The sequence below is a fragment of the Paracoccus sp. FO-3 genome, from assembly GCF_006386455.1.
Lineage (GTDB): Bacteria > Pseudomonadota > Alphaproteobacteria > Rhodobacterales > Rhodobacteraceae > Paracoccus > Paracoccus versutus.
In genome coordinates this window covers 1-55,353 of record NZ_VCBQ01000011.1, presented here as the reverse complement: position 1 = coordinate 55,353, position 55,353 = coordinate 1, and the positions used below count along the sequence as shown (strand labels likewise).

At 68.1% G+C, this 55,353-nt stretch carries 57 protein-coding genes; 17 read left to right on the top strand and 40 right to left on the bottom strand.

Annotated elements, in window-relative coordinates:
• Positions 1-224 precede the first annotated feature (224 nt).
• Positions 225-878, top strand: coding sequence for a TetR/AcrR family transcriptional regulator (locus FE811_RS04885; RefSeq protein ID WP_036750604.1), 654 nt, complete (start codon positions 225-227; stop codon positions 876-878).
• A gap of 6 nt (positions 879-884) precedes the next feature.
• Here FE811_RS04885 and FE811_RS04880 read toward each other — a convergent pair whose 3' ends face one another.
• From FE811_RS04880 to FE811_RS04830, 12 genes are all read right to left on the bottom strand, one after another.
• Positions 885-1,025, bottom strand: coding sequence for a heme-binding protein (locus tag FE811_RS04880; protein WP_140846897.1), 141 nt, complete (start codon positions 1,023-1,025; stop codon positions 885-887).
• A gap of 27 nt (positions 1,026-1,052) precedes the next feature.
• Entirely contained in the window at positions 1,053-1,406 is a 354-nt protein-coding gene (locus tag FE811_RS28165) for a TRAP transporter large permease subunit (RefSeq protein ID WP_255469655.1), read from the bottom strand.
• Positions 1,370-1,735, bottom strand: a complete 366-nt coding sequence (locus FE811_RS28160; protein ID WP_255469658.1) for a bestrophin family ion channel — start codon at positions 1,733-1,735, stop codon at positions 1,370-1,372. Before FE811_RS28160 ends, FE811_RS28165 begins: the two co-directional genes overlap by 37 nt.
• A 249-nt stretch (positions 1,736-1,984) precedes the next feature.
• A complete protein-coding gene (locus FE811_RS04870) occupies positions 1,985-3,430 on the bottom strand; it encodes an aldehyde dehydrogenase family protein (RefSeq protein ID WP_370362662.1) in 1,446 nt (481 codons plus the stop codon).
• A gap of 18 nt (positions 3,431-3,448) precedes the next feature.
• Positions 3,449-4,315 carry a dihydrodipicolinate synthase family protein gene (locus FE811_RS04865; RefSeq protein WP_140846895.1) on the bottom strand — a complete coding sequence of 289 codons (867 nt, stop codon included), beginning with the start codon at positions 4,313-4,315 and terminating at the stop codon, positions 3,449-3,451.
• On the bottom strand, positions 4,312-4,668 hold the full coding sequence (locus FE811_RS04860) for a ferredoxin family protein (RefSeq protein ID WP_036750596.1): 357 nt from the start codon (positions 4,666-4,668) through the stop codon (positions 4,312-4,314). The genes FE811_RS04865 and FE811_RS04860 overlap by 4 nt, the downstream gene beginning before the upstream one ends.
• A gap of 5 nt (positions 4,669-4,673) precedes the next feature.
• Complete coding sequence (locus FE811_RS04855; RefSeq protein WP_140846893.1) at positions 4,674-5,450, bottom strand: enoyl-CoA hydratase-related protein; 777 nt, start codon at positions 5,448-5,450, stop codon at positions 4,674-4,676.
• A complete protein-coding gene (locus tag FE811_RS04850; protein ID WP_140846890.1) occupies positions 5,447-6,616 on the bottom strand; it encodes a CaiB/BaiF CoA-transferase family protein in 1,170 nt (389 codons plus the stop codon). The genes FE811_RS04855 and FE811_RS04850 overlap by 4 nt, the downstream gene beginning before the upstream one ends.
• Before the next feature lie 14 nt (positions 6,617-6,630).
• The gene (locus FE811_RS04845; RefSeq protein ID WP_072461855.1) at positions 6,631-7,995 is read right to left on the bottom strand and encodes an FAD-dependent oxidoreductase; all 1,365 of its coding nucleotides are present in this window, start codon (positions 7,993-7,995) and stop codon (positions 6,631-6,633) included.
• 80 nt (positions 7,996-8,075) lie between these two features.
• Positions 8,076-8,879, bottom strand: a complete 804-nt coding sequence (locus FE811_RS04840; protein WP_140846888.1) for an ABC transporter permease — start codon at positions 8,877-8,879, stop codon at positions 8,076-8,078.
• On the bottom strand, positions 8,879-9,682 hold the full coding sequence (locus FE811_RS04835; RefSeq protein ID WP_140846886.1) for an ABC transporter ATP-binding protein: 804 nt from the start codon (positions 9,680-9,682) through the stop codon (positions 8,879-8,881). Before FE811_RS04835 ends, FE811_RS04840 begins: the two co-directional genes overlap by 1 nt.
• Before the next feature lie 17 nt (positions 9,683-9,699).
• Positions 9,700-10,734 carry an ABC transporter substrate-binding protein gene (locus FE811_RS04830; protein ID WP_036750585.1) on the bottom strand — a complete coding sequence of 345 codons (1,035 nt, stop codon included), beginning with the start codon at positions 10,732-10,734 and terminating at the stop codon, positions 9,700-9,702.
• A 146-nt stretch (positions 10,735-10,880) separates the two neighbouring features.
• On the opposite strand from FE811_RS04830, the gene FE811_RS04825 reads away from it, so the two are divergent.
• From FE811_RS04825 to FE811_RS04780, 9 genes are all read left to right on the top strand, one after another.
• A complete protein-coding gene (locus FE811_RS04825; protein WP_036750583.1) occupies positions 10,881-11,786 on the top strand; it encodes a LysR family transcriptional regulator in 906 nt (301 codons plus the stop codon).
• A 607-nt stretch (positions 11,787-12,393) separates the two neighbouring features.
• Positions 12,394-13,044, top strand: coding sequence for an ABC transporter permease (locus FE811_RS04815; protein ID WP_036750581.1), 651 nt, complete (start codon positions 12,394-12,396; stop codon positions 13,042-13,044).
• A 25-nt stretch (positions 13,045-13,069) separates the two neighbouring features.
• A complete protein-coding gene (locus FE811_RS04810; RefSeq protein ID WP_072461850.1) occupies positions 13,070-14,218 on the top strand; it encodes a betaine/proline/choline family ABC transporter ATP-binding protein in 1,149 nt (382 codons plus the stop codon).
• Positions 14,215-14,937 (top strand): ABC transporter permease, encoded by a 723-nt coding sequence (locus tag FE811_RS04805; protein ID WP_072461849.1) that lies wholly within the window; start codon positions 14,215-14,217, stop codon positions 14,935-14,937. The genes FE811_RS04810 and FE811_RS04805 overlap by 4 nt, the downstream gene beginning before the upstream one ends.
• Positions 14,938-14,974: 37 nt before the next feature.
• Entirely contained in the window at positions 14,975-15,859 is an 885-nt protein-coding gene (locus FE811_RS04800; RefSeq protein ID WP_140846882.1) for a glycine betaine ABC transporter substrate-binding protein, read from the top strand.
• Between the two features lie 64 nt (positions 15,860-15,923).
• Complete coding sequence (locus tag FE811_RS04795) at positions 15,924-16,799, top strand: nitrilase-related carbon-nitrogen hydrolase (RefSeq protein WP_140846880.1); 876 nt, start codon at positions 15,924-15,926, stop codon at positions 16,797-16,799.
• Between the two features lie 12 nt (positions 16,800-16,811).
• Positions 16,812-18,002, top strand: coding sequence for an acyl-CoA dehydrogenase family protein (locus FE811_RS04790; RefSeq protein WP_140846877.1), 1,191 nt, complete (start codon positions 16,812-16,814; stop codon positions 18,000-18,002).
• A 16-nt stretch (positions 18,003-18,018) separates the two neighbouring features.
• Positions 18,019-19,581: a class I adenylate-forming enzyme family protein gene (locus FE811_RS04785; RefSeq protein WP_140846875.1), complete on the top strand. Its 1,563-nt coding sequence runs from the start codon at positions 18,019-18,021 to the stop codon at positions 19,579-19,581.
• Between the two features lie 10 nt (positions 19,582-19,591).
• Positions 19,592-20,917: an MmgE/PrpD family protein gene (locus FE811_RS04780; protein WP_140846873.1), complete on the top strand. Its 1,326-nt coding sequence runs from the start codon at positions 19,592-19,594 to the stop codon at positions 20,915-20,917.
• A gap of 8 nt (positions 20,918-20,925) precedes the next feature.
• Here FE811_RS04780 and FE811_RS04775 read toward each other — a convergent pair whose 3' ends face one another.
• The 12 genes from FE811_RS04775 to FE811_RS04720 all read right to left on the bottom strand — a co-directional run bounded on the left by FE811_RS04775 (position 20,926) and on the right by FE811_RS04720 (position 35,815).
• Positions 20,926-21,921, bottom strand: a complete 996-nt coding sequence (locus FE811_RS04775; protein ID WP_052095713.1) for a GlxA family transcriptional regulator — start codon at positions 21,919-21,921, stop codon at positions 20,926-20,928.
• 79 nt (positions 21,922-22,000) lie between these two features.
• Positions 22,001-23,194 (bottom strand): FAD-binding oxidoreductase, encoded by a 1,194-nt coding sequence (locus tag FE811_RS04770; protein ID WP_140846871.1) that lies wholly within the window; start codon positions 23,192-23,194, stop codon positions 22,001-22,003.
• Positions 23,181-24,764, bottom strand: a complete 1,584-nt coding sequence (locus FE811_RS04765; RefSeq protein WP_140846869.1) for an NAD(P)/FAD-dependent oxidoreductase — start codon at positions 24,762-24,764, stop codon at positions 23,181-23,183. The genes FE811_RS04770 and FE811_RS04765 overlap by 14 nt, the downstream gene beginning before the upstream one ends.
• A 121-nt stretch (positions 24,765-24,885) precedes the next feature.
• Positions 24,886-25,908: a hybrid-cluster NAD(P)-dependent oxidoreductase gene (locus FE811_RS04760; RefSeq protein ID WP_255469653.1), complete on the bottom strand. Its 1,023-nt coding sequence runs from the start codon at positions 25,906-25,908 to the stop codon at positions 24,886-24,888.
• Positions 25,909-25,919: 11 nt separating this feature from the next.
• Positions 25,920-27,152 (bottom strand): SRPBCC family protein, encoded by a 1,233-nt coding sequence (locus tag FE811_RS04755; protein ID WP_052095706.1) that lies wholly within the window; start codon positions 27,150-27,152, stop codon positions 25,920-25,922.
• A 465-nt stretch (positions 27,153-27,617) separates the two neighbouring features.
• Positions 27,618-27,902, bottom strand: a complete 285-nt coding sequence (locus FE811_RS04750) for an ATP-binding protein (protein WP_255469652.1) — start codon at positions 27,900-27,902, stop codon at positions 27,618-27,620.
• Between the two features lie 30 nt (positions 27,903-27,932).
• The gene (locus FE811_RS04745) at positions 27,933-28,475 is read right to left on the bottom strand and encodes a flavin reductase family protein (protein ID WP_036750670.1); all 543 of its coding nucleotides are present in this window, start codon (positions 28,473-28,475) and stop codon (positions 27,933-27,935) included.
• Between the two features lie 395 nt (positions 28,476-28,870).
• Complete coding sequence (locus tag FE811_RS04740) at positions 28,871-29,980, bottom strand: cytochrome P450 (RefSeq protein ID WP_140846865.1); 1,110 nt, start codon at positions 29,978-29,980, stop codon at positions 28,871-28,873.
• A 495-nt stretch (positions 29,981-30,475) separates the two neighbouring features.
• Complete coding sequence (locus tag FE811_RS04735) at positions 30,476-31,348, bottom strand: EamA family transporter (RefSeq protein ID WP_140846862.1); 873 nt, start codon at positions 31,346-31,348, stop codon at positions 30,476-30,478.
• Positions 31,349-31,631: 283 nt separating this feature from the next.
• Positions 31,632-33,461 (bottom strand): SLC13 family permease, encoded by a 1,830-nt coding sequence (locus tag FE811_RS04730; protein ID WP_140846859.1) that lies wholly within the window; start codon positions 33,459-33,461, stop codon positions 31,632-31,634.
• Positions 33,462-33,761: 300 nt separating this feature from the next.
• The gene (locus FE811_RS04725) at positions 33,762-34,382 is read right to left on the bottom strand and encodes a TetR family transcriptional regulator (protein WP_140846856.1); all 621 of its coding nucleotides are present in this window, start codon (positions 34,380-34,382) and stop codon (positions 33,762-33,764) included.
• Positions 34,367-35,815 carry an amidase gene (locus FE811_RS04720; protein WP_140846854.1) on the bottom strand — a complete coding sequence of 483 codons (1,449 nt, stop codon included), beginning with the start codon at positions 35,813-35,815 and terminating at the stop codon, positions 34,367-34,369. Before FE811_RS04720 ends, FE811_RS04725 begins: the two co-directional genes overlap by 16 nt.
• A 190-nt stretch (positions 35,816-36,005) precedes the next feature.
• On the opposite strand from FE811_RS04720, the gene FE811_RS04715 reads away from it, so the two are divergent.
• Both FE811_RS04715 and FE811_RS04710 read left to right on the top strand, forming a co-directional pair.
• Positions 36,006-36,338: a hypothetical protein gene (locus FE811_RS04715; RefSeq protein ID WP_140846852.1), complete on the top strand. Its 333-nt coding sequence runs from the start codon at positions 36,006-36,008 to the stop codon at positions 36,336-36,338.
• Positions 36,339-36,349: 11 nt separating this feature from the next.
• A complete protein-coding gene (locus tag FE811_RS04710) occupies positions 36,350-36,601 on the top strand; it encodes a hypothetical protein (protein WP_114537405.1) in 252 nt (83 codons plus the stop codon).
• Between the two features lie 245 nt (positions 36,602-36,846).
• Here FE811_RS04710 and FE811_RS27365 read toward each other — a convergent pair whose 3' ends face one another.
• Genes FE811_RS27365 through FE811_RS04700 form a run of 4 tightly spaced genes read right to left on the bottom strand, consistent with a single transcriptional unit; the run spans position 36,847 to position 37,563 of the window.
• Entirely contained in the window at positions 36,847-36,990 is a 144-nt protein-coding gene (locus FE811_RS27365) for a hypothetical protein (RefSeq protein WP_157034052.1), read from the bottom strand.
• Positions 36,977-37,195 carry a hypothetical protein gene (locus FE811_RS04705; RefSeq protein ID WP_139293939.1) on the bottom strand — a complete coding sequence of 73 codons (219 nt, stop codon included), beginning with the start codon at positions 37,193-37,195 and terminating at the stop codon, positions 36,977-36,979. The genes FE811_RS27365 and FE811_RS04705 overlap by 14 nt, the downstream gene beginning before the upstream one ends.
• A 9-nt stretch (positions 37,196-37,204) precedes the next feature.
• The gene (locus FE811_RS27360; RefSeq protein WP_157034051.1) at positions 37,205-37,348 is read right to left on the bottom strand and encodes a hypothetical protein; all 144 of its coding nucleotides are present in this window, start codon (positions 37,346-37,348) and stop codon (positions 37,205-37,207) included.
• 5 nt (positions 37,349-37,353) lie between these two features.
• On the bottom strand, positions 37,354-37,563 hold the full coding sequence (locus FE811_RS04700) for a hypothetical protein (RefSeq protein WP_072461833.1): 210 nt from the start codon (positions 37,561-37,563) through the stop codon (positions 37,354-37,356).
• Between the two features lie 136 nt (positions 37,564-37,699).
• Between FE811_RS04700 and FE811_RS04695 the strand changes: the two genes are divergently transcribed.
• Positions 37,700-39,349 (top strand): hybrid sensor histidine kinase/response regulator, encoded by a 1,650-nt coding sequence (locus tag FE811_RS04695; RefSeq protein ID WP_140846848.1) that lies wholly within the window; start codon positions 37,700-37,702, stop codon positions 39,347-39,349.
• Between the two features lie 3 nt (positions 39,350-39,352).
• On the opposite strand, the gene FE811_RS04690 is transcribed toward FE811_RS04695, so the two are convergent.
• Positions 39,353-40,000, bottom strand: coding sequence for a response regulator transcription factor (locus FE811_RS04690; protein ID WP_114537403.1), 648 nt, complete (start codon positions 39,998-40,000; stop codon positions 39,353-39,355).
• A gap of 134 nt (positions 40,001-40,134) precedes the next feature.
• Here FE811_RS04690 and FE811_RS04685 point away from each other — a divergent pair, with 134 nt between their 5' ends.
• The 3 genes from FE811_RS04685 to FE811_RS04675 are packed head-to-tail and all read left to right on the top strand — an operon-like array spanning position 40,135 to position 43,781.
• Complete coding sequence (locus FE811_RS04685; RefSeq protein ID WP_140846845.1) at positions 40,135-40,329, top strand: hypothetical protein; 195 nt, start codon at positions 40,135-40,137, stop codon at positions 40,327-40,329.
• 51 nt (positions 40,330-40,380) lie between these two features.
• Positions 40,381-41,646, top strand: a complete 1,266-nt coding sequence (locus tag FE811_RS04680; RefSeq protein ID WP_114537401.1) for an HlyD family secretion protein — start codon at positions 40,381-40,383, stop codon at positions 41,644-41,646.
• The gene (locus FE811_RS04675) at positions 41,643-43,781 is read left to right on the top strand and encodes a peptidase domain-containing ABC transporter (protein ID WP_140846843.1); all 2,139 of its coding nucleotides are present in this window, start codon (positions 41,643-41,645) and stop codon (positions 43,779-43,781) included. The genes FE811_RS04680 and FE811_RS04675 overlap by 4 nt, the downstream gene beginning before the upstream one ends.
• A gap of 105 nt (positions 43,782-43,886) precedes the next feature.
• Here FE811_RS04675 and FE811_RS27355 read toward each other — a convergent pair whose 3' ends face one another.
• The 7 genes from FE811_RS27355 to FE811_RS04650 all read right to left on the bottom strand — a co-directional run bounded on the left by FE811_RS27355 (position 43,887) and on the right by FE811_RS04650 (position 49,723).
• Entirely contained in the window at positions 43,887-44,033 is a 147-nt protein-coding gene (locus tag FE811_RS27355) for a hypothetical protein (protein WP_181180818.1), read from the bottom strand.
• 142 nt (positions 44,034-44,175) lie between these two features.
• Positions 44,176-44,649, bottom strand: coding sequence for an Lrp/AsnC family transcriptional regulator (locus tag FE811_RS04670; RefSeq protein WP_036750536.1), 474 nt, complete (start codon positions 44,647-44,649; stop codon positions 44,176-44,178).
• 157 nt (positions 44,650-44,806) lie between these two features.
• On the bottom strand, positions 44,807-46,144 hold the full coding sequence (locus FE811_RS04665) for an FAD/NAD(P)-binding protein (protein WP_140846840.1): 1,338 nt from the start codon (positions 46,142-46,144) through the stop codon (positions 44,807-44,809).
• Positions 46,144-46,287 carry a hypothetical protein gene (locus FE811_RS27350; RefSeq protein ID WP_157034049.1) on the bottom strand — a complete coding sequence of 48 codons (144 nt, stop codon included), beginning with the start codon at positions 46,285-46,287 and terminating at the stop codon, positions 46,144-46,146. Before FE811_RS27350 ends, FE811_RS04665 begins: the two co-directional genes overlap by 1 nt.
• A gap of 40 nt (positions 46,288-46,327) precedes the next feature.
• The gene (locus FE811_RS04660; RefSeq protein WP_140846837.1) at positions 46,328-46,927 is read right to left on the bottom strand and encodes an alpha/beta hydrolase; all 600 of its coding nucleotides are present in this window, start codon (positions 46,925-46,927) and stop codon (positions 46,328-46,330) included.
• 645 nt (positions 46,928-47,572) lie between these two features.
• A complete protein-coding gene (locus FE811_RS04655; RefSeq protein WP_072461826.1) occupies positions 47,573-48,919 on the bottom strand; it encodes an MFS transporter in 1,347 nt (448 codons plus the stop codon).
• Positions 48,920-49,000: 81 nt separating this feature from the next.
• Entirely contained in the window at positions 49,001-49,723 is a 723-nt protein-coding gene (locus tag FE811_RS04650) for an isochorismatase family protein (RefSeq protein WP_036750528.1), read from the bottom strand.
• A 189-nt stretch (positions 49,724-49,912) separates the two neighbouring features.
• On the opposite strand from FE811_RS04650, the gene FE811_RS04645 reads away from it, so the two are divergent.
• A complete protein-coding gene (locus FE811_RS04645; RefSeq protein ID WP_140846835.1) occupies positions 49,913-50,809 on the top strand; it encodes a LysR family transcriptional regulator in 897 nt (298 codons plus the stop codon).
• 40 nt (positions 50,810-50,849) lie between these two features.
• Here the strand turns inward: FE811_RS04645 and FE811_RS04640 are convergent, their stop codons facing one another.
• The 4 genes from FE811_RS04640 to FE811_RS04625 form a co-directional block, all read right to left on the bottom strand.
• The gene (locus FE811_RS04640; RefSeq protein ID WP_140846832.1) at positions 50,850-51,896 is read right to left on the bottom strand and encodes a siderophore-interacting protein; all 1,047 of its coding nucleotides are present in this window, start codon (positions 51,894-51,896) and stop codon (positions 50,850-50,852) included.
• Positions 51,897-51,915: 19 nt separating this feature from the next.
• Positions 51,916-53,616, bottom strand: a complete 1,701-nt coding sequence (locus FE811_RS04635) for an ABC transporter ATP-binding protein (RefSeq protein ID WP_036750518.1) — start codon at positions 53,614-53,616, stop codon at positions 51,916-51,918.
• 20 nt (positions 53,617-53,636) lie between these two features.
• Positions 53,637-54,404 (bottom strand): ABC transporter ATP-binding protein, encoded by a 768-nt coding sequence (locus tag FE811_RS04630; RefSeq protein WP_036750516.1) that lies wholly within the window; start codon positions 54,402-54,404, stop codon positions 53,637-53,639.
• A partial coding sequence (locus tag FE811_RS04625; RefSeq protein WP_181180817.1) for an iron chelate uptake ABC transporter family permease subunit occupies positions 54,401-55,353 on the bottom strand: 953 nt, incomplete at its 5' end. The genes FE811_RS04625 and FE811_RS04630, both read right to left, overlap by 4 nt.

Sequence of the window (55,353 nt, the reverse complement as noted above, 5' to 3'; positions counted from 1 at the left end):
CTCAGCCTCCCTTGCAAGGCGCCGCCAGGATCTCTCCTCAGACCCGAGATGGCGGCACAGTCGATAACGCACTAACTGGTTACTTGTTTGCAGGGAGGCGAGTCAAGCGGAATCATTAACCGGATGGTGCATAAAGTTGCCATCTCCGTCTTGCGCCGGGCAAGGAGTGCGATAACTTTCCGTAGGACGGCATTGGACCAGCACAGAATTACCGGAGACGCAGCGTGACCGCAGAAGCCAAGACGCCACAGCGCACCAAGCACCGCACCCGCGATGCGGAAGCGACCAAGGCACGCATTCTCAAGGCGGCGCTGAACGAGTTTTCCCGCAATGGCCTGGGCGGCGCCCGCGTGGACGTGATTGCGGAAAAGGCCGATGCCAACAAGCGGATGCTCTATCACTACTTCGGCAGCAAGGAAGAGTTGTTCCAGACCGTGCTGGAGAATGCCTATATCGACATTCGCGACGCCGAACAGAAGCTGGACCTGGACCACCTGCCCCCGAAGGAGGCGCTGGAGCGGCTGGTGCGCTTCACCTGGGAATATTACCTGAAACACCCCGAGTTCATCACGCTGGTCAACAGCGAGAACCTTCACCGGGCCAAGCACTTGAAGAAATCCGAGATCGTCAAGATCTACAGCCGCCGCTTCGTGTCGATGGTCGACACCATCCTGCAGCGCGGGGTCGCAAGCGGCGAGTTCCGGCCGGGAATCGATCCGGTGCAGCTGAACATCACCATCGCCGCGATCGGCTATTACTACCTGACGAACCGCTTCACCGGCTCGATCATCTTCGAGCGCGACCTGATGGCGAAAGAGGCGCTGGAAGAGCGCCTCCGCTTCAATATCGACACGATCCTGCGCCTGGTCAGCGCCTGACCCGCTTCAGATCCCGCTGGACAGGCCCAGACGGCAAAGCCCCGCCTGGGCATATTCCGCGTCCTCCTGTCCCAGCGCCCCCGGCACGCCGATTCCGCCCACGATGGCCTCGCCGTGAAGGATGGGTAAACCACCTTCCCAAGTGATCCCGCGGGCGGTTTGCCAGCCCTGTCCTCAGATCGTCGGCATCAGGATCACCGGCGTGGCATCCATGAACGTGGCATCCATGAACAGGCCCAGCACCAGCAGCAGGATGGCGACGAAGATCAGGGTCGGGCTCGACACCATCTCCGAGACGTTCTGCGCCAGCATCATCGCGATCTGCTCGCGCGCGCGATCCAGGCGTCGAGCCCCGAGACCGAGACGACCGTCATCAGCGCACCGACCGATATGGACCAGACTAAGGTAGAATTCGGCAAAGTTCAGCTTGCGATGGACGATGCCCAGGAAGACGGCATAGACGACGGCGAACGGGCCTTCCAGCTGATGGCTCAGCGCGCTGAGCCCGAAGAAGGTATAGGCGAGCAAAGCACCCGCAGCAGCATCCACCAGCCCAGCGACCCGGCCAGAGCAAAAGGCGGCAGCAGGCGGAAGACCAGCGCCCTGCGGGGCAGAAACAGGGAAAAGGCTAAGGGCACCGGAGTCGCGGCGATCCGCCCGCAGGCCGCCTGCGCCGCGGAAGGGCGCAGAAAGAGACCACGACAAAGGCGATCCGCCAAGCCGCCACGGCCAGCAGCGCATGCGATTCCGGGATGCGCCTCAGGCCATGGCCGGTAAAGGGCTGGCAACCGATCTTGGTCGAGGCCCCGAAGGCCCCCGACAAGCGCAGCCCATCGCAGAGGCCGCCGCGCCCGCATGTCCCAAAGCCCCAGCATGGCGAAGCCCAGCCCTGCCATGATGCCGACGCGCGGCAAATCGTCCGGTCCCGGCAAGGCGGCATTCGGATCGCGCTTCGGGATCGGCAAGCCGAGCTTCGGCCCTTCGATGGCATGGTCCCCGCGCCGCGCTTCGCGGGCCGGAACGGGATGCGCCACCGGCCAGCGCGGGCTTAGCCATGCATTCGTCCCGCCTCCAGGCCATGGCATGGGCGGCCAGTGGCCCGATTGCTAGGCAAGCTGATAAGCTGTCTTCACCACCGTGTAGAACTCGGCAGCATAGCGGCCCTGTTCCCGCGGACCGAAGGACGAGCCCTTACGCCCTCCGAACGGCACATGATAGTCGACGCCCGCGGTTGGAAGATTCACCATGACCATCCCCGCCTCGACCCTGCGGCGGAATTCCGACGCGTATTTCAGGCTGCCAGTGCAGATCCCGGCTGAAAGGCCGAACTCCGTGTCATTGGCAATGGCCAGGGCCTCGTCGAAATCCCCGACCCGGATGACCGAGGCGCAGGGACCGAAGATTTCCTCGCGGTTGATGCGGGCGTCGTTCGTCGTTTCCAGGAACAAGGCCGGGGCCTGGTAGAAACCGGGCTTTTCCAGCTCCAGCCGCTCGCCGCCAACCACCTCGGCCGCTTCGCTTCGCGCCAGCTCGACATAGGCAAGGTTGGAATCCAGCTGGCGCTGGTCGACCACCGGCCCGATCTGGGTATCCGCCTGCAAGGCATCGCCAACGCGCAGGGCCCGCATTTCGCGGCCAAGCATCTCGACAAAGGCATCGTGGATGCCTTTCTGCACGATCAGCCGCGAAGACGCGGTGCAGCGCTGCCCGGTCGAGAAGAACGCGCCATTCAGGCAGGCCTGCACCGCAGTCCGCAGATCCGCGTCGTCCATCACGACCATCGGGTTCTTGCCGCCCATCTCGAGCTGCACCTTCCGGCGCAGGGTGCCGCATGTCGCGGCGATGCGCGACCCGGTCGCGGCCGAGCCGGTGAAGGACACCGCGTCGACGCCCGGATGCGACACCAGGGCATCTCCCACGACCGATCCCGGCCCCATCAGCAGGTTGAAGACGCCGGCCGGGCAGCCATGCTTGTGCAGAAGCTGCGCGATCACATGGGCGCAGCCCGGCGTCAATTCGGCGGGCTTCAACACCACGCAATTGCCATAGGCCAGCGCGGGCGCGATCTTCCAGGCCGGGATGGCGATCGGAAAGTTCCAGGGCGTGATCAGGGCGACGACGCCCACGGGCTCTCTGGTGACGGCGACGTCGATGCCGGGGCGGACCGACTGCTGGGCATCTCCGGTGACGCGCAGCGCCTCTCCGGCAAAGAACTTGAAGACCTGGCCTGCGCGGATGGTCTCGCCCATGGCCTCGGGCAGGGTCTTGCCCTCTTCCCGCGCAAGAAGGCGGCCGATCTCTTCCTTGCGCGCCAGCAATTCGGTGCCGACGGCATCAAGCAGGTCATGCCGGACCTGCGGACCGGCAGAGGCCCAAGCCGGAAAGGCCGACCGGGCAGCCTGGACGGCCTGGTCGACCGCGGCGCGGCCCGCGCAGGCAAAACGCCCGATGATGTCGCGCGTATCGGACGGGTTGACGTTGGGCCGGCAGTCGCCGTCCAGCAGCCATTCGCCACCGACCAGGTTGCCCTGGATTTCGTTCATGTCTTTCATGATTGTCTCCTGCTGGGTTCAGGCTGCGACGCGATCGAACGCCAGTCGATCCAGCGATGCGATGGCGGACGCGCCAAGGGCCGTGAAGGGCGGCAGCACGTTCTGCCATTCGGGGTTGGCGGTGCGGCGGGCCACCAGATGTTTGACCGCGGGGATCAGGGGGCATGCCGATATGGCGGCCCGCAGCTCGGCCAGCCGGGGCGCCAGGCCCGCCTCTCCCCGCCAGACGCGGGCGCATATCGGGGCGGTGTGGTTCGCCGTGGCCGAGATGCAGCCCGCGAAGCCGTCCCTTCGTCCCTCGGCCAGCGAGGTTTCCGAACTGGGAAAGACCTGCAGGCCGGGAAGCCTGAAGGCCAGGCTGCGGCAATAGGAAAGGTCGCCGGAACTGTCCTTGATGCCGTCGAACCGCTGCGGCGCCGCGGCGTGCAGATGCGCGATCACCCTCTCGGGGATCACGAAACCGGTCATCTGCGGGAAATTGTAGAACCAGACCCGGATCGGCCGGTCTCCCAGCGCCGCGTGAAGCGCCAGATACCAGGCGATCAGCCCCTCTTCGGACGGGGGCGTATAGTAATAGGGCGGCAGGACCAGGGCCACAGGATAGCCCAGGTCATCGGCATGACAGGTCAGGCCGATGGTTTCGTCAATCGACGGCGTGCCGGTTCCGACCATCAGGCGGCAAAGGTCCAGCGCCTCGGCGGCTTGGATCATGACCATGCGGCGCGTCCCGGTGTCGAGGGAATTCGCCTCGCCGGTAGACCCCAGGACGTTCAATCCGTCGCAGCCGTTGGCCAGGGCCCAGCGCGCATGTTCCACAAAGGCGGCCCCCAGAAAGCGGCCCCGTGCGTCGATCGGTGTCGGCACCGCAGCGACGATCCCTTTCATCCTGTTCTCCTTTGGTTTGCCTGCATGGCTGGACGAGGGCCGACCGGCAGATCCGGGTGATCCGGCCGGGGCGCCATGGCGCGGGACCAGCCGCCGGGTTCTTCCATCTCGCCCGCCTCGTTGATGAAGACCTCGCGGTTGATGCGCGCGAAGATGGCGTTTTCGGGGTCCAGCTCATCCTCGTATCGGATCGCGTCGACGGGGCAGATGCTTTCGCACATGCCGCATTCGATGCATTCGGTCGGGTGGATGTAGAACATCCGCTCGCCCTCGTAGATGCAGTCGACGGGACAGGAGGTGGTGCAGATCCCGTCCTTGACGTCGATGCACCGGCCCTGGATGACAAGCGCCATGGCGCCTACCGGCCGCGCCAGACGGGCGCGCGCTTTTCGCGGAATGCGGCGACGCCTTCGATCGAATCCTCGGATTGCAGGGCCGCGATCAGGGCCGGGCGGCGCAGGTCGCGCGCCTCGTGCGGATTCAGGTGGGCCGTCGAGCGGATCGTGTCCTTGATCGCGGCCACCGACAGGGGCGCGCAGGACAGGATGTCCGCGACCCAGGCGTCAACCTCGGCATCCAGCCGGTCGGGCGGCACGACCGCATTGACCAGCCCGAACTGCGCGGCCTCTTGGGCAGAGAGCATCCGGCCCGTCATCATCAGCCCCGCCGCAATGTTGCGGGGGATCAGGCGCTGCAGGGCGACCATGCCGCCGTCCAAGGGCAGGCGTCCGACCCGCGCCTCTGGCAGCCCGAACCGGGCTTCGGTCGAGGCGATGACGATATCCGCGCCCAGCACCATCTCGAACCCGCCGCCAAGGGCAAGGCCGTTGATCCGGGCAATGACCGGCACGGTCAGGCTTTGCCGCAGGGCGATGCCGCCAAAGCCGTTCGGATTGGCCGCCCCCCAGTATTCCAGCCCGCTCAGCCCGTTCGCGGCCTTCATGTCCGCGCCGGCACTGAAGGCCCGGTCCCCCGCCCCGGTCAGGACCACGCAGCGGACATCGCTGCGCGTCTCGATTTCCGACCAGATGCGGTCAAGCTTGGCATCGGTTGCCGCATCGACGGCATTCATCCGGTCGGGGCGGTCGATGGTGACGCGCGCGACCTGGTCGACGACTTCGAAGCGGACGCTCATACCGCCTCCTTCCGCGCGACGGCGTTCAGGCTGAATTCGCGGATGACCTCGTCGGTATGCTCCCCCAGTCGCGGCGGCGCATGGCGGATCACCACCGGAGCCTCGCTGAGATGAACGGGCGAGCCGACCAGGGTGATCTTTCCCAGGATCGGATGGTCCAGGTCCAGCAGCATGCCATTGGCCGCGGTCTGGGCGTCATCCAGCGCCTCGCCCAGGGAACGGACGGGCGCGCACAGCAGGTCCTGATCCTCGAGCCGCTTGATCCAATGGGCGGTCGCGTTGGTTGCAAAGGCATCGCGGAAGCGTCCCTGCAGATAGGGCTTGTGCGCCCGCTGCGCCGCAAGGTTCGGATAATCGGCCGACAGATCCTCGATCTCCAGGGCCGCGCAGATGTCGCGCAGCGGATGCGGCTTGAAGGCGCCGACCACCACCACCGCCCCGTCGCTGGTGTCGAAGACGCCGGTCAGGGGCATCGCGGCCCAGTTCAGCACCTCGCGATGCTTCGACCATTGCGCGGCCTCTTGCATCTGCATGGCGATCATCGAATCGTAGAGCGAGACGCCGACCTTCTGCCCGCGCCCGGTCTTGGCCCGCGCCAGCAGCGCGGCAAGGATCCCCTGCACAAGATGCATCCCGGCGGTGTAGTCGCACAGCGTGGTCGGATAGATCGACTTCGGAACCGCCGGATCCTGGGTCTTTTCCATGACCCCGGTCATCGCCTGGGCCAGCACGTCCTGGCCGCCCTTGTGGGCATAGGGGCCGACTTCTCCGAAGCCGGTGCCCGAGGCGCAGATGATGGCGGGGTTGATCTTCGACAGCGTGTCATAGTCGAAGCCCAGGCGCCGCATCACCCCGGCCCGGAAATTGTCCACGACCACGTCCGACTGGGCGACCAGGTCATAGATCATCCGGCGGCCGGCTTCGGACTTGGTGTTGATCTCCACCGACCGCTTGTTGCGATTGAGCGAGGCGAAGACCGCGTTGTTCATCGCCTCCTCGCTCGGCTCGCCGAAGAAATTGCGCGACAGATCGCCCTCGCCCGGCCGCTCGATCTTGATCACGTCCGCACCGAAATCGGCCAGCATCTGCGTGGCGCAGGGCCCCATCATCACCTGGGTGAAGTCGAGGACGCGGATGCCCTCCAGCGGAAGGTGCTGTTTCGTCATGGTCGTTCCCTTTCTCAGGCGGCGGCGATTGGTTCGATCAATGCGTTGGCCGAGGGCATGTCGCCCGGATCGGCGCCCTGCGCCCGCATCTGTTTCTGGATGGCCCTGACATCGACGTCGCGCAGCGCGCAGTTCGCCTCCAGCGCCTTGGCCACGGCCACGCCCGCGGCCTCGCCCTGGGCCATGCAGGGGGGGATTTCGCGCGATTGCTTCTGCGCCTCGCTTTCGACGGAATAATGGCGTCCGGCGACGATCAGGTTGTCGATGCCCTTGGGCAGCAGCGCCCGATAGGGCGTGTAATAGTCCCGGCCCCGGCAGACCGAGTCGTCGAAATGGCGGCGCCGTTTCACATCGTCCTTGGTGACGACGTATTCGCCCTGCAGCAGCCGCGTCTGCCGGATGCCCATCTGCTCGGCCGCGCCCAGCATCTTGGCATTCTCGAAGCCCGGCAGGTTTGCGCGGGCGAATTCCAGCAGCGCCATCATCCGGCGGCGGCCTTCGTATTCGGCCTCGACCATGTGTTCCGGCGACAGGCCGTCATAACCCGGCATATGCGGGCAGTTGCACCAGACGACGCCGGGCAGCGGCGTCTTCAGCCACCACATCCCCCAGGCCCCGCCGATGACCCGCCTCGCCTGGCGGTCCAGGGCCTTGAAGGCTTCGGGGTTCTCGTATTCGAACACTTCCGCCTTGGCGGTGTCCACGTCCATCAGGCGAAAGACCGTCGTGACGATGAACTGCCCGGTCGCGAAGGACGCGCCCGCCGAGGCCGCCACGTCCAGGTCGCCCGAGGCATCGACCACCATCCGCGCCCGGATCGCCTGCCGGCCCAGCTTGGTCTGCACGATCACGCCGGTGACGCGGTTGTTCTCGACGATGGCTTCCGAAAACCAGCTGTGGGTGCGCAGCTCGATCCCGGCCTCGGCGACCAGGTCCAGGCTGACCCGCTTCCAGGCATCGGGATCAAAGGCGACCGCGTGGATGATCGGCTGCGGCATGCCCTGCTTGTGAAAGTCGATGCAGCCCCAGCGCGCCCATTTCCGCCACATTTCCCAATTGGTCAGGCAATCTTCGGGCGGGGGAAAGACAGCGCCGTCCTGGCGCTGCATCCGGTCCACGAATTCGCTGACGATGCCGGTGGTGACGATCTCGGTCCCGTCGTTCACCATGTCGTCCAGCACAAGGACCATGCCTCCCGACGCCATGCCGCCCAGGTGGTGATAGCGCTCGACCAGCGTCACCCGCGCCCCGTTCCGGGCGGCCGACACGGCGGCGGACAGACCTGCCGGTCCCGCCCCGATCACCACCACATCGGTGTCGCTGACGACCGGCACCTGCTCGGCCCTGGTGGTAAGAAAATCCCTGATGCGATCGGTCATTTTGGACAAGCTCCTCCTGTCACGCCGGGGCGGGTCGGGCCCACGGCGTCGATTTCCGGTTGTTTTCGAAGGGTCTCAGGCTACCAGCGCACGATCCGGCGTTCGGCCAGCGTGACCAGGGCGAACATCAGGACCGACAGCCCCGAGGACATGAGCACCGTGGCGTAGAGCAGCGGCGAGTTGAAATTGAAGGTCGCGTCGATGATCAGCGCACCCAGGCCCAGATCCGCCCCGACCCATTCGCCCACGATCGCACCGATGACCGAGGTCGTGGCCGAGATTTTCAGCGCCGAGAACAGGAACGGCAGCGACGACGGCAGGCGCATCTTCCAGAAGACCTCGGCTTTCGAGGCCGACAGGATGCGCGCCAGTTCCAGCGTCTGGGGGCTGACCGATTGCAGGCCGCGCACCATGTTGACCAGGGTCGGGAAGAAGCAGATCAGCGCGGCGATCACCACCTTTGCCGTCATGCCCGGCCCGAAGATCAGCACGAGGATCGGCGCGATGGCCAGGATCGGGATCGTGTTCACGAAGACGGCGATCGGGAAGAACGCCCGCTCGACATTGCGGGAATGGACAAAGGCCACCGCGATCAGGATGGCGGCCAGATTGCCCACCACGAAGCCCGCCACGCTCTCGAAGAAGGTGGGCCAGAAGTTCTGCATCAGCAGCGGGAACTTCTCGACAAAGGTGACGGCGACATCCGAAGGCGCGGGGGCGATATAGGTCGGCACGCCGAAAGCCCTGACCCCCAGTTGCCACAGGCCGATCAGCGCGACTGCCGTTGCTATGGGCACGATGGTCGAGACCAGCCTTTCCTTGCGCGCCGCGCTTCGGGCGAGGGCATGGGGATCGTCGATGCCAAGGTTTTCGATGACAGCCATCAGCAGGTCTCCAGAAGTTCGCGCAGATAGCTGCAATAGCGGTTGAACTCGGGCGTATCGCGCAGTTTCATCTGCCGCGGCTCGGGCAGGTCTATATCGACGATCTCGCGCAGGCGTCCGGGATTGGCGCGCAGCATGATCACCTTCTGCCCCAGGAAGACCGCCTCGGAAATGGAATGGGTCACGAACAGGATCGTCGTTCCCGTTTCCCGCCAGATATCCAGCAGCTGAAGGTTCAGCCGGTCGCGGGTCATTTCGTCCAGGGCGCCGAAGGGCTCGTCCATCAGCAGCAACTTGGGCTGGCACAGCAGCGCGCGCGCAATGGCGACCCGCTGGCGCATCCCGCCCGAAAGTTCGTGCGGAAGGGCGTTTTCGCGCCCCTTCAGGCCGACCAGCTCCAGCAATTCGCGCGGATTGCGCGGCCCGGTGGGGATTGCGACCCCCCGCTTGCGCCCGATTTCCAGCGGCAACTCGACATTCTTCAGCGCCGACCGCCAGGGCAGCAGGGCGGCATCCTGGAAGACGAAGGCGAATTCCCGCGCCAGCCGCGCCTCTTCGGTCGTCTTGCCGAAGATCGAGACATCGCCCCCCGCGGCGGGGATCAGGTCCGAGACCAGCCGCAGCAGCGTGGACTTGCCGCATCCCGACGGGCCAAGGATGGTGTAGAACGCACCGGCCTCAAGCTCCAGGTCAAGCTTGTCGATCGCGGTATAGGTTCCGAAGCGGACCGTTGCCGCGTCCAGCCGGGCCGCCGGAGCGTTCCCATGCGTCGCACCGACCGGCTGCCCCACAAGGGTTTCCATGGGTTCCATCATGTCGTTCAACCGTATACCGGCCGCACCGCGGCGATTTCATCCAGCACCGAAAGGGTCATGACGTCATCGACCGCAGGCGCCGCGCCTTCGAACTGGCCAAGGCGATCGTAGATGTCGATCTGCGCCTGCCAGTTTTCGCGCGTCATCGTGCCCCAGCCGTGTTCGCGCGTCACCTCGTTGAAGCTGTATTCGACCACGGAACCCACCGCCGCGAGTTCGGCATCCCGGTCGAGGTTGGGATAACGCGACACGAGGATGTCGACAGCGGCCTCGGGATTGTCATGCACCCAGCCCCAGCCGCGGGCGATCGCGCGCAACATCCCGCGGACCTGCTCGGGGTTTTCGTTCAGCGACTTGTCGGTGACATAGTAGGGATTGGCGTAAAGCTTGATGCCCGCATCCCACAGGGTCATGTCGACCCGCTCGGGCCCCAGCACCGACAAGGCGCTGACATTGGTTTTCCAACCCGTCACCACATCGGCCTGGCCCGTCAGCAGCGGCGACATGTCCGCGCCCATCACAAGCACCTCGACCTGATCCTCGGGGATGCCGTTGGCGGCCAGCAGCGCCTGCAACAGGATCCGCGCGGTGCCGTTGGTGGCGACGGTCTTGCCGATCAGATCCTTCGGCTCCCGCACCGGGTTCTTCTCAAGCGAGAAATAGGTAAAGGGGTGCTGCTGATAACCTGCCGCGATGCATTTGACCGGCAGCCCCTGGGAGCGTGCCAGCATCAGCGACGGGCTGGAGCTGATGGAACCGATCTCGGCCCGTCCCGACGCGACCGAGGCAACGCCGTCCACGTTCGGACCCCCGGCAACGACGTCCAGCGCCAGCCCTTCCTCGGCGAAATAGCCGTTCTGATCGGCGGCCAGCTCGCCCAGGATGCCATTCCCCGCCAGCCAGCCGAGCTGCAGCTTGATCGTATGGGTATCGGCGGCCCAGGCCCGTTCGATGCTGATCCGGGTTCCAACAAAGGCGGCGCCAAGGGCCGTCATACCCCGCAGCAGGCTGCGCCGGTCCATCCTTGTTCTGTATCGCATCTTTCCATCTCTCTGTTGGTGGGAAGGCGGCCCTTGTTTCGACCTTGTTGCCCTGACTTTAGCGTTGCAGAGGCAGTGCAGATAGAAGAAAGTTCTGCCAACGGTGGTGCAGAAAACGCATCGCCCCCCTTTCGCGTGGAGGCAGCATGCATACCAGCTTCCTGAAGTATTTCGACGAGGTCGCCCGACAGCGGTCGATCCGCAAGGCGGCGCAGCTTCTCAACGTCTCCTCGACCTCGGTCAACCGCAAGATCCTCAACGTCGAACAGCGGCTGGGCGTCTCGATCTTCGACCGCACCCCCGAGGGGGTAGAGCTTACGGCAGTCGGCGCGATCCTTCTCGAGCATTGCCGCACGGTGCTTCACGATTTCGAGCGCACCAAGATCCTGATCGACGACATGCGCGATCTGCGCACGGGGCATATCAATATCCACACGATCGATTCGATTGCGATGGGCTGCCTGCCTCGGGCGATGAACGAGTTCGGCAAGATCTATCCCGACATCTCGATCTCGGTCACGACCGCCCAACCCGAGGACGCCTTGCAGGCCGTGGCCGGCGGCGCGGCAGAGATCGGGATCGCCTTTACGTTCTCGGACCATCCCGGCGTCAGGCTGCTATCCGAAAAATCCGCGCCCTTCGGCGTCATCGTCCGTCCCGACCATCCGCTTGCGGGCCGGACCAGTGTCACCATCGACGACATTGCCGCCTACAGGCTGGTGCGCACCATAGACGCCCGAGGCGGCAATTCGATCATCGACCAGGCGATCACGACATTGGTGACGCCGCTGTCGACGCATATCTTCACGAACACTTTGTTTCTTGCGAAGCAGATGATCCTGGGCGGTCACGGGATCGGGCTTTACACCAAGATCGGCTTCTACGACGACGTCGAGGACGGCCAGCTCCGCTTCGTGCCGCTGATCCAGGAGATGCTGGCAAACATCCGGGTGGGGATCTTCGTATCGACCTCAAGCCCGATCGACCCGGCCAAGCATCTGATGTGCAACGCGCTTGCAAAAGAAATGGCAAGCATGCGCCTGGATTCCTGAACCCCGAGGCATATCCGTAGCACCCCCCGGCCCATGGCCCGAAGGTTCGGCGGGTTCCGCCCAGCCCGCCGCTTCGGATGCCGATACGGGCGATGCCTGCCAGGATGTTCGCCGAGAGGTCCGATACGACCCTCAGCCAGCCAAAGGCGCAGCGCGCAGCAGATCTGCGGCATCCCGACCTGGCTCTCGACGGCCGGCCCGCTACTGGCGGCGAGGCCAAGAAATACGCATCGCGCGGCAGTTCATCCGCCCGAACGGCGGCCGCTTTCCGGTCAACGCCTCGCTGGCTCATCTTCGTCCCTGGATCGTCGCGATGAGCCAGAAATCCTTCCGCCTTCAACCAATTCCGTCCCATGGGCCCCGGCGGCCGGACACGGCAGGGTGGTCCTGCGGCCGGAATTGTTGCAAGATGGAGCCATGCGACAGATCTGCGATATGCGATCCGGCGGAGGGAGGATCTCCGCCCCGGCTCAATGGCGCCTGAACCGTCCTCGCGACGGATTCGTGCAAGCTGATGACGAATTGGCGCAACTTGATGCCGTTTCAACCGGGCTATTCCGGGATAGCGCCGATCAGGCCTCCATCTCTGCCCGAGGGAAAGACGGATATGGAAATAATTGGTTTCATTGCGAATAACTGGCCGGTCATCCTGCGTCTGGCGGGCGAGCACATCTCGATCGTCGCCGTGGCGGTGGGGCTGGCGATCCTGACGGGCGTGCCCATCGGCATCGCCATCACCCAGAACCGGCGCGTCGCGGACGGGGTGCTCTATGTGGCCTCGATCATCGTCACCATTCCCTCGATCGCGCTCTTCGGCCTGATGATCCCGATCCTGTCCAAGATCGGCCAGGGGATCGGCTGGCTGCCCGCGGTGATCGCGATCCTGCTCTATTCGCAGCTGCCCATCGTGCGCAACACCTATACCGCCATCACCAACGTCGATCCGGCGCTGCGCGAGGCGGCGACGGGCATGGGCATGACGCCCTTTCAGCGGCTGACCCGGCTCGAGATCCCCATCGCGATCCCGGTCATCATGGCGGGCGTGCGGACCGCCGTGGTCATGAACATCGGCGTCGCGGCGATCGCCGCCTATATCGGCGCCGGCGGCCTGGGCGTGCTGATCGCGCGCGGCATCTCGCAGACCGACCCACGCCAGCTTGTCACCGGCGCTCTCGCCGTCTCCCTTCTCGCCATCGTGGCCGACTGGGCGCTTTTGCAATTGCAAAAGCGTCTGACCCCGGCCGGGCTGAAACGCTGACGCTTCCGAGCAAGGACTTTTGCGGATGATCCGACTCGAAGACCTGACCAAGAGATTCAAGACCCCCGGCGCCGACATCGTGGCCGCCGACCGGGTGAACATGGAAGTGCCCACCGGCGAGATCTGCATCCTGCTGGGGCCCTCGGGCTGCGGCAAGACCACGGCGCTGAAGATGATCAACCGGCTGATCCCGCCTACCAGCGGCAAGATCTACATCGACGGCCAGGACACCTCGCAGCTGGACGATATCCAGCTGCGCCGCAACATCGGCTATGTGATCCAGCAGATCGGCCTGTTCCCGAACATGACCGTCGAGGAGAACATCTGCGTCGTTCCCCGGCTGCTGAACTGGGACATCCGCAAGGCCCGGCAGCGCGCGGCCGACCTGCTCGACCTCGTCGGGCTCGACCCGCGCCAGTTCCTGCGGCGCTATCCCAAGGAGCTGTCCGGCGGCCAGCAGCAGCGCGTCGGCGTCATCCGGGCGCTGGCCGCCGATCCGCCGGTGATGCTGATGGACGAGCCCTTCGGCGCCATCGACCCGATCAACCGCGAGATCATCCAGGACGAGTTCCTGAAGATGCAGGCCGAGTTGAAGAAGACCATCATGTTCGTCAGCCACGACATCGACGAGGCGGTGAAGATGGGCGACAAGATCGCCATCTTCCGCGCCGGCCGGATCGAGCAATACGACACGCCCGACATGATCCTGGCCCATCCCGCCAATGCCTTCGTCGCCGATTTCGTGGGCGCGGACCGCACGCTCAAGCGACTGCGGCTGGTCACGGCCGAACAGGTGGCCTCCACCGAGGTGCCGGTGACCGCGCGGTCGACCAAGGTGTCGGACGCGCTGCACCAGCTGACCGTCGCAAAGGCGCGCCGCGCGGTCGTCATCGACAGCGACCGCCGCCCGGTGGGCTTCGTGACCGCCGAAGAGATGGCCGGCGCCTCGGGCGCGGTCCGGGACTTTGCCCATCCGCTGCCCGCCACGGTGCCGATCCGCGCGGACCTGCGTGCCGTGGTATCGGAAATGTTCGCGCATGACACGATGTGGCTGGCCTGCACCGACGATCACGGCCGCTTCGCGGGCGTCATCACCCAGCCGGACGTGACCGCGGCCTTGCGCGCGACCTATGGCCCCGACAAGGGCGCGGGACCGGAACAGGGGGCGTCATGACACGCTGGCTGGGTCTGGGGCGCGGGGCGACGATGCTGCTGGTCTTCCTGCTGGGCATCTGGGTGGCGACCTCGGGGTTGCTGGACCAGATCACGGCATACTGGGACGACATCACCTACCTGACGCGCCAGCACGTGTTCCTGGTCGCCAGCTCCGGCGGCGCGGCGATCCTGGCGGGCGTGCCGGTGGGCATCTGGCTGTCGCGCCCCTCGATGGAGCGCTATGCCGAGACGGTGATGCAGGTCTTCAACATCGGCACCACCATCCCGACGCTTGCGGTCATCGCATTGTCGATGACGCTTCTGGGCATCGGCTTTCCCCCGGCCTTCTTCGGGCTGTTCGTGGCCTCGCTCCTGCCCATCGTGCGCAATACCTATGCCGGGCTCCTGGCCGTGCCTTCGCACCTGAAGGAGGCCGCGACGGGCATGGGCATGACGCAACGGCAGATCCTGATGCGGGTCGAGATCCCGAATGCGCTCTATGTCATCTTCTCGGGCATCCGCACGGCGCTGGCGATCAACGTGGGCACGACGCCGCTGGCCTTCCTGATCGGCGGCGGGGGCCTGGGCGAACTGATCTTCACCGGCATCGACCTCATGGACACGGGCATGCTGCTGGCGGGCGCGGTCCCGACGGCCGCGCTGGCCGTGGCCGTCGATTTCCTGATGGGACAGGCGCAGTTGCGGCTGATCCCGAAGGGCGTGAATCCGCTTCGATAAGGCGGAACAAAACCAACAACCAAAGGGAGCTAACACCATGAACATCACTGTCAAATCCGGCCTTGCCGCACTTGCCTTCGCAGCATTCGCGACCGGCGCGCAGGCGGCCGACATCGTCGTCGGCGGCAAGAACTTCACCGAACAGCAGATCCTGTCCGCCATCACGCAGCAGGTGCTGGAAGCGAACGGCCACAGGGTCGACAATCGCGCCGGCATGGGCTCGGCCGCGGTGCGCCAGGCGATGGAGAACGGCCAGATCGACGTCTACTGGGAATATACCGGCACTTCGCTGATCACCTACAACAAGATCGAGGAAAAGCTGGACCCCCAGCAGACCTATGACACGGTCAAGGAACTGGACGCCCAGAAGGGCATCGTCTGGCTGAACCCGTCCCAGGCGAACAACACCTATGGCCTGGCGATGCGCGCGGCGGATGCCGGCGAAAAGGGCATCGCCTCCATTTCCGACCTGGCCGGGGCGATCAATGGCGGCCAGGCGCTCAGCTTCGGCTCCAACGCCGAATTCTATGCCCGCCCGGATGGGCTGAAGCCGCTGGAGGCCGCTTACGGCTTCGAGTTCGGCCGCGCCAATGTCAAGCGCATGGATACCGGGCTGGTCTATCAGGCGCTGCGGGACGGGCAGGTCGACGTGGGGCTGGTCTTTGCCACCGACGGCCGCATTCCCGCCTTCGACTTCACCGTGCTGGAGGACGACCAGGGCTATTTCCCCAGCTATGCGCTGGCGCCCGTGATCCGCACCGAGGTGCTGGAGGCGAACCCCGGCATCGGCGACCTGCTGAACGAGGTCTCGGCCAAGCTGGACGATCAGGTCATGGCCGCGCTGAATGCCAGCGTCGACGTGGACAAGGTCTCGGTCGAGAATGCGGCGGCGAAGTTCCTGCAGGATAACGGCCTTATCTGAGGTGGAACGGGCGGGGGCGGCTGCGCCCCTGCCCTCGGGGTGGTGATGCGAAAGGGCCGGGGCGATGACGACCAGCAAGACGATCACCATCGGGGCCGCGCAATTCTCCAGCGAGATCGGCGATGTCGACGCCAATCTGGACCGCCACCTGCACTGGATCGCGCGGGGGCGCGAGGCCGGGCTGGACATGCTGGTCATGCCGGAACTGTCCCTGACCGGCCATTACGGCTCCGAGAACCTGCTGGACGCCGCCATGTCGCGCAAGGATCCGCGGCTGCAGCGGCTGGCCGAGGCGGCGGGGCCGATGGCCGTGACGCTGGGCTTCATCGAGGAGGGGCCGGCCGCGCAATTCTACAACGCGGCCGCGATCCTCTGCGACGGGCGGATGATCCATCTGCACCGCAAGGTGAACCTGCCCACCTATGGCAAGCTGGAAGAAGGCAAGCATTACGCGCCCGGCCGCTTCGTCGAGACCTGCGAGCTGGTCGGGCATTGGCGCGCGGGCCTGCTGATCTGCGCCGATGTCTGGAACCCGGCGCTGACCCATCTGGCCTTCCTCCATGGCGCCACCCTGCTGATCTGCCCGGTCAGTTCCGGCGAGGAGGCGGTGGGCGCCGATTTCGACAACCCTGGCGGCTGGGCGCTGACCTGCCGGTTCTATGCGATGATCTATGGCGCTCCGGTCGTCATGGTGAACCGCACCGGGACCGAGCGCGACCTGACCTTCTGGGGCGGTTCGCGCATCGTCGATCCCTTCGGGCGCGAACTGGCCGTGGCCGGTTCCGGCGAAGAGATCATCGCCGCGACGCTGGATTACGACGTGCTGCGCCGCGCGCGCCACCTGCTGCCCACCGTGCGCGACAGCAACCTGGCGCTGGTCCAGCGCGAGACGGCGCGGCTGATCGACACCCTGGGCGTCCCGGATTTCGTCCGCGAATGAGGCAAGACGACGATGCGCGATTTCTTCCTGAATGACGAGGACCGGGCCTTCCGCGCCGAGATCCGCGATTTCCTGGCCCGCGAACTGGCCCCGCGCGTGGACCGGATCGAGCGCGACCAGGATTTCGCGGCCCAGCTGGAAGTCGCGCGGGCCCTGGGCGAGGCCGGCTATCTGAAGCTGATGTTCCCCGACCTTTACGCGGGCAGCCTGTCGCGGCCCGGCCTGACCCATGCGGTGATCGTCTCGGAAGAGGCCGCCTATCTGAACTACGCCTTCGAGACGACCATCGCCACGGCCCTGTCCTGCGCCTATCCGATCCATCGCCATGCCCGGCCGGCGCTGCGCGAACGCTACCTGACGCCGATCCTGGAAGGCCGCGCCGTCGGCTCGATCTGCATGACCGAGCCGAATGTCGGTTCCGACAGCGCCGGCATGAAAACCGCGATCCGCTTTGACGCGGCCAGCCGCGAATGGGTGATCGACGGGTTCAAGCGCTATATCTCGAACGCGACCAAGGCCGATGTCTATATCGTCTGGGGCATCACCGATCCCGACGCCGCCCCGCAAAAAGGCATGAGCGCGGTGCTGGTTCCCGCCGATACCCCCGGCCTGTCCTTTCCCCGCCTCTATGACTTCATGGGCCGGCGCGGCTCGGTCGTGGGCGAGGTCGCGCTGGACGGGGTCCGCGTCCCCGAGGAAAGCCTGCTGGGACAGGTGAATGCCGGCTTCCGCATCATGCTGGGCGCCTTCAACTTCGAGCGGGTGATCCTGGGCGGCTCGGGCCTGGGCGTCGCGCGCGCGGCCTTCGACCTGGCGCGGGACCACGCGCAAAGCCGCGTCAGCTTCGGCGAGCGGCTGGGCCAGAAACAGCTGATCTGGGACATGATCGCGCAGATGAGCTGGCGGATCGACGCGGCCGAACTGCTGACCCAGCGGGCGGCCAGGATGCATGACGGCGGCATCGGCGGCAAGGATCTGATGCGCGAGGCCAGCCAGGCCAAGCTGGTCGCGACCGAGACCGCCGTCTTCTGTTCCGACCGCGCGGTGCAGATCCTGGGCGGCGACGGCGTCACCCGCCAATACGGCCGGGTCGAGCAGCTTTACCGCGACGCCCGCGCGCTGCCCATCGTCGGCGGCAGCTCCGAGATGTGCAAATACTTGATCGCGGCGCGCGAGATGCCGGCGATCCGTCCCAATCTGTGACAGGCAAGGGAAACCGATGCATATCGCCCGCATTCTCGAGGCTTCCGCCGACCGCTACCCGGATCACCTGGCCCTGGTCTTCGAGGACCGGCGCTGGACCTATGCCGAATGGCTGGCCCGCGTGCGCCGCTTTGCGCAGGCGCTGTCCGACCTGGGGGTGCGGCCGGGGGACCGCGTGGCCTTCTATGTCTCCACCTCGGAAAACTCGGTGACGACCTATTTCGCCTGCCAGATGCTCGGTGCGGTGGCGGTGCCGATGAACTTCCGCCTTTCGGCGGGCGAGGCCGCCCATATCCTGCAGGATTCCGGCGCCCGCGTGCTGATCTATGGCCGCAGCCTGACCGGGAACGTCGAAAGGATCGCGGCGCAGATGCATTCGGTCCATGATTTCATCGGCTGCGCCTACGACCGGGCGCATATCCCCGCCGGCCACCTGCATTTCGAAACCCTGGCCGAGCAGACCGCGGACCGAGACGAGCCGCGCATCATTCCCTCGGGGGATGCGATTTCCTCGCTGGTCTATACCTCGGGGACGACGGGTCGGCCCAAGGGGGTGATCCACACCCATGCCAACGACATCGCCATCGCGATGAACTGCGTCATGGAATATTCGCTGAATCATACCGACAATGCGCTGCATATCGCGCCGCTTTACCACGTGGGCGGGATGCAGGCCTATTTCATTCCGCACCTGCTGGTCGGCGGCACCAATGTCGTGATCGGCCGTTACGAAGCAGAAAAGACGCTGGACACCATCGCGGCCGAGCGCATCACCACGCTGTTCGCCGTGCCCACCCAGATCCAGGAGATGCTGTTTCATCCGCGCTTCCGCGATCAGGATCTGTCCTCGCTGCGGCTGATCACCACCGGCGGCGCGGCCATTTCCGCCGCGACGATGGCGCGGGTGATGGCCGAGTTCTGCCCGGCGATCTTCAACGGCTACGGCATGACCGAGGCGTCGCTGACGCTGGTGCTGCATCCGCAGGACGCGCTGCGCAAGCTGGGATCCTGCGGCAAGCCGACGCTGATTTCGGAATGCCGGATCGTGACCGACGACCCGCTGCGCGAGGTGCCGCCCTCGGAAACCGTGCCGCGCGGGCAGGTGGGCCAGCTGATCGTGCGCGGCCCGCAGGCGATGCAGGGCTATTGGAACAACCCCTTCGAGACGCAGAAGAAGCTGAAGGCGGGCTGGATCTATACCGGCGACCTGTTCAGCCAGGACCGGGACGGGTTCTATTATTTCCATGGCCGGGCCGACGACATGATCGTCTCGGGCGGCGAGAACATCCATCCGCGCGAGGTCGAGGAGATCCTCTATCGCTGCCCCGGCGTGCAGGAGGTGGCGGTCGTCGGGCTGGCGGACGAGAAATGGGGCCAGGCGGTGACGGCCTTCGTCGTCCGCTCGGACCCGGCGCTGAGCCCGCAGGCATTGGACGCATTCTGCAAGGCCAGCGAGGATCTGGCGCCCTACAAGCGGCCCCGCCGCTACGAGTTCCTGGAAAGCCTGCCGCTGAACCCCAGCGGCAAGGTGCTCCGGCGCGAACTGGTCGCGCGCCACGCCACGCAACCGGCTGCCTGAGGAGGGCATCATGACATCGCCCTTTCACGATTTCCTGCACGACATGCGCGCGGCGGACATGCCGGATGCGGTGCTGGACCTGGGCCGCCGCTGGCTTCTGGACCTGCTGGGGGTCGCGGCGGGCGGCAGCCGGACGCGGCTGTCGCGCATCGTCCGCGACCACGCGGCGGCACATTTCGGCGCGGGCACCCGCGCGGCCCCGATGCTGATGGATGGCCGCATGGTCAGCCCGGCGGGCGCGGCGCTGGCGGGCGGCATGACCATCGACGCGCTGGACGGCCATGACGGCCACAAGCTGACCAAGGGCCATGTCGGCTGCGGCAGCCTGCCCGCCCTGCTGGCGCTGATGCAGGCCGAGGGGCGGGCGGACGACCGCGCGCTTCTGGCCGGTCTGGTCATCGGGTATGAGATCGGGACGCGCGCGGGCATCGCGCTGCACCGCACCGCCTGCGACTATCACACCTCCGGTGCCTGGATCGCGGTTGCGGCGGCGTCGCTGGGCGCGCGGGTGCTGGGGCTGGACGGCGCCAGGACACGCGAGGCCATCGGCATCGCCGAATATCACGGCCCGCGCAGCCAGATGATGCGCTGCATCGACCACCCGACCATGGTCAAGGACGGCTCGGGCTGGGGCGCGATGGCCGGGGTCTCGGCCGCCTATCTGGCGGCGGATGGTTTCACCGGCGCCCCGGCGATCACGGTCGAGGGCGCGGATGTCGCCAACCTGTGGGCCGATCTGGGCACGACCTGGCGCATCGCCGAGCAGTATTTCAAGCCCTGGCCGGTCTGCCGCTGGGCGCAGCCCTCGGTGCAGGCGGTGCTGGACCTGCGGGCGCGGCATGGCGTGGCCGCCGATCAGGTCGAGCGGATCGAGATCGCCACCTTCCACCAGTCCCGCCGCCTTGCCACCCGCGATCCGGCCAGCACCGAAGAGGCGCAGTATTCCACCGCCTATCCTGCCGCCGTGGCGCTGGTGCGGGGCCGCATCGATCCCGCGGACGTGGCCGAGGACGGCCTGGCCGACCCGCTGATCCGCGCCCTTGCCACCGGCATGACCGTCACCGAGCGCGAGGATTTCAATGCCGCCTTCCCGGCCCGCCGCTTTGCCGATGTGCGGCTGGTGATGAAAAGCGGCCAGGTGCTGGAATCCGGCCCGACCGAGGCGGCGGGCGACCCCGAGGCGCCGGCAACGACGGATGCGGTGCGCGCCAAGTTCCGCGCCTATGCCGCGCCGGTTCTGGGCGAGATCCGCGCCGCCGAGCTGGAAAGGGCCGTGGACCGGCTGGGCGACGGCGGCGGCACGGGGGCGCTGTTCGGCCTGCTGGGCGCGACCTGAGCGGCGGCTCAGGCGATGCGGCGCGACCGGGCCCGCGCGGCGCGTGCCTGTTCGCGCATCTCGCTGGGGCGTATCCCATAGAATTCCTTGACCCATTTCGAGAAATGCGAGGTCGAGGCGAAGCCCGTGGCGACCGCGATGTCGATGATCGGCTGTTCGGTGTAAAGCAGCATCTCGCGCGCGCGCTCGACCCGCAGCGACAGGTAGCAGCGCGCCGGCGTCATGCCCAGGAAGCTGCGGAAGTTGCGCTCCATCTGCCGCTCGCTGACCCCCGTCAGCGCGGCCAGCCTTTCGATCTGCAACGGCGTCTCGATATTGGCCTGCATCAGCCGGATGGCCATCTGCATCGTCCCCGGCAGGGTGCCGATCTGTTCGGCCCGGCCGCCCTGCTGGTTCTCGCCCGCATCGCGCATGCGGGCATGGTGGAACTGGTTGGCGACCCCGTTGGCCAGGTCGCGCCCGTGCAGGTCGGCGATGATATGCAGCATCAGGTCCATCGAGGCCGTCCCGCCCGAACAGGTCAGCCGGTTGCGGTCGATCTCGTAAAGCGTGCCGGTGATCGGCAGGTGGGGGAAATCCTCTTCGAAGGCGGCGCGGTTTTCCCAGTGGATGGTGCAGCGATAGCCGTCCAGCAGCCCGGCCTTGGCCAGCAGGTAACTGGCCGTGGACAGGGCGCCGATGGCCCGGCCGCGATGCGCCGCCCGCCGCAGCGCGGCAAGATAGGGGCGTTCGTCCTGGGGATCGACGCGCGCGCCGCCGCAGATGAACAGGGCGTGGTTGCGCTCGATCGCCTGGTCGACGGGGATGGCCGGAAACGGGATGCCCGAGGAGGGCATGACCGGCTGGCCGTCGATGCTGCACAGATCCCAGCGAAAGGCGTCGCGCCCCAGCAGGCGGTTCGCGGCGCGCAAGGGTTCCGTCGCCGAGGCAAGGCTCAGCATCGAGAGCCCCTCGATCATCAGGAAGGCGAAGCACAGGGGCTCGCCCGCGTCATGGTAGAACATCGGCGGATCCGGGTTGCGATGCGCCATGTTCGGTCAAGCCGCCCCGCTCTTCAAGTCGCCCTGCTTCAAGCCGTTCCCATCAGGCCGAGGCCATCGCGGCGGGCAGCCAGCCCTGAAGCGCGTCCCAGTCCGGCTCCAGCCGGTCGAAGCGGGCCAGCCGCAGGCTGGAGAGATCGGCGAAATCGCAATGTCCCCGCATCACCAGCTGCATCAGCGCGCGGCCCGAGGCCGGCGACAGGCCGAAGCCCACGCCGGACAGCGTGGCGACGGTCAGGTTCTGCCACGGTGCCGGACGGTCGATGACCGGGCGGCCGTCGGGGGTGTTCTCGATGATGCCAGCCCAGCTGCGGATGACGCGGGCATGGGCGGCCTTGGGCAAAAGCTCGGCCACGCGCCGGGCGATGCTGCCCGCCAGCGGGGTCGAGGGGCGCGGCCCGCCCGGTTGCTCCTCGGTCTCGACCCATTCATGCGGGCCGCCGCCATAGGCCAGGTTGCCGCGCAGGGTCTGGCGGCCATAGAGCCCGTTGCCGTCGATCCCGCCCAGCGGCATCAGCGGCAGGGGCTCGGTCACGATCATCTCGGCGCGGGCGGCGCGCATGGGGATGTCCACCTGCAGCATCGCGGCCAGCCGGCCGGTCTGCGGGCCCGCCGCGATGACCAGGTGGTCGCAGCCGAAGACGCCCCTGTCGGTCTCGACCGCCGTCACCCGGTCGCCCTGTCGCCGGAAGCCGGTGACGGTGACGTGCTGGCGCAGCCGCCCGCCGCGGTCGCGCAGCGCCCAGGCATAGGCCTGCACGGTGCGGTGCGGGTTCGCATGGCCGCCGAAGTGATAGTAATGCCCGGCATGGACATTGTCCCCGGCCAGCGGCACCAGCTCGCGCACCGTCTGCGCATCCAGGTCGTCGGCGCGGAAGCCCTGCTTGCGGGCATTGGCCACGGCGCGGCCGTAAAGCGCGAACTGCTCGGGCGACAGCGCGATGCGGATGCGGTTCGGCCGGAACTCGGTCGGATAGCCCAGCAATTCGTCCATCATCGGCCACAGCCGCTGTTCCTCGGCGAAAAGCGGGCTGTGGTGGTGCGAGCAGCCGCCGCCATTGCGCCCCGAGGCCTCCCAGCCGGTAATGCCGCGTTCCAGCACCAGCACGTCGACCCCCGCCTCGGCCAGCCAGAAGGCGGTGGAAAGGCCGGTGACGCCGCCGCCGATCACGATGACCGGGGCGCCGCGATTGTCGTCGCCGGCGTCGATGCCGGGGATGGGGTTATTCGCTGACATGTTCCTTCTCCGTCGCAAGCGCGGCGACCGTGTAATGTTCCTCGACATCCCAGAAGGGGACCCATTGGCGCGGCATGCCGAACCAGGAATCCCAGGCGGCAGCGATGGCGGGATCCTCGGGCATGGCGGCGGCGGCCAGGCTGATCGGCCGGACCGGGCTGCGATAGCCGGCCAGCGGCACCACCCCCAGCGACAGGTCGTCCTGCAAGGCCAGCAGCGCCTGGATCTGCTCGCGGCAGCGGCGGCCCTGGCAGGGGCCCATGCCGGCGCGGGTCAGCCGCTTGATCTGGTCGGGATCGGGCGGCCCCTCGCCCAGGATCTGGGTCAGCCTGCGCGTCAGGTTCGGCAGATGCGGCGCGTTCAGATAGCGCGGCGGGCTGACCTCCAGGATCTCGCGCGCCGTGACCTCCTCGCATTGGCAGACCGGCATCTCGGCCACGGCCTCGACCACCGAGGCGCGGACCCAGGCCTTGCGGTATTCGCCCAGATCGGCGGCGGGGCCGGGCTGCGGCGCGTTCTCGGCCGGAGCATCCGCCAGCCCCAGCGCCGCCAGCGCGGCCCCGGCGGCCAGCCGCCCCTCCGCCTCGGCCAGCACGGGATCGGCGGTTTTCGCGGGCCAGATGCCCGCGCAGTCGCCGGCGGCGCGGATGCCGGGCAGGCTGGTTTCGCCGCCCGCGCCCAGCAGCGGCACGAAGCCGCCGCGATCATTGTCGAAGGCACAGCGCGCGCCCGCGGCATGCAGCAGGTCGATCATCGGCACCGCGCCCACGCCCAGCAGCACGGAATCGCAAGGGATGGTGCGGTTGCGCAGCACCAGCCCGGTGACGCCATCCGCGTCCGAGGTGACGCCACGCGGCGCTTCGCCGGTGACGATCTCGACCCCGGCGGCGCGGATGCGCGCGACCAGATCCTCGGGCGCGGCGGGGGCGGCGGCCTGTTCGATCACGGCGGCGATGGTCACGCCCGCGTCGATCAGGTCCAGCGCCGCCAGCAGCGCCTCGGGGGTCGAGCCCAGCATGACCGCGCGCCGGCTGTCCAGCGCATCGTAAAGCCGCGCCAGCATCAGCGCGGCGCCAGCGCCCAGCACGCCGGGCAGGTCCCAGCCGGGAAAGGCCAGCCCCATGTCGCGCCGCCCGCTCGCCACCACCGCCTGGTCGAAGCCGACCAGATGGCTGCCCTGGCCCTCGTCCACCAGCCCGGCGACCAGGCCGGGCATCCAGCCCAGGTTGGGCTGGTTGGCGAACAGCCCCCAGCAGGCGGTGCCCAGGCGGATGTCGATGCCGGCCTCGAACAGTTCGACCAGATCGGGCCGCGCCTCCAGCATCCGTTCGGTCATGGCGTTGCGGTTGCGGACCGCGCCGCCCATCCGGCCGCCCCAGATCTGCGGGACGCTTTCGCCCATGGTCTCGAAGGGCACGGGATGTTCGTCGACCAGCATCACCTGCGCGCCGCCCCGATGCGCGTGGCGGGCGGCGGCGATCCCGGCGGGGCCGGCACCGACGATCAGGATCTGGGTCCGTTCCGCGATCTCAAGGCGCTTGCCGGCGACGGATCGGGGGTCTGTGGTCATCTTGCGTCCTCTGGTGGCTGGTCGGCGGGCATCGCCGCAGGGTCATCCTTGGGGCAAGGCCAGCCCCGCCGACAGCAGGTTTCCGCCCGGAAGGGAAAGGAATCCGACCGTGATCCGGGTGTCAGGCCAGCTTGATCTCGACATCCGACGCCGCGCGGGTCGAGCAGGCCAGCACATAGCCCTCGGCCGCCTCTTCCGGCGTCAGCCCGCCGTTCGGCCGGCTGTCGACCCGGCCCGAGACGATCCGCACCATGCAGGTGCCGCACATGCCTGCGCCGCAGCCGCAGGGGATGACGACCCCCTGGCGCAGGCTGGCCTGCAGAAGCGTCTCGTCCGGGCGGATGCCGATGGCGCGGCCGTTCACGGTCAGGCCGAAACCGGGGCCATCCACGGCGGCGGTGGCCATGGGCGGCGGGGCCAAGTCGGCACCGCCGAAGCTTTCGGTGTGGAACTGCGCCCGCGCGCCACCCTCGGCGGCATGGATCAGCCGGACCTCGTGCATGAAGCCCTGCGGGCCGCAGCAGAACACCTCGCGTCGCCCCAGGTCGGGGATGGCGGCGGCCAGCCGCGCCCGGTTGATCCGCCCGCGATAGCCGAACCAGCCGGGGGCGGCCTGGCTGACGCTGACCGCCACCGCCAGGTTGGGCATCCGGCCCTGCATCTCGGCCAGTTCGCGGGCAAAGAGCACCTCGGCCGGATCGCGGGCGGCGTGGAACCACACCAGATCGGCCTCGGGATCAGTGTCCGCCAGATGCCGCAGCATCGCCATCATCGGCGTGGCCCCCGACCCGCCCGAGACGAAGGCCAGCCGGTCGTTGCCGCGCAGCCCCAGGGTGAAGGCGCCGCGCGGAGGGCGGGCCTGGATACCCCTGCCCTCGCGCAGGTTCCCGTGCAGCCAGCGGGTCGCGCCGCCCGGCGCCTGCGCCTTGATCGTCAGTTCAAGATCGCCCCCCGCGCCGCCCGAGATGGTGAAGCTGCGCCAGACCGGACCGCCCGGCAAGGGCACCTTCAGCACCAGCGCCTGGCCGGGCACGAAACCCACCGGGCCGCCGCCTGCGCGCAGGCGGAAGGTCTTGACGGTGGGCGTCTCGTCGCGGACGGCGATGCAGGACAGCGACAGCAGGGCCGTTGAAGGGGCTTGCATGTCCATGCGCCTTACTCCGCCGCGATCCGCGCCTGCGGGCCGCCGGTGAAATCACCCATCTTGCCCGCATACCATTCCGAGAAATTGTTCAGCATGAACTCGGAAGGCGCATAGGGTCCGGGCCGGTAGGCGCGCGACAGGATGCCGCGATGGTTGTTCTCGGCCAGCACGCGATCCTCGTCATTGGTGGCCAGCCAGACCTCGGTCAGGCGCCGAAGGTCGTAATCCACGCCCTCGACCGCATCCTCGTGGACCAGCCATGTCGTGCGCACCTCGGTCCGGTTCGCCGACAGCGGCAGCACCCGGAAATGCAGGATGTGGTCGGACAGGAAATGGTTCCAGTTGTTCGGCACCCGGAACATGCGGACCGAGCCCAGGTCGGGTTCGGTGAAATCGGCCAGAAGCTTGTTGCACGCGGGCTTGCCGTCCATGGTGAAGGACAGGCAACCTTCGTTGAAGGGCAAGCGGATGCAGCGGAACTCGACGCCGCCCTCGGCCGGCTTGTGCGGCAGCCCCAGCCCGTCCCAACGCGCGGCCGAGCGGTCCATCAGCCCCTGGAACTGCGCCTTGACCAGCGGATCGTCGGGCAGGGCGAATTCGACCAGCGTCACCAGCAGTTCGGGATGGTTGCCCGCGCAGTGATAGCATTCGCGGTTGTTCTCGATCACCAGCTTCCAGTTCGCTTCCTCGACGATGGTCGAGGTGAAGGCGACCTTGGTGCGGTCGGGCCTGTGCGGGGCGATATAGGGCGTGACCCCGGCGCGGAAGCGCGCCAGCGAGGGCGGCTCGTCGGCAAGGCAGATATAGACCATGCCGCAGATCACCTCGACATGGACCGGGACGAGGCCATGGGCCGCCCTGTCGAAATCCTCGGGCATCTGGCGGGCATTGATCAGGCTGCCGTCCAGCTCGTAGACCCATTGGTGATAGGGGCAGACCAGGCGGTTCGCGCGCCCCCTCTCCTTTTGGCAGATCAGCGAGCCGCGATGGCGGCAGCTGTTGTGAAAGGCCGCGATCCCGCCCTCGCGGTCGCGCAGCACGACGACGGGATTGTCGCCGACCTTCAGCGTCAGGTAGTCGCCGGGGCGCGGAATCTCGACCACATTGCAGGCAAAGATCCAGTCGGTTTCGAACACCGCCTGCATGTCGGCGCGAAAGATCTCGTCGTCGACATAAAAGTCGCGGGGCAAGGAATGGCCGGGCCGGCGCTGGTCGAGCAAACCCGCTATCCGTTCTTTCAGCATTCTCGGCAACCTCTTGAGAAACCTTCCGATGGGGACGCATTTCGGCATTCGCGGGCATCCTGTCCCGCGCCCTTGTTCCGGCGCAGCAGCAATGCGACATCGGCCGTCAGCTTTCCGACGAGCCACGAAAAGGGGTTCCTGCCGCGGCTGGAAAGGGAAGGATGGGACGCCCGCCGGCGGGTTGCAGCTTGCACCCTGCATGACCAGCCCGCATGAGCGCCAAGGGCAATCGCCGAAACGGAACATGGTCGCCCCCGAACGGGGATGGGGCCGCTCCGTCGCATGGCTTGATCCGCCCCCGGCCTAATGAGGATGGCGAAATCCGCAGCAATGTCCCCAGCGCGATCACGAACAAGCCCGCGGATCGGTCCTGACCGGCTTGTCGTCGCTGCCGGGGTCGGGAAGCGCTGCCGGCAACCGGCAGGGCCGGGCAGTATCATGCTTTGGGTCCGTCGAGCGCGGGGCTCAGCCTGTCGCGCCGGGGGCGAAGGTAATGCGAAACCGGGTTGGTTGGCGGGAGCACAGCGTGATGCCCGCACGGTGGGCGGCAAGCAGGTTGCGCACCACCGCAAGGCCCATGCCGGTGCCGCCCGAGGCGCGGCGGGTGGTGAAGAACGGCTCGAAGATCCGCGCCTCGTTGCCCGCCGAAAGGCCGCGCCCGTCATCCATGACGTCAAGCACGATCTGGCCCTGAGGCGTGACACCGAACTCGCCTTCGCAAGCCTTCCCGGATACCGAGCTTTGATACACCCTCGGCCGCCGGTCTCCGCAAGGTTCCGTCTATATCCCCTCGGGCAGTTTCGACCGCATCGCCTCCCTTCGGTCGAGCCTGTCTCCGTCGACGACGAAGGTGCCGTCGCCCACCGCATGCAGGGTCCGCGTTTCCTGACGGTCGCCGTCGAACCAAGCCGCCAGCCCGTCCAGCACGACGATGCCGTGCCGCTCGATTATATCGACCACGCGGCATTCGATATTGGCAAGGCAGTCGCCGATCAGCGGTGCGCGGACATGGCGGGCGGGCAGGCGCGCCAGGCCGAACCGCTGGAACTTGTCCACCTCGGCGCCCGAGCAGGTGCCGATGCCGATCACCGTGTCGATCATGTCCAGCGTCGGGATGGCGATCACGCATTCCCCGGTCTCGCTGAGCGCGGTCCAGGAATGGTTCCATGGCCCGGTGGTGATGGCGAAACGCGGGGTGAAATCCATCACCATGGTCCAGGTGATGGTCATCACGTTGTCCCTTGCGCCGTCATGCGTGGTGACCAGCGTCACCGGCCCCGGCTCGATCAGGGTGAAGGCGCGGCTCAGCGGCAGTTCCTTCATGATGCTTTCCTTTCCTGTTTCGCCCTTCCGTCCCCCCTTCGATCCGGCGGGCTGGTTCGCCATCCACGACAGGGATCGACGCCCAACCCCAGCGCGCCCGGTCCGGGCCGTGGCAGGGACCGCCTCTCCCCGGCCAGCGGCACACCGATCCGGCTCGGGACCAGAGGGACCATGCTGCGGTGCCGTCGTCATCGGCTGCTTCTGTCGCGGGTCTTCTTCCTCACTCTGGCACGGCCGATGCGGGCTGCCAATCGCAGCATCGGCCGCAGCCCCCGCGGCGAAAGTCGGGAACTCGGGCAATGTGCGACCCGCTGCAAACAAGGCGCGATCTGCATCGCCCCAGGAAAGGGCCATGAGTGGGCTGCGGCATTCATGGACCGATCCGCCCGCGGCGATCAGCCCTCGAAACGGATGCCGAGGGCGGGCAGAGAGTCCTTCGCAAACGGCGACCAGCGCGCTGGCCGGGTGCCGGCCTCGGGGGCGAATGCCTCCAGGACGCCGAGCAGCTGCACCAAGGTCGCCCGGATGATCGCGTGGCCCAGGCAGGCATGCTGCCCCATGCCGAACATCAGCGGGCGCGCGCCCTGGCGGTCGGGGTCGAACCTTTCCGGCGCCGGAAACGCCAGCGGATCGTGATTGCCCGCGGCCCAGACCATAGACAGGACGGTCCCGGCCTGCATCGCCAGATCGCCCAGGGCAATCCTGCCCGTCGTCAGCCGCATGGTCATGGGGGTGGAGCTGGCCAGGCGCAGGCATTCGTTGGCGCATTGCGCCGTCGCCGTCACTTGGCGCCGATGCGCAAAGGCCACCCGCAGCGCCGCGTCCAGGCCGGTGGCGGCCGACTCGATGGCGTCGAAGGCCATGCCCGCGATCAGGTCGGCGGCCAGCCCGTCGCCCAGCCGGTCCCGCAGGTTCCGCGAAAAGGGCGTCCCGCCCTCCAGCGCCGCCAGCGACAGATCCCGCACCCTGCCGGCGGCCGCTTCGGCCAGATGGGCCTTGGCCGGATCGGGCGAAAGGGACAGGACATGGGCCATGTCCCGCACCGTATCTTCCAGCTGCAGGGCCGCCGTCGCGTCAAGCCCGATGATCTCGCCCCAGACCCGGCGCACGACCGGCGCGATCAGCCCGGCCCTGAGGTCGATCCGGGCCGGGCCGGAGGGCAGCGCCCGCCGCACCGCTTCGCGCGCGATCCCGGCCAGCGGCACGGTATTGAAGGCGACGATCAGCGCGGCCCGCTGGGTCCGGTGGGCATCGCCGGATTTGGTGAAAAGCGCCCGGTCGAGCAGCGACAGCAGCGCGGGCGTATCCGCCATCGCGGCGGGATCGGGCGCCATGCCGTCGGCCAGCGGATCGCGGGCGAGGCTGACCAGTTCCTGGTGGCCCAGGATGGCATAGCCTCCCCATGGCGCGACCTGGATACGCTCGCCCGTGGCGAAATCGTCGCGGAAGGCCTCGGCGGCGGAAGCCCAGCCATCGGGGGTGTCGAAGGTGTGGAAGGTTTTCATGATGTCAGTCCAGCAAGTGCAAAAGGACACCCCGCCGGCAGGCAGAGGTGGCGAAACCGGAAACCGGATCCTTAGCGCTTGCGGATCGACTGATGCATGAAACTGTCCTTTCGCCCCGGAAAATAGGGCCCTGGCCCTGTCCGGGCAAGAGGCAGGGCAATACCATCCGGCATTTGCGTGAATGCCAGCCGACCATCCTTCGACCAATGCCGCAGGCGGTAAACCCGATGCCGAAGGGCTTCCTGCCGCGCTGCCCCGGCTTCCACCTCGCAGAAGCATGACACCAGAACGGCGGCGTTCTTTGATCCGGCGGCGGGGCCGCTTCCAATGAAGCGTTTATCCTCTAGCGCCGATACGGAAGCATCCTTGCGGCAAGCACCGGCGACCGCTTTGCGCAGATCCGCGCCGGACCCGCCCCTGGCTGGGCGCGCAGGCAGCGGGCCGGCCGAACCTCCTGCGATGATGCGCAGAGCCGATGGCGGACCGTCGCGGTCGTCACGATGCCGACAACAGGATCACGCCCGCGATCAGCACGCCGCAACCAGCCAGCCGCCACGGGCCGACCGCCTCTCGCAGGATCAGCATCCCCATCAGCGCGCCGACCATCATCGACATTTCACGCATCGGCGCGACAAGGCTGAGGGGTGCGCCACCCGTCAGCGCGGCAAGCACCAGAATATAGGACAGCGGCGACAGCAGCCCCACGCCCAAGGCGGTCCACCAATGGCCCCGCATCGCCGCCATTGCACGGCGAGGGTTGGCGAGCACCAGCGGCAGCAGCAGGAAGAAGCGCAGCAGGTTCGAGAACCAGTCGAGCACCACCGGCGCGATGCCAAGGGCTTTCACCGCATAGGCATCGACCACGGTATAGCTGGCGATCAGCCCGCCCGTCGCCGTGCCCCATCGAACCCCGGCCTGCCCGCCGGGGCGGGTGAAGGCGGCCAGCCTTCCCTGGGTGGCGATCAGCAGGATGCCGAGAACGACAAGGACCAGCCCGACCAGGCCCGTGCCGGTCGGGCTTTCCCCCAGGATCAGGAATGCGCCGATCGAGGACAGCATCGGCCCGGTCCCCCGCGCCACCGGATAGACCACCGACAGGTCCGCCACCCTGTAGCCGCGCTGCAGGCACAGGCTGTAGGCCAGATGGATCAGCCCGCTGAGCAGGACAAAGCCGATGCCTTCCCTGGTCCAGTCGACGCCGCCCTGCGCCAGCAGCCAGATCACCCATGGCGCATAGGCGACGCAGGCGACCAGGTTATAGGCAAAGACGAACACCGGCCCGACCGAGGCGGCACGTTTCGCCAGCAGGTTCCAGCTGGCATGGATGAAGGATGCAAGAACGACAAGAAGCAGCGAGGCAAGCGTCATTGAGACCCCCTTTGCGCCATCGGCGCGGTTGATCTCGACGTCTCCTCCCCTGGGCTTTTGTCCCTTGGGTGCAGCCGGGGAACTTCCCCGGTCTCTGCAACGCTCGGTCCAGCGGCAGATCGCCCGGAACCCTAGTTGCCACTCGGTCGATGCCGGGAATTCTAACCATTGTCGGGCAGAGGCATCAAGAGCCGACCGGCAGCTTCGCCCCGCAAAGCCGTCATGGCGGCGCGGATTTCGCGGCGGCTTTCGTCCTTGCCAGATCCGGCGGGCCGCTTCCCGTTCATCCCGGATGGAAGGGGAAGACCACCGGCACCAGCCCGATCGCGACGATCAGGACGATGGCGACCAGCGGCAAACCGATCCGGGTGAAATCCCAGAACCCGTAGCCGCCCGGACCTACGACCAGGGTATTGACCGGCGAAGACACCGGCGTCAGGAAGGCGGCCGATGCCGCCAGCGCCACGGTCATCGCGAAAGGATGGGGCGACACCCCAAGGTCGGACGCCAGGGCCAGCGCGACCGGCCCCATCAACACCGCCGTCGCCGTGTTCGAGATGAACAGGCCCAGCGCCGTCGTGGTCACGAAGATCAATGCCAGCGCGGCGCGGGGCGTCGAATCCCCGACCATGGCGCGCAGCGCCTCGGCTGCCAGCTCGATGCCGCCTGTCTTCTGAAGCGCCAGCGAAAAGGGCAACATGCCGATGATCAGCACGAGGCTCTGCCAATGGATCGAACGATAGGCCGAGGCCATGTCGACACAGCCGAAAAGCCCCATCAGCAGACAGCCGATCAGCGCCGCCAGCACATTGGGAACCATGCCGGTAATCATCATCATGACGACCAGGGCAAGGATGGCGACGGCGGGAACGGCCCGGAAAGGCGCCTCCAGCAGCTCATCGATCTCTTCCGGCAGGGCCAGAACGACCAGATCCCGGCCCTGATGGACCTGCCGGATCCGGCTCCAGGGACCGACCGACAGCAGCACGTCGCCGCCGCGCAGCACGGTCCGCGCATCGACATCCCGGATCGGCCGGTTGTCGCGGCGCAGGCCGACGACGGCAAGGCCGTGGATCGACCGGAACCGCGACTGCGCGATGCTTCTGCCGACAAGCGGAGAATCGGGCGGCACGATCAGCTCGGCCATGCCGATCTCTTGCGCGTGGTCGGTGAAGTAGCGCCCCGAAATGGGCAGGCGCCGCAACCCATGGCTGGTGCAGAAGGCCTCGATATCCGTGCCTTCGCCGAACACGTCCAGGAACAGGGCGTCCTCGGCCTGCAATACGGTGTCGGCGCGCGGCTGGATCAGCCGTCGGCCATAGGCGGTCGACCGCTCGATCCCCAGGATGTTGATCCCCGCCGTCCCGCGCAGATCGAGCTGGTCGAGCCGCTTGCCGACCAGCCCCGACCGGGCCGACAGCTGCAGGCGGAACTCGCGCCCGGCCAGGCCGTAGCTGGCGATCCAGTCGGCAAGCCTCGGCCGCCGATTGACGCTGGCCGGGCTGTCGGTCGCCAGCCAGCGGCGGGCGATCAGCATGTAGCCGATCCCCAGCAGCAGGATCGGCAGCCCGAATGGCGTGAAGTCGAAAAAGCCGAAGCCCCGATACCCCTCGCGCCTGAGCAGGCTGTCGAGCACCAGGTTCGGGGCCGTGGCGACCAACGTCATCATGCCGCTGACCAGCGCCGCCGCGCTCAACGGCATCATCAGCCGCCCCGGCGCCGCCCCGATCTTCGCCGCGATCCGCAGCACGATGGGGATGAAGATCGCGACCACGCCGGTCGAACTCATAAAGGCGCCGATCCCGGCAACGACCGCCATCAGCAGCACGATCAGCCGCATCTCGGACGCGCCGGCACGGCGCACCAGCAGATCGCCGGTGCGCTGCGCGACGCCCGTGCGCACAAGCGCCTCGCCCAGGACGAAAAGCGCGGCGATCAGGATGACATTGGGGTCGCTGAAACCGGCCAGCGCCTCGTCGAGGCTGATGATGCCGGTCAGCGGCAAGGCCACCAGCGCCAGGATCGCGACCACGTCCATGCGCGGCCGGTTGAGGGCGAACATCGCAATCGCCGCAGCCAGCAGCTCCAGCACAATCAGCAGTTCCGTCGCCATCTTCCCGCCTCTCGAACATGCATCGTTTCCGGCCGCCTTGCCACGTCCTGCATCATGGGGCCGGGTCGAACTTCGTCAGCAAGACCCGGCGGCGTCAAGCTGCCCGCCAGGAACGAGCCCGCCGCTTCCGTCTTGAGGCCGACCAGGATTGCCCCGCCACCAGCCCCGGATCGCATTCGCATGTCCGCTCGAGGAACGCTGCTTTGCAATATGAGGAGGATCATCCTGGCGGGCGTGGGCCGCTTTGCCCGCCCGGCCGGCCCTTCGCCAGCGCGCGGCCCCAGCCATTTGCCGGTGGCATCACGGTGGGCCTGGCTCCCGGCTTCCCTCGACCAGCAGGGCCTGGAGCCCGGCCAGCTGGAAGCGCCAGAAATGGCGGATCGCCTCGCCGATGTCCTCGGGCCGCTCGTATTCCCGCAGGATGGCGGAGATCGTGTCGAGCGTGGCCGAAAAGATCCGGCGCAGCACGAAGGCCAGCGCCGGATCGTTCCCGCGCGGAAAGCGCAGCATGGCGCCGGTCGCCATCTCCTCGATCATCCGCTCGCGCATGGTCTCGTAGCGGGTGCCCTGGGCATTGCTCATCAGGATCGCCACCGCATGGCGATGGCTGGCCCAGAACGCCAGCAACCCGGCCGCCGCCGCCGACCCGTCGGCGGTCAGCAAGGTCCAGGCCTCGCCCTGCTCGAACCCGGCCAGGCGGGCGCGCAGCAGGTCCATGTGGCGGGCGGCCAGTTCCGGCGGGACGACTTGCAGGAACAGCGCCTCCTTGTCCGGCGCGTATTTGTAGAGGTTGCTGGCCGTCGTGCCCGCCTGCCTGGCGATGTCGGCAAGCCGCGCGGCCGCGAAGCCGCGGGCGGCGAATTCCGATCCCGCCGCCTGGAGGATCCGTGCCCGCAGGCCCTCCTTCAGGACTTGCGCCATGCCAGCCTCCGCGACAGGGCCTGCAGGCGCGGCAGCCACGGCGCGGCCCGTTCAAGCTGGAAGGCAAGGCGAAAGAGCAGCGCGTCATCGCCCGCCCGCGCGACGAAATGGCTGCCGACCGGCAAGCCGGACCGGCCGACATGCAGCGGCACCGACATCGCCGGGCAGCCGGCCAGCGAGGCCGGGGCTGTATAGGCCGCGCTGCGCTCGAAATGGGCGCGCAGCACCTCGTTGGCCGTGCCGGGGGCGAATGTGCCAAGCGGGAAGGCGGTGAAGGGAATGGTCGGCGACAGCAGCAGATCGACCCCATCGAGGCAGTCCGTCAGCGCCGCGCCGGAGGCGGCGATCACCTGCATCGCCTCGCCGATGCGCGGCGGGGCCAAGCCGCGCCCGTGATCGGCCAGCCAGCGCGTATAGGGTTCCAGCAGGCCGGCGGCGTCTTCGCGTCCCGGCGCCAGCATCTCGATCATGCCCGCCGTCGTCACCGCCATCAGGTCGAACATCGCCTGGCCCGCAACCGCGCGGTCCAGCCGCGGCCCCTCGACGGGAACGAGCCGGTGGCCGAGGGATTGGCAGAGCGCGACGGTCCGCTCCAGCCCGGCCAGCACCTCCGGCTCGGGCAGCTCGCCGAAACAGTCCCGCGCGAACCAGCCGATCCGCAGCCCGGCCGGCGGGTCTCCGGCCAGCGCCGATGCCTCGGGCAGCGGATCGGGCAGCCCCTGCGCCTCGGTCGCGCGCAGCCATGTGGCGCTGTCGCGGACCGTGCGGCTAAGGCAGTGATCGCTGAGGATGCCCGCCAGCGGCGCCTCGGGCGGGATGCCCGCGGGCCTGGTCCGCCCGCGCCCCGGCTTGAAGCCGAAGACGCCGCACAGCGCCGCCGGCCCGCGGATCGAGCCGCCGCCATCCGAGCCATGCGCCACCGGCACCATCCCCGCAGCCACCGCCGCGGCCGCGCCCCCCGACGAGCCGCCGGTCGAGCGCGACAGATCCCAGGGATTGCGCGTGGGCCCCGTGGCCAGCGGCTCGGTCGTGCCCAGCAGCCCGAATTCCGAGGTCGTGGTCTTGCCCAGCACGACCAGCCCGGCGGCCTCCAGCGCCTCGGTATAGGCCGAGCCCTGCGGCGCGACCTGTCCCGCCATCAGCCGCGAGCCGAGCCCGATGGGCAGGCCGGGCCAGGCCAGCAGATCCTTCAGCAGGGTCGGGACGCCATGGAGGGCACCACCCGGCGCCAGCGCCTCGACGCGCCGCCGGGCGGCATCGGCATCCAGCGAGGCCAGGGCGTTCAGCGCCGGGTTCAGCGCCTCGCATCGGGTGATCGCGGCCGTGAGCAGGTCCATCGGCGTCGCCGCGCCGGTGCTGACCATCTCGGCCTGGGCCGTCGCGTCCAGGTCGACCAGCGGCAGGTCGGTGGTGTCGGTTTGGTCGGCGTTCATACCCGCCTCCATAAGAGAATCACACATTCTCTTTTAACGTGAAATCCGCCCGCTGTCGACCTGCCCGGCAGATGCCATCGGCCGCGAACCGCCCAAGGCAGCGTGCAAATCGCCGGGCGGTGTCGCCCAAGGCGCGGCCGTGCTATGAACCCGGCCCATGCGACTTTTTCGGAAGAAGAGGAGGAGGGCCATGCGCCTGACCGCACTTGGCTTCACGGCAATGATCGCGGCAGCCGGCTGCCCCCTGCCGGCCCAGGCCGATGAAAAGCTTTTCGCCGAAGCGACCGAAAGCGACGAGCGGCTGAAGGAACTTCACCACGAGGCCGGCGATCTCTGCCTCAGGAACCCGAGCCGCGACGTCGAGGTCGTGGTGGCCTGCAAGGCGATGATCATCTACGGGCTGGCGCTGAACGAACGCGGCTGGTGCCATGGCCGCCAGGACGAGGCGAATGCCCAGAAGGACTGGCACATCTGCGAGAGCGGGTCCGACAGGTTCTCGCTCGATCACCTGACGGATTTCTAGCGAGGCGCGCCATGCTGAAAAAGATCGCGCTTCTCATCGTCGGGCTGGTCGCGCTTGTGCCCGCATGTGGGCTGCTGGGCTATGCCATCGGCTATCTCATCGCGATGTTCGTCTTTTCCGCGACGCTGGAGCCTCATACCTACGAGCATGACCGCGACCTCTTCGCCGCCATCTACGGCATCATGTTCATCGGCGGTTTTCTCTATGCCGTCGCGGCCGGCGTCGCGATCTTCCGGTTCGTGCGCAGCTTTCGGAAGGGCTGATGGAACCGGCGCGGCCAGCTGTTGCGGGTAATGGCGGCGGCGGGCGCCATAGTCGTCGAGCGTCATATCGCCGGGCATGATGCCTCGGCGCCACCGCGTCATCATGGTGAACGCGCCGGCATCCCAGGCCTCGCCCCTCTGCCCCGCGCGGCCTTTCCCCGGCCTGGCTCAGCGGGATGCAGCTCGCCGGGGACCGCAGCACGCTGACGGCGAAGGCCCCGGCCGGAACCGGGGCCGTCCTTTCGTCAATGCTGCGCCAGCGTGCCCTTGCGGGGTTCCGTGCAGCCCTTGCCGTCCGGTCCCTCGGTCACGCCGCCCGCGACCAGCTTCAGCTGGTCGGGGTCGAGCGCCCGCGGGCCGGGACGCGGCGCGGGGTCACTTCCAGACATAGCGCACCCCGATCCCCTGGGCCGACCTGTCGGTGGTGGAGCCAAAGGTCAAGCTCCAGCCATTGCCGAAGGAATGGGTGTAGTTCGGCCCCCTCGGTCCTTCCAGGTCGAACCCCGGAACCTGGCCATAGCCGAAGCCGCCGTCGCCGGACGCGCCGCTGCCGCCCGAGATCAGCCCCTGTTCGGTGTCATTCAGTTCGCGCATGGTCATGCCTCACTTTGCTTGGGTTTGCGGGATGCCGGGCAGCTTGACCGGCTTGATGCAGCCGCCCTCGGACCTGCCGCCCGCGACCAGCGCGGCCTCGTCGCCGCCGAGTTCGCGCCAGCCGGTGCGGGTGTTTGCGGTGTCACGCTCCATGGCGCTCACCAGCGGTAATAGGTGACCTGATACTGGCCGTTCCTGGTCGTCCCGATCGCCGCGCCGTCGGTCCAGACCGTGCCGCTGTAATTGCCGATCTCGAACGAGATGCCGCCGTCCCCGGACGAGCCGATGCTCCAGGCGCCGCCCACGGCATCGAGTTCGGCGGAAGTCAGCTCACGCAGATCCCGGCTCTGGTGTTGAACAGTGGTCATGGTGTCCTCTCCTGTCTTGACGGGGCATGTGCCCCCCATCAATCTTGGGGATCGGGCCGGATCAGGCATCTAGCTCAGATGGACTATCGGCCGGAACCTGCCCAGGCGCTGCCCGCAGCGCCGGACCGGAGACCGCATGAAGACAGCCTGGCTGCCCCATCCCGCCCATCCCGCAAGATCCGACGAGTTCTTTGCCGAAACCGAGCAGCGGCAAAGCAACGTCCGCCTGACCCTGGCGGGGATCGTCGCCCTTTATATCGGGCTGCTGATCGCGCTTGACGTGATCGGGCCGCCGCTCGAGGGCATCCTGCTGCTCGAGATGGTGCAGCTTTTCGCCATCGCGCTGTTCATCCACTGGTCGGCGCGGGCCAGGCCGGGGGTGCGCCACTGGCGGCGCGCCCTGGCGATGGCGCTGGACTACGGCAACACCGCCTTCCTGATCGGCGTGGCGGGACAGACCATGACGCCGGTCTTCGTGGTGCTGCTGTGGATCACCATCGGCTATGGCATCCGCTATGGCCGCCGCTACCTGCTGATCGCGATGACGCTGTCGCAGCTCAGCGTGCTGGGCATCGGGCTGTTCAGCCCGTATTGGCGCGAGCTGCCCTATTTCCTGATCACCGTGGCGCTGATGGCGCTGGTCGTCCCGGCCTATGCCCATACGCTGATCTCCGCGCTGCGCCGGGCCCATGACGAGGCTTTGCGCGCCGACCTGGCGAAATCGCGCTTCCTGGCCCAGGCGAGCCACGACCTGCGCCAGCCGATCCATGCCATCGGCCTGTTCACCTCTTGCCTGAAACGGTCGGGGCTGAACCAGGACCAGGCCAGGATGGTGGACAGCATCGACCGGGCGCTGAACGGGGTGTCGGCGCTGTTCCGCTCGCTGCTGGACGTGTCCACGCTGGACAGCGGGCGGATCGTGCCCAGGCCGCAGGTCGTGGCGCTGGGGCCGCTTTTGCGCGATGTGGCGGACCAGCACGGCGACGCCGCGCACAAGGCGGGGGTGACGCTGCGGGTCGTGGACACTGGGCTGTCGGTGCGCACCGACCGGGCGATCCTGGCGGTGATGCTGGGCAATCTCGTGTCGAACGCGGTGAAATACGCGCCGGGGCGCAAGGTGGTGATCGGGTGCCGGCGGCGAGGCGGGCAGGTCTCGGTCCTGATCTGCGACAGCGGGCCGGGCATCGAGCCCGAGGAACAGGCCCGCATCTTCGAAGAGTTCTATCGCAGTCCCCGCCATCGCCGCACGCGCGAGGGGATCGGGCTGGGCCTGCCCATCGTCGTCAGGATGGCAAGGCTGCTGGGATTGCAGGTCGCGCTGGACTCGGTGCCCGGCCATGGCACGACGATCGAGATTTCCGGGCTGGAGCCGACGCAGGAGGTCGCGGCCGCGCCCGCCCCGGTGGCGGCGCCCGCCACGGCGCTGGCCGGGATGCGGATCCTGCTGGTCGAGGACCATGACGAGGTCCGGGGCGCCACCCGCCGCATCCTGGAAAGCTGGGGCTGCATCGTCGAGGACGAGGCCTCGGCCCATGCCCTGCCGCGCGATTGCGACCTGATCCTGGCCGACCAGGATCTGGAGGACGGGACCGGCGGCGAATGCATCCAGCGCATCCGCGCGGCCCTGGGCCGGCCGGTCCCGGCGATCATCATGTCCGGCCACGACGCCGCGCATATCGCCGACGAGCTGCCGGACAAGTCGCTGCCGATCCTGCCGAAGCCCGTGCATCCCGCCAGGCTGCGCGCGGCGCTGATGGCGCAGAAATTCGCCGGCCCAGCGGCCTGACCCTCAGCTGCCGGGCAGGCCCGCCGCCGCGGCCCTGGCCGCCGCCGCCGCCCGCGTCTGCACGCCCAGCGCGCGCAGCACGCCCGAGACGTGGATGCGCACGGTAAAGGGCGAAATTCCCAGGTTGCGGGCGATTTCCTTGTTCGAGCAGCCGGCCGAGAGATGGCGAAGAACCTCGACCTGCCGCGGCGTCAGCCGGTCCAGGATCGACGGCTCGTCCGGCGCGACCTCGGGCCCGCAGCCGGCGGCGGCGGTGGCGATCACCGGCTCGCCCGCGCGGATGGCCTGGATCGCCTGCGCCATCGCCTCGGCCGGCAGCGACTTGCCGACGAACCCGTCCGCCCCGGCCTGCATCAGCCGCTGGATGGTGGCGCCGTCGTCCATCATCGAGACCATGATGATCGAGCTTGCCGGAAACTCCCGCCGCAGCAGGGAAAGCGACTGGCACGGCTCGAAACCCGGAAAGACCAGGTCCAGGATGAAGGCGTCGGGGGCCGCGCCGTCGCGCGCGCGTTGCAGCACCTGCTCGAAACTGGCGGCCTCGGCGATGGCGACGGTCGGGTCGATGCCCAGGATGATCCGGCGCAGCCCGTCGCGAAAGACCGGATGGTCGTCCGCCAGAACGATGCGGTCCCGCGCGCTGTCCGGCATGCTCGGCCTCCCCCCTTCATCCCCAGTCTAGCGCATCGGGCGGGCGCCGACATAGCACATCCGCACTAATGACTCCGGCGCCTTGCGCTGCGACCCTTGGGAACGCAACGCGGCCGATATGGGAGAGACCCGACATGACCCTGACCCTCATCCCCGACGACATGCTGGGGCGGATCGCCGGCGGCGGCCTCGACGGGGTTCCGCCGCCCAAACAGCGCCCGCGCCGGCCGATCGTGCCGCCGCCGCGGCCCTGGCCGCGCTTTCCCGCCATGCCGGCCCCCGATCCTGGACCGGGGCCGATTCCGGGCCCGCTGCCGGTTCCGGCATGACAGGTGCCGCCCGCCCCAAGGCGCGGCGGCATCAACCAGCGGTGAACTGACGTGGCACCCTTGTTCCGGCCGGAATCGCTGCATGCGCGCGCCCAGGCGTGGCTGGGGCGCCCGGTGGTGATCTCTCGCATCCCGATCGTCGCCTTTGCCCTGTTCTCGATTGCCTTCGTGGTTGCGATGGTGCTGTTCGTCACCTTTGCCGATTACACCCGCCGCGTCCGGGTCGGCGGGATGATCCTGCCGCAGGACGGGCTGACCCGCGTCACCGCCCCGCAATCGGGCTGGGTCACCGAGCTTCGCGTCGGCGAAGGCCAGCAGGTGCGGCGCGGCGACGTGCTCTACACGCTCAGCATCGACGTCACCACCGCGCTTGGCCCCACCCAGGACGCGGTGTCCGAGATCCTGGCCGGCAAGCGGGTCGAACTGACCCGGACGCTGGAACGGGACAGGCGGATGCGGGCGCTGGAGAAGCGGGCGATCCAGGCCCGGCTGGCCGATCTTCAGCGTGAAATCCCGCAGATCGACGAGCAGTTGCAGCTGCTCGAAGCGACGGTGCGCGAGTTTTCCGGCTTCGCCGAGCGGCAGAAAGACCTGCTGGCGCGCGGGGTCGCCGTCTCGGCCGAATACGAACAGCGCCTGCGCGTGTTCTATGCCGAGCGCGCGCAGCTGCCCGCCTTGCGGCGCGAAAGGGTGCAGGCGGAAAGCCGGGTGAACGACCTGCAGGCCCAGATCGCCGCCTTCGACCTGCAATCCCAGGCGCAGGCGGCCGAGATCCGGCGCCAGATCCTCGACATCGACCAGCAGATCTCGGAAAGCGAGGCCCGGCGCGAGGTCGCCGTCACCGCCCCGCGCGACGGCACCGTGACCGGGATCATCACCCTGGCCGGGCAGACGGTGGCGGCGGGGGCGCCGCTTCTGACCATCGTGCCGCAGAACCGCCCGCTGGTCGCGCAGCTGCTGGCACCGGGATCGGCCATCGGCTTCGTGCGCGAAGGCATGCCGGTCCTGCTGCGCTATCGGGCCTTCCCCTATCAGAAGTTCGGGCAATATCCGGGCGAGGTCACGGTGATCTCGCGCGCCAGCCTGGGCCCCGAGGGGCTGGGAGAGCTGCGCCGCGACAACCAGGACGCGCCGGTGCTTTACCGCGTCACCGTCCAGCCCAGGCTGCCGCATGTGAACGCCTATGGCCAGGCGCAGCCCTTGCAGGCCGGCATGGAGGTCGAGGCGCATCTGCTGGTCGAGACCCGGCCGCTGTATCAATGGATCCTCGAACCGCTCTACGGCTTGCGGGGCGCCGTTTCCGGCGGTGCGGGATGACGCAGGCCCTGCCCCAGCGGCTGAATGCGCGCCTTTTCGGGGCCACGCCGGTCATCCTGCAAAGCGAGGCGGCCGAATGCGGCCTGGCCTGCCTGGCCATGGTCGCCGGCCACCACGGCCACCGGATGGACCTGCCCGCGATCCGGCGGCGCTTCTCGGCCTCGATGAAGGGCACGACGCTGAAGGATCTGGCCGGCATCGGCGAGGCGCTGCACCTGGCGACCCGCGCCCTGCGGCTGGACCTGGAGGATCTGTCCCGGTTGCGCCTGCCCTGCGTGCTGCATTGGGACCACAACCATTTCGTGGTGCTGACCCGCGTCGGCGCGCGCGGCATCACCATCCACGATCCCGCCATCGGCCGGCGCAAGGTGCCGATGGCCGAGGTGTCGCGGAAATTCACCGGCATCGCGCTGGAAGCATGGCCGACCGACGGCTTCGCCCGGCGCGACGAGACGGTGCGGATCAGCATCCTGGACATGATCCGGCGCACGCGCGGCATCGGCGCCGCGGTGGCGCAGGTGCTGGCGGTTTCGCTGCTGCTGGAGATCACCGTGATCGCCATGCCCATCGGCTTCCAGCTGATCCTGGACGAGGTGGTGGTGGCGGCCGACCGCGACCTGCTGACCATCCTGGTCATCGCGCTGGCCTTCCTGCTGATATTGCAGGTCGCGGCAAGCTTCGCGCGCAGCTGGATCACCCTGCTGACGGGCTCGGGCCTGGCCCTGCAATGGAAGGTGGGGTTGTTCGACCACCTGATGCGCCTGCCCCTAGCCTATTACGAAAAGCGCCATGTCGGCGACATCGTCTCGCGCTTCGGGTCGCTGGATTCGATCCAGCGCACCGTGACCGCATCGGCGGTGACGGCGCTGCTGGACGGGGTGATGTCGCTGGCGCTGATCGCGATGATGTGGCTCTATGGCGGCTGGCTCTTGTGGCTGGCGCTGCTGGGGGTGGGGCTTTACGCGGTCCTGCGCCTTTCGACCTGGGGCATCTATCGCCGCATGTCCGAAGAGGCCATCGTCCATGCCGCGCAGGAAAACACGCATTTCATGGAATCGGTGCGCGGGATCGGCAGCGTGAAGGTGCTGAACCTGGAATCGCGCCGCCAGGGCACCTGGATCAACCACCTGGTCGAGCGCCTGAACGCCGAGCTGCGGGTCCAGAAATTCGACGTCTATTTCCGGTCGGGCGCGGCCTCGATCTTTGGCATCGACCGGCTGCTGATCATCTATTTCGGGGTGATGGCGATCATCGACTCGGCCATGACGGTCGGCATGTTCGTGGCCTTCCTAGCCTACAAGGACCAGTTCGCCGACCGCATCAACAGCTTCATCGACACCGTGCTGCAATTCCGCATGCTGGCACTGCACGGCGAACGCATCGCCGACATCGCCATGGCCGAGCCCGAGGAAGAGGCGCGCCGCCCCCTCGCCGCCCCGCCCCCGTCGGCAAAGCCCGCCCGGCTCGAGATGCGCGACGTGCGCTTTCGCTATGCCGACAACGACCCCGAGGTGCTGAAGGGCATCGGCCTGCGCATCGAGGCGGGCGAATGCGTCGGCATCGCCGGGCCCTCGGGCGCGGGCAAGACCACGCTGCTGAAGGTGCTGGCCGGGCTGGCCCGGCCCGGCTCGGGCCAGGTGCTGATCGACGGCGTTCCGCTGGACGCCATCGGCCTTGCGGCCTATCGCAGCCGCGTCGGCTGCGTGTTGCAGGAGGATCGGCTGTTCGCCGGCTCGATCATCGACAATATCACCGGCTTCGCGGCCCAGGTCTCGGCCGAGGATCTGGAGCGCGCCGCTCGCATGGCCGCCATCCATGACGAGATCCGCGCCATGCCGATGGGATACGAGACGCTGGTCGGCGACATGGGCAGCACGCTTTCGGGCGGGCAGAAGCAGCGCATCGTGCTGGCCCGCGCGCTCTATCGCCGGCCCTCGGTCCTGCTCATGGACGAGGCGACCAGCCACCTCGACAGCACCAACGAGGAAATCATCAACCTCGCCATCCGCCGGCTGGGCATGACGCGCATCGTCATCGCCCATCGCGAGACGACGCTGGCCATGACCGACCGGATCATCCGCATCGACGGCGGGATCGCGGCGGACGATCCCGAACGCCCCCTGGCGGCCGAGTGACCCGCCGCCCCCGAAAACGGCAACGGCCGGGGTCCATGTCCTTGCCGGACCCCGGCCGCCGGTTCGCAGGGGGACGGCGGGGCGACCCGCCGTCCCATGGCCGAATTATCTGCCAAGAGCGTCGTAATGCTGTTCCCAGGTCCGGGGTTGGGGAACGATCTCAAGCTGCTTCGCTTCAACCGCGTCGCGGTTGTCCAGAACATCCGCCGCCGCCTTCAGCGTCTGACGTTCCTTGAAAATGGCCAGTTTCACGTCCTCCAAACGGGCTGCACAGGGGCCCCGTCAGCATAGCACATCCGGCCCTATTTTACACGATAAATTTCATCGCTTTTATAGTGAATTATCCACACCCGAGGCGAATGGGATGCGCACCCCGATTCCCCTTCGCCGCGGTTCAGCGGTTGCGGGTGTCCACCGGATAGGCGGTGCTGAACCGGATGCGCTCCATCGAAAAATGCGAGGTGACGTTCTTGATCGGCACGGCATCCGTCAGCCGCTTGTAGAACAGGTCGAAGGCGGTCATGTCCGGCACCGCCACGCGCAGCAGGTAATCCATGCGCCCGGCCATGCGATAGACCTCCATGATCTCGGGCAGGCCGGCGACGGCGCGGGTGAACGCGTCGCGCCATTCCGGCGAATGGACCGGCGCCTCGATCTCGACAAAGACCAGGATGCCGAAGCCCAGCTTGACGGGATCGGCCAGCGCCACCCGCCCGGTCAGCACGCCCTGCGCCTCGAGCTTCTGTATCCGCTTCCAGCAGGGGGTTTGCGACAGACCCACCTTTTCGGCGATCTGCGCGATCGGCAAGGTTGCATCCCGCATCAGTTCCGCCACGATCTTGCGGTCGATCAGGTCCAGATCCTGCATGGCTTCGCCTTCTTCGCGTCCAGGGATTCGACGGAAAGAATAACGATATTGTCTATGCGATCAATCGAGTTTTCTTGCCGAAAAAGAAGGCCAAGGAAAATCAGCCGCTTGTCCATTCGCCGGCGGGTGACGACCGCCGGCCAGCGGGGCACGGGGCTCAACCCAGGGCTTCTTGGGGCAGCCGGTCCAGCAACCCGGCCAGGCGGGCGCATTGCAGCCGGATGTCCGGGATCGCCGTGATCTCCCACAGCGCGCCGCGGGCGCAGGGGCCGATGGCGAACAGCCGCCGCGAGACGCGGCCGTCGCGGGCGATCAGCTGCGCCTCGGCGGTGGTGTCCAGCCCCAGCCGCAGGCGGTCCAGCCGCCCCCGCCCGGTCGCCAGCAGGTCCAGCACCACCGGCGCGCTGTCGGTTTCGGGATCGCGCCGGATGCCGCGGCAGTCGATGACATGATCGGCCGGCAGCCGCAGCGGACCTTGCGGCGTCAGCACATGCACGCCGTCGCCGGCCAGGCGCTCGAACCGGGCCTTCAGCACGTGCAGCTGGCCCCGCGCCTCGGCCTCGGCGATCATCGCCGCGGATTGGGGCGGCATGCGGTGGCGATGCACCTCCCACCACGCGGCGCCGTGGCGCAGGAAGCGGCGCCGGCTGTCTTCGTCCCAGCCCTGCCAGGTGGCGCTGACATGCGGGCGCAAGCCGTCGATGACATCGCGCCAGTCCAGCCCCCCGGCCTCGGCCTCTCGGATGCGCGCGCGCAGCCAGGCCAGCAGGCGGCCGACCGGCGCACCCAGCGGGATCTCGTCGCGCGCGATGGCAAGGGCATGGCCGGCGGCATGGGCGCGCGGCAGGAGCCCGCGCCGCGACAGGCAGGTGATGCGCCCGCGATGCCCGCGCCCCAGCAGCGAGACGACATGGTCCACCATCGACAGGCCGGTGCCGATGATCGCCACCTCCGCCCCAAGATCGGCCGGAGGGCCGAAGTCCCAGGCCCCGCGCATGCCCTGCGGCGGGTGCTGCGGAACCGCATGGCCGGTGGCGAGGATGGCCAGATGCCCGGTGATCGCGCTGCCGTCGTCCAGATGCGCGCGCACGCAGCCGCGGCTTTCCTCGACCCGCAGGCATTCCCGGCGGTGGCAGGTCAGGCGATCCCGACCCCAGGCCGCCAGCAGGCCCTCCAGGTATCGGCCATAGGCCGCCCGGCTGGCGAAGCAATCGGGCGTGGCGGCCGGCGCCTCGGCCGAATCGTGCAGCCAGCGCAGGAAATGCCCCGGATCGTCGGGAAATGCGCTCATGTTGTGGACGCGGGTGTTCAGCAGGTGGTCCGGGTTCTCGGTCGCATAGGCGATGCCGCATCCCAGGGTCTGCGCCTTCTCGATCATGCTGATGCGCAGCAGGGGATTGGCGCGCAGCAGATGCGCGGCCGCCAGCACGCCGCTGGCCCCGCCGCCGACGATGATGACGTGGCGGCTGCCGTCCTGCGGAAACTGGCCGTCCATCACAGCACCATCAGGCAAAGGAAGGCCAGCGACCAGAACACGGCCAGCGCCCGTCCCAGCCGGCTTTCCTGCTGCTCGGGCAGGGCTTCGCCGTCTTGCGGCAGAAAGGCGATGAAGCCCGGATCATAGGCAAAGCCATACATCGGTTCGTCCTTTCGCTTCTGGATTGCGATCCTTGCCGGGTCATAGCGCCGGCCGTTCGGGCAAGGCGCGTCGTCCCGGCACGGGCCGGGGCGGCAGGCACAACCCCGCCGGCCGGGTTTCGGTCCGGGGCAGCAGCGCGCGCAACTGGCGGCCCTGGGGCCAGGGACCATAGCCCGCCGCCACGTTGACATGTCCGGCATCCCCCAGGTCGACGAAGGCTGCGCGCCAGGCACGGGCAAGGGTGCTTGCCCGCTCGTGCTCCATCCAGGGGTCGTTCCGGCTGGCCACCACGATCGCCGGAACCGGCAGCGGGCCTTCGGGTATCTTGCCGAAGATCGCGGTGCGCGGATCGCGGCCGGGTTCCGCCGGCGCGACCAGCAGCGTCCCGCCTGCCTGAAGCTGCGGCCATTGCAGCAAGAGCTTGACCGCCGCGATGGCGCCCAGCGAATGCCCGACCAGGACCGCGCCGGGATGGCGCAGCAGGGCGCCGGCGATCTCGGTCAGCCATTGGTCCGGGCAGGGCCGCGACCACGAGCCCTGCTCGACGATCACCGCATGCGGATCGGTTTGCGCCCACCAATGCTGCCAATGCGGTGCGGGCGAACCGTCAAGGCCGGGAAGAAGTAACGTGCGAATCATGGCTTTCTCCTTCCCTTAAATATCTATCATCTTTGTCGGGTTTTACATTCCAAAATCCGCCCTTTTTTGAGAAGAAAATTCCTGGCCGCGGAAAGGCGGCCCTTGAGCCACGCCGCTGCGTCCGATGAAGGGCCTGGGCGTCAGGGTGACGAGGGCCAGGGCCGCCGGGATCAGGTTGGCCGAGTGAGTGGGGACCATTGCGCAGGCCAGCCGCACCGGGTTTTCCATGCGCAAGGGGCCGCTTTGCGCGGCCCCTGTTCGGCTTGCGCATCGCCGCGCAGCTTTTCCGTCGCGGCAGGATCGCCCGTCACGGCGTCGAGGCCGATTGCGACGCCATAGACCGTCCGGGCATGGTCAGCCGAGCAATAGCCGCCCAGCACGTCCTCCAGCACCTTGTCGCGGCGGCCGGCTCAGCGGATCGCCGTAGCCGCCGCCGTTCGGGCCGCAATAGCTCAGGGCGTCCTTGTCCCGACGACCAGGCCCGAGAGCCTCGGAATGCATCTCGCGCTCCTCTCCGGGCCGCCGGGATGCCGCACCTTGGGGATCGCGAAGCGCGCGCCCGGAAACGGTCGCGAGCGGAAAGCACACTTCCGCTCGCTTCCGGCAAAATGATGCGGCGGCACCATCGGCACCGCCGCAAGGCTCTCAGGCCGGGGATTTCACGCGGCCATGCTCGATCGTGGCGTCCTCGGCCGAGCGGTTGATCCCCCGGAACGGACGCCCCGCCGTTTCGGGCGAAATCAGCGTCACGATGAAGGCGATGACCGCGATCACGGTGATGTAGATCGCCGGGGCCAGGCGGTCTCCGGTCGATGCGATCAGCCAGGTGGCGACGAAAGGCGCGGTGCCCCCGAAGACGGCATAGGCCACGTTGTAGGTGACGGCCGAGGCGGTATAGCGCACGCGGGTCGGGAAGACCTCGCACAGCAGCACGGCCGTCACCACATTCGCCGTCACCGCGCCAAGCGCCAGCATCAGCTGCGCGGATACGGCCGAGCCGATGGTCCCGTCGGATGCCACCTGATAGGCCGGGATGGCAAGGCAACCCAGAAGCAGCGCCGAAACCGCCATGGTCGGGCGCCGTCCGACCCGGTCGCAGACCTTGCCGATCAGGGGGGCGGCCAGGGCCGCGGCGCTCAGCGCGATGACATTGCTCAGCAGCACCTTGTCTGCGGGCATTCCGACGACCGTGCGCAGGAAGCTCGTCATATAGGTCGAGAAGATGTAGAAGGACAGCGCCGTCAGGCTGATGTAGCAGCCAAGCCGCAGCATGGGCAGCCATTGCTCGCGCAGGGTCTGGCGCAGCGGGGCATGTTCGGGCGCGGGCGCATCCATGATCTTCTGGAACAGCGGGCTCTCGTCCAGCCGATGCCGGATATAAAGGGCGACCAGCCCCAGGGGCGCCGCGATCAGGAACGGCACGCGCCAGCCCCAGCTGTGCATCTGCTCGGTCGTCAGGCTTGCCGTCAGCAGATAGGAACACATCGCCGCCAGCGCGAACGAGGCGAAGGTCGAGGCGGGCATGTAGCTGGAATAGCGCGACCGCTGATGCGCCGGCGCATGTTCGATGACATAGGTGACGGCCCCGGCATATTCGCCGCCGGCGGAAAACCCCTGCACGCAGCGGGCCACCGTCAGCAGGATCGGCGCCCAGATGCCGATCGCCTGATAGCTGGGCAGCAGGCCGATGGCGACGGTCGCGATCGACATCAGCAGCACCGTCAGGGCCAGGACGCGCTTGCGGCCCACCCGATCGCCCATCATGCCGAAATAGGCCCCGCCGATGGGGCGAAGCGCAAAGGAAATCGCGAAGATGGCGAAGGTCTGCAACAGCCCGACCAGGTCGTCGCCTTCGGGAAAGAAGGTCACGGCCAGGATCGGGGCCATGAAGCCGTAGATGGCGAAGTCAAACCATTCGATCACCGTGCCCGCGACCGCGGCGGTCGTCACCTTTCTCAGGGTGGCGGGATCGGATTCGGCAGTTTGTGTCATGCGAAGCTCCCTTTGGAATTCATGTGTGGTTCTTGGCGACCGGAATGAAAACGGCGCCCGTTTCCGGGCGCCGCGTGGGGATTATTCGGCGGCGATCTTTTGCGCCGCAAGCCCGTCGATATAGGCCACGCATTCGTCCACCGTGTGGACGTCGCCGAACTTCGCGTCGATGTCGAACAGGTTCCAGGCCACGGCGCCCGGCACGCGGTCGCCGATGCATTCCTTGACCGCGATGGTGCGGAAGCCGTCGGCGATGCCGTCGCAGATGGTCTGGCGCACGCAGGCGCAGGCGGTCACGCCGGTGACAAGGATCGTGTCCACGTTGTTGGCCCGCAGGATGCCCGCCAGTTCCGTGCCGTGAAAGGACGAGGCGCGCTTTTTCAGCAGCGTGTATTCACCCTCGACCGGGGCGATGCGGCTGTCGATGGCCCAAAGCTCCGGCTTGGCCAGGTCGACGACATCGACCGGGATCTTGTTGTGCCACAGCCCCATGTCGGTGAAATCGGCATTGCGGTCGGTGATCTCATAGGCGGTGGTGACATGGACGACGGGCAGGCCGGCGGCGCGGAAGGCCTTCAGCAGCTTCTGCATGCCGGGGATGATCTCGCCGTCCATCTTCTCCTGGTCGCAGGTGAAGGGGTTGCCCGGACGGGTCCAGGCATTCGCCAGATCGACGCTGACCAGTGCCGGCCGCTTGCCAAAGCCCACGCGGCGCTGGAAGCCGCGCTCCTGATACAGTTTCGTGGCCGTGTCGAACGCCTCTTGCAGCAGACGGTCCAGTTCCTTGGTGTCGACTTCGCTCATGATCGGTCTTTCCTTGTGCCATTGATGCAAGGCCGCCTTCGCGGGCCCTGGTTTACGAGCCGCCCCAGCCCCCGCAGGACTGGTGATCCGTCGCTCTGATGGCCATAATCCGGCCATGCTTGACGCAAGGGAAATGGCGTGTCAGCATTTATTCATGCGCCGTTTGCATCAATCTTGGAAGGTGGCCGCTTGCACGATCTCCAGGGCATCGAGAGTGTCCATTCCTTCATCACCCTGGCCGAGGAACTGAACTTCCGCCGCACGGCCGAGCGGCTGAACCTGGACCAGTCCGCGCTGAGCCGCCGGATCCAGAAGCTTGAATCGGTGCTGGGCTTTCGCCTGCTGGAGCGCACCACCCGAGAGGTCAGGCTGACCCAGGCCGGCCGCAGCTTCTATGAAGACAACGCCCATCTTCTGCAGCGCTACGAATCCTCGGTCCAGCTGGCCCGGCGCATCGCCGAGGGCAAGCTGGGCGCGCTGACCGTCGGCTACATGGCCTTTGCTGCGACCGAACTGATGCCCCTGGCCGTCGCCGGGTTCCAGCGCCGCCATCCCCATATCGACCTGAGGATCCGCTATATCCGGACCCAGGGGCAAAAGATCGCCCTGGCCAATGACGAGATCGACCTGGGCTACATGATCGGGCCCTTCGATCATTCCGACTACCAGACGGTCCAGCTTTCCCTGGACCCGCTTTATGTGGTGACGCCCCGCGGCCATGCGCTGCTGCGGCTGCCGGCCGTCACCCCGGCCGACCTGGCCGGGCAAGAGATGATCCTGGGCGACACGCATGAATGGGACGAATATCGCTGGCGGCTGAACAACCTGTTCAGCGCCGAGGGCATCTCGCTGAACGTGACGCTGGAGGCGTCCAACACATTGGCCCTGATCGGCCTGGTCGCGGCCGGGCTGGGCGTGACGATCTATCCCGAAAGCCTGATCGGCTTTCTGGGCTCCAACGTCGAGGTGCGGCAGATCATGCACCCGCTTTTCCGCAACCGCACCGTGCTTGCCTGGAAACGCTCGAACCGCTCCAGGCAGGTGCGGGACTTCGTCGAGGTGGCGCAAGCCGCCGCCGCGCGATAGGCCGCGCCGGCCCGCCCCGCGGGGCCCTTCGCCGCGCCGGTCAGGCGGTGCGCGACCAATAGGCGCTGGTCGAGACGGTGGCGGGCAGGCGGCCGAAGGCCTCGCGCAGCGCCGCCCGGATGGCCAGCGCATCGGCCTTTTCGCCGCCGAACAGGATCTCGGCTTGCGGGTCGGCGGCATAGGCCCGCGCGGCCGAGCGGGTCAGCGTGTCGCGCAGGTCGGGATCGCGGCGATTGCGGACCAGCCAGACCAGCTCCACCCCCGCAGGCGCGGCGATGGGCTGGATGTCCTGCGCGTCCTCGATCTCGATCAGGGCAAGCCCGCGGCTGTCGGGGGCCGCCTGCTCCAGGATGCGGGCGATGACCGGCAGGGCGGTCTCGTCGCCGCCCAGGCAAAGGTGCCGGCCCTGCGGCAGCCAGCCGCCGCCCGGCCCGGTCAGCCCCACCGGCGCGCCGGGCCGGACCTCCTGCGCCCAGGCGCAGGTCGGGCCGTTGCCGTGCAGGAAGACGTCGACGTCCAGCCAGCCGGCGCCGGGGTCGATGGCGCGGATGGTATAGACCGGCATGTGCAGATGCGCGCCGCCGGGCCAGCCGGTGCGCCCGTTCGCCAGCAGGCGGGGCCAGACCGGGTTCTCGGGATCCCTGGGCTGCAGCAGCCGCAGATGCAGCCCGGTCTGGTTGAGATAGGCCAGATCCTCGGCCTCGATGCGCAGGCGGATGAAGCGCGGCGCGATCCGCCGGGCGCTGCGCACGCGCCCCAGGCGGAAATTCGGCGGCAGGCGGCCCGCCAGGTCGCCCCCCGCCTCCCAGCGCAGGTTCGCCGACAGGCCCTCGCGCACCGTGTCCAGCATATGCGCCAGCGTGTCGCGCAGATTCTGCAGGCCGGGTTCCAGCGCCGCCTCCAGCCGGACCGCGGCCTCGTTGCCGGCCCAGCGAAGCTCGATCCCGCCGGCCCCCAGGTCTGCCGTCAGCACATGGTCGGGGGTGACATGGACCTTGCAGAACTCGGACAGGGTGCGGGCGAAATCCTCGATCGCGTCCCAACGGACGCAAGACAGGCGGCCCAGGGCGACGACATTGCGGGTCATGGCCTCTTCCTCCTTCTTCTCAGCTGGCCAGCCGGGCGTAAAGCCCGCCCTGCGAGATCAGCCCGTGGTGGTCGCCGGCCTCGCGCAGCTGGCCGTCCTCCATCACCACGATGCGGTCGGCGTTGCGGATGGTGCCCAGCCGATGCGCGATGACCAGCGTGGTGCGCCCGGCCGACAGCGCCTCCAGCGCCGCCTGGATCTCGCGCTCGGTCTCACGGTCCAGGGCCGAGGTCGCCTCGTCCAGGATCAGGATCGGCGGGTTCTTCAGGAAGGCGCGGGCGATGGCGACGCGCTGCTTCTGCCCGCCCGACAGCATGACGCCGCGTTCGCCGACCAGCGTGTCCAGCCCCTCGGGCAGGCCGGCGATCAGCGGGCCCAGCTGGGCCTTGGCGGCGGCGGCCATGATCTCGTCGTCGCTGGCGCCCAGCCGGCCATAGGCGATGTTCTCGCGCAGGGTGGTGCCGAACAGGAACACGTCCTGGCTGACGATGCCGATCTGGCCGCGCAGGCTGTCCAGCGTCATCGCGTCCAGGGGCAGCCCGTCGATGCTGATCCGCCCCCCGTCGGGTTCATAGAAACGCGGCACCAGCGCCAGCAGCGTCGTCTTGCCCGCGCCCGAGGGGCCGACGAAGGCCACCGTCTCGCCCGCCTTCACCTCCAGCGAGATGCCACGTAGCACCGGGCGGGTGCTGTCATAGCCGAAGGAGACGTCTTCGAACACGACGTTGCCCTTCAGCACGGGCGCGGGGATCGCATCCGGCGCGTCGGCGATCTCGGCCTCGGTCTCCAGCAGCTCCAGGTAGCGGCGAAAGCCGGCGATGCCGCGCGGATAGGTCTCGATCACCGCGGCGATCTTTTCCAGCGGGCGGAAGAAGACACCGACCAGCAGCAGGAAGCCCACGAAACCGCCGGTCGTCAGGCTGCCCTGCAGCACGAAGCCCGCGCCCGCGACCATGACCACCACCTGCACGAAGCGCAGCCCCATGTAGTGGATGGCGCTGGACAGCGCCATGATCCGATAGGCGTCCAGCTTGGTCGCGCGATAGGCGCGGTTGTCCTTTTCGAACAGCCGCTCCTCATGCGCCTCGTTGGCAAAGGCCTGCACGACGCGGATGCCGCCGATCGCCTCTTCCAGCCGGACGTTGAAATTGCCGACGCGGGCATAGATCTGGCGCCAGGTGTTGGTCATCCGCGTGCCATAGACCACGACCAGCCAGACGGTCAGCGGCACGATCCCCGCCGTCACCAGCGCCAGCGTGGGATGCAGCATGACCATCAGCACCAGGGCGCCGACAAAGGTCATCACCGCGATGAACAGGTCTTCGGGGCCGTGATGGGCGACCTCGCCGATCTCTTCCAGGTCGCGGGTGACGCGGGCGACCAGCTTGCCGGTGCGGGCGCGATCGTACCAGCGCCAGGACAGGCGCGTCAGGTGGCTGAATGCGCGGGCGCGCATCTCGGTCTCGATCTCGATCCCCAGCATGTGGCCCCAATAGATCACGATGCCCATCAGCATGGTGTTGAAGGCATAGACGGCCAGCAGGCCGATGGCGGCGGCGATGGTCAGCGACCAGTCGCCCATCGGCAGCAGGTGGTCGATGAACAGCGTGATCGCCAGCGGGAAGGACAGCTCCAGAAGCCCCGAGACCACGGCCGAGCCGAAATCCAGCCAGAACAGCCGGCGGTGCGGTTTGTAATAGGCCAGAAACTTGCGCAGCATTCCGTCTTCCTTTCCGGGTCTCAGCGCGGCAGCGCAAAGGCATGGCCTTCATGCGCGGCGACATGCATCGGCAGGCCATAGATACTCAGCAGCGCCTCGGGTGTCATCAGGGCGCCGATGGGACCGTCCAGCAGCAGCCGGCCCGCCCCCAGCGCGACCACATGGTCGCAATAGCGCGCGGCCATGTTCAGGTCGTGCAGCACGACGATGGCCGAAAACCCCTCGTCGCGGCACATGCCATGGACCAGGTCCAGCACCTCGACCTGGTGGGCCACGTCCAGGGCCGAGATCGGCTCGTCCAGCAGCAAGGTGCGCGCGCCCTGCGCCAGCATCATCGCGATCCAGCTGCGCTGGCGCTCGCCCCCCGACAGGGTATCGACCAGGCGGTGGCGCAGGTGGCCGACGCTGCAGCGCCGGATCGCGGCATCGACGGCGGCGTGGTCCTCGGCGCGAAAGCGGCCCAGCGCGCCGCGCCAGGGAAAGCGGCCAAGCGCCACCAGCTCCTCGACCAGCATCCCCTCGGCCGGGGGCGTGACCTGCGGCAGATAGGCCAGGTCGCGGGCCAGCTCGCGCGGCGCCCAATCCGCCAGGTCGCGCCCGGCATAGGCGATGCGCCCGGCCGAGGGCCGGTTCTGCCCCGAGATCAGCTTCAGCAGCGTCGACTTGCCCGAGCCGTTGCGCCCGATCAGCGCCGTGACCATGCCGGGGCGGATCGTCAGGTCCAGCCTTTCGATCAGCCGGCGGCCCGGCACGTCATAGGTGACGCCCGACAGGGTGAACAGCGTCATGCGGATGTCCTTTTCATCAGCAGGATGAACAGCCAGGGCGTGCCGATCAGCGTGGCGAACAGACCCAGCGGCAGGTCGTAGGGATAGCTTGCCGTGCGCGCGCCGAAGGCCGCCAGCAGCATCAGCACCGCGCCCAAAAGCCAGCTGCCGGTGCAGAAGGGCACGGCGCGGGCCAGCCCCATGGCGCGGGCCAGGTGCGGCGCCATCAGCCCGACGAAGCTGACCGGGCCGACCAGCATGGTCGCCGCCCCGGTGGCCAGCCCCGCCAGCAGGATCAGCCCCAGCCGCACCCGCGCCAGCGGCAGGCCTAGCGCGCGGCCGACCTCGGTGCCCAGCGGCAGGATTTCCAGCACGCGGGCCAAGGCCACCAGCACGGCCAGCAACGCCAGCGCCAGCCCGGCCAGCGCGGCGGCGCCCAGGGCCGAGACCTGCGAGGCACTGCCCGCCAGCCAGCCCAGGATCACCCAGGCCCGCCGGTCGTCCGAGGCCATGATCGCCCCCAGCACGGCCGAGGCCAGCGCCCCGATGGCCAGCCCCGCCAGCAGCAGCCGCGCCGGCGCCAGGTCGGCGCGCATGGCGAATCCCGCCAGCCCGGCCAGCGCCAGCGCGCCCCCGGCCGAGGTTCCCAGCGCCAGCATCAGCGGCCCCGCGCCGTCCACGGCCATGACCGTGACCGCATAGCCCAGCGAGGCGCCGCCGGTCACGCCCAGCACCTCGGGCGCGGCCATCGGGTTCGCGGTCAGCCGCTGCAGGATCGCCCCCGCCCCGGCCAGCAGCGCCCCGGCCGAGGCCGCGGCAAGGATCGCGGTGGCGCGCAGCGGCAGGAAGGTCTCGCGCAGTTCCGGGGCGATGAAGCCCCAGCCCCCCGGCCCCCGCCCGCCGAACAGGGTCAGCAGGCCCAGCGCCAGGCAGGCCGCGGCCAGCCCCGCCAGCAGCCGTGCGGGCCGCG

Coding starts and splice junctions, on each gene's coding strand:
- FE811_RS28160 (WP_255469658.1), bottom strand. CDS start 1,735: ATGCGGGCGCGGCGGCCTCTGCGATGGGCTGCGCTTGTCGGGGGCCTT.
- FE811_RS04870 (WP_370362662.1), bottom strand. CDS start 3,430: ATGAAAGACATGAACGAAATCCAGGGCAACCTGGTCGGTGGCGAATGG.
- FE811_RS04865 (WP_140846895.1), bottom strand. CDS start 4,315: ATGAAAGGGATCGTCGCTGCGGTGCCGACACCGATCGACGCACGGGGC.
- FE811_RS04860 (WP_036750596.1), bottom strand. CDS start 4,668: ATGGCGCTTGTCATCCAGGGCCGGTGCATCGACGTCAAGGACGGGATC.
- FE811_RS04855 (WP_140846893.1), bottom strand. CDS start 5,450: ATGAGCGTCCGCTTCGAAGTCGTCGACCAGGTCGCGCGCGTCACCATC.
- FE811_RS04850 (WP_140846890.1), bottom strand. CDS start 6,616: ATGACGAAACAGCACCTTCCGCTGGAGGGCATCCGCGTCCTCGACTTC.
- FE811_RS04845 (WP_072461855.1), bottom strand. CDS start 7,995: ATGACCGATCGCATCAGGGATTTTCTTACCACCAGGGCCGAGCAGGTG.
- FE811_RS04840 (WP_140846888.1), bottom strand. CDS start 8,879: ATGGCTGTCATCGAAAACCTTGGCATCGACGATCCCCATGCCCTCGCC.
- FE811_RS04835 (WP_140846886.1), bottom strand. CDS start 9,682: ATGGAAACCCTTGTGGGGCAGCCGGTCGGTGCGACGCATGGGAACGCT.
- FE811_RS04830 (WP_036750585.1), bottom strand. CDS start 10,734: ATGCGATACAGAACAAGGATGGACCGGCGCAGCCTGCTGCGGGGTATG.
- FE811_RS04825 (WP_036750583.1), top strand. CDS start 10,881: ATGCATACCAGCTTCCTGAAGTATTTCGACGAGGTCGCCCGACAGCGG.
- FE811_RS04815 (WP_036750581.1), top strand. CDS start 12,394: ATGGAAATAATTGGTTTCATTGCGAATAACTGGCCGGTCATCCTGCGT.
- FE811_RS04810 (WP_072461850.1), top strand. CDS start 13,070: ATGATCCGACTCGAAGACCTGACCAAGAGATTCAAGACCCCCGGCGCC.
- FE811_RS04805 (WP_072461849.1), top strand. CDS start 14,215: ATGACACGCTGGCTGGGTCTGGGGCGCGGGGCGACGATGCTGCTGGTC.
- FE811_RS04800 (WP_140846882.1), top strand. CDS start 14,975: ATGAACATCACTGTCAAATCCGGCCTTGCCGCACTTGCCTTCGCAGCA.
- FE811_RS04795 (WP_140846880.1), top strand. CDS start 15,924: ATGACGACCAGCAAGACGATCACCATCGGGGCCGCGCAATTCTCCAGC.
- FE811_RS04790 (WP_140846877.1), top strand. CDS start 16,812: ATGCGCGATTTCTTCCTGAATGACGAGGACCGGGCCTTCCGCGCCGAG.
- FE811_RS04785 (WP_140846875.1), top strand. CDS start 18,019: ATGCATATCGCCCGCATTCTCGAGGCTTCCGCCGACCGCTACCCGGAT.
- FE811_RS04780 (WP_140846873.1), top strand. CDS start 19,592: ATGACATCGCCCTTTCACGATTTCCTGCACGACATGCGCGCGGCGGAC.
- FE811_RS04775 (WP_052095713.1), bottom strand. CDS start 21,921: ATGTTCTACCATGACGCGGGCGAGCCCCTGTGCTTCGCCTTCCTGATG.
- FE811_RS04770 (WP_140846871.1), bottom strand. CDS start 23,194: ATGTCAGCGAATAACCCCATCCCCGGCATCGACGCCGGCGACGACAAT.
- FE811_RS04765 (WP_140846869.1), bottom strand. CDS start 24,764: ATGACCACAGACCCCCGATCCGTCGCCGGCAAGCGCCTTGAGATCGCG.
- FE811_RS04760 (WP_255469653.1), bottom strand. CDS start 25,908: ATGCAAGCCCCTTCAACGGCCCTGCTGTCGCTGTCCTGCATCGCCGTC.
- FE811_RS04755 (WP_052095706.1), bottom strand. CDS start 27,152: ATGCTGAAAGAACGGATAGCGGGTTTGCTCGACCAGCGCCGGCCCGGC.
- FE811_RS04745 (WP_036750670.1), bottom strand. CDS start 28,475: ATGAAGGAACTGCCGCTGAGCCGCGCCTTCACCCTGATCGAGCCGGGG.
- FE811_RS04740 (WP_140846865.1), bottom strand. CDS start 29,980: ATGAAAACCTTCCACACCTTCGACACCCCCGATGGCTGGGCTTCCGCC.
- FE811_RS04735 (WP_140846862.1), bottom strand. CDS start 31,348: ATGACGCTTGCCTCGCTGCTTCTTGTCGTTCTTGCATCCTTCATCCAT.
- FE811_RS04730 (WP_140846859.1), bottom strand. CDS start 33,461: ATGGCGACGGAACTGCTGATTGTGCTGGAGCTGCTGGCTGCGGCGATT.
- FE811_RS04725 (WP_140846856.1), bottom strand. CDS start 34,382: ATGGCGCAAGTCCTGAAGGAGGGCCTGCGGGCACGGATCCTCCAGGCG.
- FE811_RS04720 (WP_140846854.1), bottom strand. CDS start 35,815: ATGAACGCCGACCAAACCGACACCACCGACCTGCCGCTGGTCGACCTG.
- FE811_RS04715 (WP_140846852.1), top strand. CDS start 36,006: ATGCGCCTGACCGCACTTGGCTTCACGGCAATGATCGCGGCAGCCGGC.
- FE811_RS04710 (WP_114537405.1), top strand. CDS start 36,350: ATGCTGAAAAAGATCGCGCTTCTCATCGTCGGGCTGGTCGCGCTTGTG.
- FE811_RS27365 (WP_157034052.1), bottom strand. CDS start 36,990: ATGTCTGGAAGTGACCCCGCGCCGCGTCCCGGCCCGCGGGCGCTCGAC.
- FE811_RS04705 (WP_139293939.1), bottom strand. CDS start 37,195: ATGCGCGAACTGAATGACACCGAACAGGGGCTGATCTCGGGCGGCAGC.
- FE811_RS27360 (WP_157034051.1), bottom strand. CDS start 37,348: ATGGAGCGTGACACCGCAAACACCCGCACCGGCTGGCGCGAACTCGGC.
- FE811_RS04700 (WP_072461833.1), bottom strand. CDS start 37,563: ATGACCACTGTTCAACACCAGAGCCGGGATCTGCGTGAGCTGACTTCC.
- FE811_RS04695 (WP_140846848.1), top strand. CDS start 37,700: ATGAAGACAGCCTGGCTGCCCCATCCCGCCCATCCCGCAAGATCCGAC.
- FE811_RS04690 (WP_114537403.1), bottom strand. CDS start 40,000: ATGCCGGACAGCGCGCGGGACCGCATCGTTCTGGCGGACGACCATCCG.
- FE811_RS04685 (WP_140846845.1), top strand. CDS start 40,135: ATGACCCTGACCCTCATCCCCGACGACATGCTGGGGCGGATCGCCGGC.
- FE811_RS04675 (WP_140846843.1), top strand. CDS start 41,643: ATGACGCAGGCCCTGCCCCAGCGGCTGAATGCGCGCCTTTTCGGGGCC.
- FE811_RS04670 (WP_036750536.1), bottom strand. CDS start 44,649: ATGCAGGATCTGGACCTGATCGACCGCAAGATCGTGGCGGAACTGATG.
- FE811_RS04665 (WP_140846840.1), bottom strand. CDS start 46,144: ATGGACGGCCAGTTTCCGCAGGACGGCAGCCGCCACGTCATCATCGTC.
- FE811_RS27350 (WP_157034049.1), bottom strand. CDS start 46,287: ATGTATGGCTTTGCCTATGATCCGGGCTTCATCGCCTTTCTGCCGCAA.
- FE811_RS04660 (WP_140846837.1), bottom strand. CDS start 46,927: ATGATTCGCACGTTACTTCTTCCCGGCCTTGACGGTTCGCCCGCACCG.
- FE811_RS04655 (WP_072461826.1), bottom strand. CDS start 48,919: ATGACACAAACTGCCGAATCCGATCCCGCCACCCTGAGAAAGGTGACG.
- FE811_RS04650 (WP_036750528.1), bottom strand. CDS start 49,723: ATGAGCGAAGTCGACACCAAGGAACTGGACCGTCTGCTGCAAGAGGCG.
- FE811_RS04640 (WP_140846832.1), bottom strand. CDS start 51,896: ATGACCCGCAATGTCGTCGCCCTGGGCCGCCTGTCTTGCGTCCGTTGG.
- FE811_RS04635 (WP_036750518.1), bottom strand. CDS start 53,616: ATGCTGCGCAAGTTTCTGGCCTATTACAAACCGCACCGCCGGCTGTTC.
- FE811_RS04630 (WP_036750516.1), bottom strand. CDS start 54,404: ATGACGCTGTTCACCCTGTCGGGCGTCACCTATGACGTGCCGGGCCGC.